This window comes from Microbacterium mangrovi, assembly GCF_000802305.1.
Taxonomy (GTDB): Bacteria; Actinomycetota; Actinomycetes; order Actinomycetales; family Microbacteriaceae; genus Microbacterium; species Microbacterium mangrovi.
This window is the reverse complement of sequence record NZ_JTDK01000011.1, coordinates 55,914-111,404: the sequence shown is the minus strand read 5'-3', so window position 1 is coordinate 111,404 and position 55,491 is coordinate 55,914. Positions and strand designations below refer to the sequence as shown.

Annotated in this window: 56 protein-coding genes (2 of these 56 running past the window's edge); 26 read left to right on the top strand and 30 right to left on the bottom strand. The window is 70.3% G+C overall.

The window, feature by feature from the left end:
* On the top strand, positions 1 to 1,353 hold the 3' portion of the coding sequence (locus LK09_RS12925) for a formate--tetrahydrofolate ligase (RefSeq protein WP_039400041.1). Its footprint begins 336 nt before the window's first position; only the last 1,353 of its 1,689 coding nucleotides appear in the window; its start codon lies off the left edge, out of view; its stop codon occupies positions 1,351 to 1,353.
* Between the two features lie 194 nt (positions 1,354 to 1,547).
* On the opposite strand, the gene LK09_RS12920 is transcribed toward LK09_RS12925, so the two are convergent.
* Both LK09_RS12920 and LK09_RS12915 read right to left on the bottom strand, forming a co-directional pair.
* Positions 1,548 to 4,748, bottom strand: coding sequence for an efflux RND transporter permease subunit (locus LK09_RS12920; protein WP_039400271.1), 3,201 nt, complete (start codon positions 4,746 to 4,748; stop codon positions 1,548 to 1,550).
* Positions 4,749 to 4,995: 247 nt separating this feature from the next.
* Positions 4,996 to 5,751: a MerR family transcriptional regulator gene (locus LK09_RS12915; RefSeq protein ID WP_039400038.1), complete on the bottom strand. Its 756-nt coding sequence runs from the start codon at positions 5,749 to 5,751 to the stop codon at positions 4,996 to 4,998.
* A 219-nt stretch (positions 5,752 to 5,970) separates the two neighbouring features.
* Here LK09_RS12915 and LK09_RS12910 point away from each other — a divergent pair, with 219 nt between their 5' ends.
* Together LK09_RS12910 and LK09_RS12905 are read left to right on the top strand one after the other, a co-directional pair.
* Positions 5,971 to 6,834, top strand: coding sequence for a DUF4097 family beta strand repeat-containing protein (locus LK09_RS12910; RefSeq protein WP_039400035.1), 864 nt, complete (start codon positions 5,971 to 5,973; stop codon positions 6,832 to 6,834).
* Positions 6,834 to 7,442, top strand: a complete 609-nt coding sequence (locus tag LK09_RS12905; protein WP_039400268.1) for a helix-turn-helix transcriptional regulator — start codon at positions 6,834 to 6,836, stop codon at positions 7,440 to 7,442. The genes LK09_RS12910 and LK09_RS12905 overlap by 1 nt, the downstream gene beginning before the upstream one ends.
* A 104-nt stretch (positions 7,443 to 7,546) precedes the next feature.
* On the opposite strand, the gene LK09_RS12900 is transcribed toward LK09_RS12905, so the two are convergent.
* Positions 7,547 to 8,104, bottom strand: a complete 558-nt coding sequence (locus LK09_RS12900) for a universal stress protein (protein ID WP_082008247.1) — start codon at positions 8,102 to 8,104, stop codon at positions 7,547 to 7,549.
* A 152-nt stretch (positions 8,105 to 8,256) separates the two neighbouring features.
* On the opposite strand from LK09_RS12900, the gene LK09_RS12895 reads away from it, so the two are divergent.
* Positions 8,257 to 8,469, top strand: coding sequence for a DUF3073 domain-containing protein (locus LK09_RS12895; RefSeq protein ID WP_039400032.1), 213 nt, complete (start codon positions 8,257 to 8,259; stop codon positions 8,467 to 8,469).
* A 78-nt stretch (positions 8,470 to 8,547) separates the two neighbouring features.
* Here LK09_RS12895 and purF read toward each other — a convergent pair whose 3' ends face one another.
* On the bottom strand, positions 8,548 to 10,011 hold the full coding sequence (gene purF, locus LK09_RS12890) for an amidophosphoribosyltransferase (protein WP_039400030.1): 1,464 nt from the start codon (positions 10,009 to 10,011) through the stop codon (positions 8,548 to 8,550).
* 3 nt (positions 10,012 to 10,014) lie between these two features.
* On the bottom strand, positions 10,015 to 11,136 hold the full coding sequence (purM, locus tag LK09_RS12885; RefSeq protein ID WP_407939171.1) for a phosphoribosylformylglycinamidine cyclo-ligase: 1,122 nt from the start codon (positions 11,134 to 11,136) through the stop codon (positions 10,015 to 10,017).
* A gap of 193 nt (positions 11,137 to 11,329) precedes the next feature.
* Between purM and LK09_RS12880 the strand changes: the two genes are divergently transcribed.
* Positions 11,330 to 11,917, top strand: a complete 588-nt coding sequence (locus LK09_RS12880) for a hypothetical protein (protein ID WP_039400026.1) — start codon at positions 11,330 to 11,332, stop codon at positions 11,915 to 11,917.
* Positions 11,918 to 11,923: 6 nt separating this feature from the next.
* Here LK09_RS12880 and LK09_RS12875 read toward each other — a convergent pair whose 3' ends face one another.
* The 5 genes from LK09_RS12875 to LK09_RS12855 form a co-directional block, all read right to left on the bottom strand.
* Positions 11,924 to 12,250, bottom strand: coding sequence for a hypothetical protein (locus LK09_RS12875; protein WP_039400024.1), 327 nt, complete (start codon positions 12,248 to 12,250; stop codon positions 11,924 to 11,926).
* A gap of 129 nt (positions 12,251 to 12,379) precedes the next feature.
* Positions 12,380 to 12,736 (bottom strand): sterol carrier family protein, encoded by a 357-nt coding sequence (locus tag LK09_RS12870; protein WP_039400021.1) that lies wholly within the window; start codon positions 12,734 to 12,736, stop codon positions 12,380 to 12,382.
* A gap of 129 nt (positions 12,737 to 12,865) precedes the next feature.
* Entirely contained in the window at positions 12,866 to 13,726 is an 861-nt protein-coding gene (locus tag LK09_RS12865) for an alpha/beta fold hydrolase (RefSeq protein WP_039400018.1), read from the bottom strand.
* 22 nt (positions 13,727 to 13,748) lie between these two features.
* Positions 13,749 to 14,726 (bottom strand): SRPBCC family protein, encoded by a 978-nt coding sequence (locus LK09_RS12860; RefSeq protein WP_039400015.1) that lies wholly within the window; start codon positions 14,724 to 14,726, stop codon positions 13,749 to 13,751.
* A 2-nt stretch (positions 14,727 to 14,728) separates the two neighbouring features.
* Positions 14,729 to 15,133 carry an ArsR/SmtB family transcription factor gene (locus LK09_RS12855; protein ID WP_039400012.1) on the bottom strand — a complete coding sequence of 135 codons (405 nt, stop codon included), beginning with the start codon at positions 15,131 to 15,133 and terminating at the stop codon, positions 14,729 to 14,731.
* Between the two features lie 108 nt (positions 15,134 to 15,241).
* Between LK09_RS12855 and LK09_RS12850 the strand changes: the two genes are divergently transcribed.
* Positions 15,242 to 15,736, top strand: a complete 495-nt coding sequence (locus LK09_RS12850; protein WP_052226739.1) for a hypothetical protein — start codon at positions 15,242 to 15,244, stop codon at positions 15,734 to 15,736.
* 77 nt (positions 15,737 to 15,813) lie between these two features.
* Here the strand turns inward: LK09_RS12850 and LK09_RS12845 are convergent, their stop codons facing one another.
* Entirely contained in the window at positions 15,814 to 16,350 is a 537-nt protein-coding gene (locus LK09_RS12845; RefSeq protein WP_039400010.1) for an alpha/beta hydrolase, read from the bottom strand.
* A 78-nt stretch (positions 16,351 to 16,428) separates the two neighbouring features.
* Between LK09_RS12845 and LK09_RS12840 the strand changes: the two genes are divergently transcribed.
* From LK09_RS12840 to LK09_RS21505, 5 genes are all read left to right on the top strand, one after another.
* Positions 16,429 to 17,028: a TetR/AcrR family transcriptional regulator gene (locus tag LK09_RS12840; RefSeq protein ID WP_039400007.1), complete on the top strand. Its 600-nt coding sequence runs from the start codon at positions 16,429 to 16,431 to the stop codon at positions 17,026 to 17,028.
* Positions 17,025 to 18,869 (top strand): alpha/beta fold hydrolase, encoded by a 1,845-nt coding sequence (locus tag LK09_RS20785; protein ID WP_052226738.1) that lies wholly within the window; start codon positions 17,025 to 17,027, stop codon positions 18,867 to 18,869. Before LK09_RS12840 ends, LK09_RS20785 begins: the two co-directional genes overlap by 4 nt.
* Before the next feature lie 248 nt (positions 18,870 to 19,117).
* Complete coding sequence (locus LK09_RS21515; RefSeq protein WP_156138788.1) at positions 19,118 to 19,273, top strand: hypothetical protein; 156 nt, start codon at positions 19,118 to 19,120, stop codon at positions 19,271 to 19,273.
* A gap of 49 nt (positions 19,274 to 19,322) precedes the next feature.
* Positions 19,323 to 21,515, top strand: a complete 2,193-nt coding sequence (locus tag LK09_RS21510) for a hypothetical protein (RefSeq protein ID WP_156138786.1) — start codon at positions 19,323 to 19,325, stop codon at positions 21,513 to 21,515.
* Positions 21,516 to 21,523: 8 nt separating this feature from the next.
* Positions 21,524 to 22,222 carry an ABC transporter ATP-binding protein gene (locus tag LK09_RS21505; protein WP_052226737.1) on the top strand — a complete coding sequence of 233 codons (699 nt, stop codon included), beginning with the start codon at positions 21,524 to 21,526 and terminating at the stop codon, positions 22,220 to 22,222.
* Positions 22,223 to 22,290: 68 nt separating this feature from the next.
* Here LK09_RS21505 and LK09_RS12820 read toward each other — a convergent pair whose 3' ends face one another.
* The gene (locus LK09_RS12820) at positions 22,291 to 23,517 is read right to left on the bottom strand and encodes an MFS transporter (protein WP_052226736.1); all 1,227 of its coding nucleotides are present in this window, start codon (positions 23,515 to 23,517) and stop codon (positions 22,291 to 22,293) included.
* A 49-nt stretch (positions 23,518 to 23,566) separates the two neighbouring features.
* On the opposite strand from LK09_RS12820, the gene LK09_RS12815 reads away from it, so the two are divergent.
* A complete protein-coding gene (locus LK09_RS12815) occupies positions 23,567 to 24,202 on the top strand; it encodes an ABC transporter ATP-binding protein (RefSeq protein ID WP_039400000.1) in 636 nt (211 codons plus the stop codon).
* Positions 24,199 to 25,695 carry a hypothetical protein gene (locus tag LK09_RS12810; protein WP_039399997.1) on the top strand — a complete coding sequence of 499 codons (1,497 nt, stop codon included), beginning with the start codon at positions 24,199 to 24,201 and terminating at the stop codon, positions 25,693 to 25,695. The genes LK09_RS12815 and LK09_RS12810 overlap by 4 nt, the downstream gene beginning before the upstream one ends.
* A gap of 24 nt (positions 25,696 to 25,719) precedes the next feature.
* Here LK09_RS12810 and LK09_RS12805 read toward each other — a convergent pair whose 3' ends face one another.
* On the bottom strand, positions 25,720 to 26,016 hold the full coding sequence (locus LK09_RS12805; protein ID WP_231563033.1) for a type II toxin-antitoxin system RelE/ParE family toxin: 297 nt from the start codon (positions 26,014 to 26,016) through the stop codon (positions 25,720 to 25,722).
* A complete protein-coding gene (locus tag LK09_RS12800) occupies positions 26,013 to 26,255 on the bottom strand; it encodes a type II toxin-antitoxin system ParD family antitoxin (RefSeq protein WP_231563032.1) in 243 nt (80 codons plus the stop codon). The genes LK09_RS12805 and LK09_RS12800 overlap by 4 nt, the downstream gene beginning before the upstream one ends.
* A 70-nt stretch (positions 26,256 to 26,325) precedes the next feature.
* Between LK09_RS12800 and purD the strand changes: the two genes are divergently transcribed.
* The 3 genes from purD to LK09_RS12785 all read left to right on the top strand — a co-directional run bounded on the left by purD (position 26,326) and on the right by LK09_RS12785 (position 28,989).
* Complete coding sequence (gene purD, locus LK09_RS12795; RefSeq protein ID WP_039399993.1) at positions 26,326 to 27,600, top strand: phosphoribosylamine--glycine ligase; 1,275 nt, start codon at positions 26,326 to 26,328, stop codon at positions 27,598 to 27,600.
* Positions 27,600 to 28,403, top strand: coding sequence for a siderophore-interacting protein (locus LK09_RS12790; RefSeq protein ID WP_039399990.1), 804 nt, complete (start codon positions 27,600 to 27,602; stop codon positions 28,401 to 28,403). The genes purD and LK09_RS12790 overlap by 1 nt, the downstream gene beginning before the upstream one ends.
* Positions 28,404 to 28,578: 175 nt before the next feature.
* A complete protein-coding gene (locus tag LK09_RS12785) occupies positions 28,579 to 28,989 on the top strand; it encodes an MmcQ/YjbR family DNA-binding protein (RefSeq protein WP_039399987.1) in 411 nt (136 codons plus the stop codon).
* Positions 28,990 to 29,067: 78 nt separating this feature from the next.
* On the opposite strand, the gene LK09_RS12780 is transcribed toward LK09_RS12785, so the two are convergent.
* Both LK09_RS12780 and LK09_RS12775 read right to left on the bottom strand, forming a co-directional pair.
* The gene (locus LK09_RS12780; RefSeq protein ID WP_156138783.1) at positions 29,068 to 30,615 is read right to left on the bottom strand and encodes a DHA2 family efflux MFS transporter permease subunit; all 1,548 of its coding nucleotides are present in this window, start codon (positions 30,613 to 30,615) and stop codon (positions 29,068 to 29,070) included.
* On the bottom strand, positions 30,612 to 31,229 hold the full coding sequence (locus tag LK09_RS12775; RefSeq protein WP_052226735.1) for a PadR family transcriptional regulator: 618 nt from the start codon (positions 31,227 to 31,229) through the stop codon (positions 30,612 to 30,614). Before LK09_RS12775 ends, LK09_RS12780 begins: the two co-directional genes overlap by 4 nt.
* A gap of 90 nt (positions 31,230 to 31,319) precedes the next feature.
* Here LK09_RS12775 and LK09_RS12770 point away from each other — a divergent pair, with 90 nt between their 5' ends.
* Both LK09_RS12770 and LK09_RS12765 read left to right on the top strand, forming a co-directional pair.
* Entirely contained in the window at positions 31,320 to 31,676 is a 357-nt protein-coding gene (locus tag LK09_RS12770) for a hypothetical protein (RefSeq protein WP_052226734.1), read from the top strand.
* 39 nt (positions 31,677 to 31,715) lie between these two features.
* Positions 31,716 to 32,621: a phosphoribosylaminoimidazolesuccinocarboxamide synthase gene (locus tag LK09_RS12765; protein WP_039399984.1), complete on the top strand. Its 906-nt coding sequence runs from the start codon at positions 31,716 to 31,718 to the stop codon at positions 32,619 to 32,621.
* 9 nt (positions 32,622 to 32,630) lie between these two features.
* On the opposite strand, the gene LK09_RS12760 is transcribed toward LK09_RS12765, so the two are convergent.
* Complete coding sequence (locus LK09_RS12760) at positions 32,631 to 33,638, bottom strand: LacI family DNA-binding transcriptional regulator (RefSeq protein WP_039399981.1); 1,008 nt, start codon at positions 33,636 to 33,638, stop codon at positions 32,631 to 32,633.
* Between the two features lie 38 nt (positions 33,639 to 33,676).
* Entirely contained in the window at positions 33,677 to 35,113 is a 1,437-nt protein-coding gene (locus LK09_RS12755; protein ID WP_039399979.1) for a GH1 family beta-glucosidase, read from the bottom strand.
* Between the two features lie 143 nt (positions 35,114 to 35,256).
* Here LK09_RS12755 and purS point away from each other — a divergent pair, with 143 nt between their 5' ends.
* Together purS and purQ are read left to right on the top strand one after the other, a co-directional pair.
* Positions 35,257 to 35,505 carry a phosphoribosylformylglycinamidine synthase subunit PurS gene (purS, locus tag LK09_RS12750; RefSeq protein ID WP_039399976.1) on the top strand — a complete coding sequence of 83 codons (249 nt, stop codon included), beginning with the start codon at positions 35,257 to 35,259 and terminating at the stop codon, positions 35,503 to 35,505.
* Positions 35,502 to 36,209, top strand: coding sequence for a phosphoribosylformylglycinamidine synthase subunit PurQ (gene purQ, locus LK09_RS12745; RefSeq protein ID WP_039399973.1), 708 nt, complete (start codon positions 35,502 to 35,504; stop codon positions 36,207 to 36,209). The genes purS and purQ overlap by 4 nt, the downstream gene beginning before the upstream one ends.
* 9 nt (positions 36,210 to 36,218) lie before the next feature.
* Here the strand turns inward: purQ and LK09_RS12740 are convergent, their stop codons facing one another.
* Together LK09_RS12740 and LK09_RS12735 are read right to left on the bottom strand one after the other, a co-directional pair.
* On the bottom strand, positions 36,219 to 37,430 hold the full coding sequence (locus LK09_RS12740) for a glycoside hydrolase family 3 N-terminal domain-containing protein (RefSeq protein WP_039399971.1): 1,212 nt from the start codon (positions 37,428 to 37,430) through the stop codon (positions 36,219 to 36,221).
* Positions 37,430 to 37,918, bottom strand: a complete 489-nt coding sequence (locus LK09_RS12735) for an adenine phosphoribosyltransferase (protein WP_197061057.1) — start codon at positions 37,916 to 37,918, stop codon at positions 37,430 to 37,432. Before LK09_RS12735 ends, LK09_RS12740 begins: the two co-directional genes overlap by 1 nt.
* A 125-nt stretch (positions 37,919 to 38,043) precedes the next feature.
* Here LK09_RS12735 and LK09_RS20780 point away from each other — a divergent pair, with 125 nt between their 5' ends.
* The 6 genes from LK09_RS20780 to sufU all read left to right on the top strand — a co-directional run bounded on the left by LK09_RS20780 (position 38,044) and on the right by sufU (position 46,153).
* Entirely contained in the window at positions 38,044 to 39,765 is a 1,722-nt protein-coding gene (locus LK09_RS20780) for a glycoside hydrolase family 13 protein (protein ID WP_082008239.1), read from the top strand.
* 1 nt (position 39,766) lies between these two features.
* Entirely contained in the window at positions 39,767 to 40,768 is a 1,002-nt protein-coding gene (locus tag LK09_RS12730) for a LacI family DNA-binding transcriptional regulator (RefSeq protein ID WP_039399966.1), read from the top strand.
* A gap of 108 nt (positions 40,769 to 40,876) precedes the next feature.
* Positions 40,877 to 42,094: an amidohydrolase gene (locus LK09_RS12725; RefSeq protein WP_039399963.1), complete on the top strand. Its 1,218-nt coding sequence runs from the start codon at positions 40,877 to 40,879 to the stop codon at positions 42,092 to 42,094.
* Between the two features lie 116 nt (positions 42,095 to 42,210).
* Positions 42,211 to 44,325: an APC family permease gene (locus tag LK09_RS12720; protein ID WP_231563031.1), complete on the top strand. Its 2,115-nt coding sequence runs from the start codon at positions 42,211 to 42,213 to the stop codon at positions 44,323 to 44,325.
* 47 nt (positions 44,326 to 44,372) lie between these two features.
* On the top strand, positions 44,373 to 45,701 hold the full coding sequence (locus LK09_RS12715) for an aminotransferase class V-fold PLP-dependent enzyme (protein WP_082008237.1): 1,329 nt from the start codon (positions 44,373 to 44,375) through the stop codon (positions 45,699 to 45,701).
* Complete coding sequence (gene sufU, locus LK09_RS12710; RefSeq protein WP_039399961.1) at positions 45,698 to 46,153, top strand: Fe-S cluster assembly sulfur transfer protein SufU; 456 nt, start codon at positions 45,698 to 45,700, stop codon at positions 46,151 to 46,153. The genes LK09_RS12715 and sufU overlap by 4 nt, the downstream gene beginning before the upstream one ends.
* 118 nt (positions 46,154 to 46,271) lie before the next feature.
* Here the strand turns inward: sufU and pepN are convergent, their stop codons facing one another.
* The 10 genes from pepN to LK09_RS12660 form a co-directional block, all read right to left on the bottom strand.
* Positions 46,272 to 48,893, bottom strand: coding sequence for an aminopeptidase N (pepN, locus tag LK09_RS12705; protein ID WP_039399959.1), 2,622 nt, complete (start codon positions 48,891 to 48,893; stop codon positions 46,272 to 46,274).
* 95 nt (positions 48,894 to 48,988) lie between these two features.
* Entirely contained in the window at positions 48,989 to 49,219 is a 231-nt protein-coding gene (locus LK09_RS12700; protein ID WP_039399957.1) for a lipoyl domain-containing protein, read from the bottom strand.
* A complete protein-coding gene (locus tag LK09_RS12695; protein WP_052226733.1) occupies positions 49,216 to 50,271 on the bottom strand; it encodes an alpha-ketoacid dehydrogenase subunit beta in 1,056 nt (351 codons plus the stop codon). The genes LK09_RS12700 and LK09_RS12695 overlap by 4 nt, the downstream gene beginning before the upstream one ends.
* The gene (locus LK09_RS12690) at positions 50,268 to 51,308 is read right to left on the bottom strand and encodes a thiamine pyrophosphate-dependent dehydrogenase E1 component subunit alpha (RefSeq protein WP_052226732.1); all 1,041 of its coding nucleotides are present in this window, start codon (positions 51,306 to 51,308) and stop codon (positions 50,268 to 50,270) included. Before LK09_RS12690 ends, LK09_RS12695 begins: the two co-directional genes overlap by 4 nt.
* A 93-nt stretch (positions 51,309 to 51,401) precedes the next feature.
* A complete protein-coding gene (locus LK09_RS12685) occupies positions 51,402 to 52,187 on the bottom strand; it encodes an IclR family transcriptional regulator (protein ID WP_039399954.1) in 786 nt (261 codons plus the stop codon).
* Positions 52,188 to 52,295: 108 nt separating this feature from the next.
* Positions 52,296 to 53,441: an RNA polymerase sigma factor gene (locus LK09_RS12680; protein WP_039399951.1), complete on the bottom strand. Its 1,146-nt coding sequence runs from the start codon at positions 53,439 to 53,441 to the stop codon at positions 52,296 to 52,298.
* 1 nt (position 53,442) lies between these two features.
* The gene (locus LK09_RS12675) at positions 53,443 to 53,853 is read right to left on the bottom strand and encodes a YciI family protein (protein WP_039399948.1); all 411 of its coding nucleotides are present in this window, start codon (positions 53,851 to 53,853) and stop codon (positions 53,443 to 53,445) included.
* A gap of 72 nt (positions 53,854 to 53,925) precedes the next feature.
* Positions 53,926 to 54,540, bottom strand: a complete 615-nt coding sequence (locus LK09_RS12670; protein WP_052226731.1) for a YdeI/OmpD-associated family protein — start codon at positions 54,538 to 54,540, stop codon at positions 53,926 to 53,928.
* A gap of 7 nt (positions 54,541 to 54,547) precedes the next feature.
* Entirely contained in the window at positions 54,548 to 54,943 is a 396-nt protein-coding gene (locus tag LK09_RS12665) for a VOC family protein (RefSeq protein WP_039399945.1), read from the bottom strand.
* Between the two features lie 139 nt (positions 54,944 to 55,082).
* Positions 55,083 to 55,491 carry the 3' portion of a GNAT family N-acetyltransferase gene (locus LK09_RS12660; RefSeq protein ID WP_231563030.1) on the bottom strand. 443 nt of this gene lie beyond the right edge of the window, so the window shows 409 of its 852 coding nt (coding positions 444-852); its start codon lies beyond the right edge, outside the window — the gene reads right to left on this strand; it ends in the stop codon at positions 55,083 to 55,085.

Sequence of the window (55,491 nt, the reverse complement as noted above, 5' to 3'; positions counted from 1 at the left end):
GGCTACGCCCAGGTGGTGCCGATGGAAGACATCAACCTCCACTTCACCGGCGACTTCGCCGCGATCGAGGCCGCCACGAACCTGCTGGCCGCGATGATCGACAACCACATCAATCACGGCAACGCGCTCGGCATCGACGCCCGGCGCATCACGTGGCGGCGCGTGCTCGACGTGAACGACCGGTCGCTGCGCGACGTCGTCATCGGGCTCGGCGGCGCCGGCAACGGCTATCCGCGGGAGTCCGGGTTCGACATCGTCGTGGCATCCGAGGTCATGGCCATCTTCTGCCTCGCGGTCAGCATCGCCGACCTGCGGGAGCGGCTCGGCGACATCGTCGTCGGCTACACGCGCAGCAGGATGCCGGTGCGCGCCCGCGACCTCGACGCGCACGGCGCGATGACGGCGGTGCTGCGCAACGCCCTCGCACCGAACCTCGTGCAGACGCTCGAGAACACCCCCGCCTTCGTGCACGGCGGCCCGTTCGCGAACATCGCCCACGGCTGCAGTTCCGTGATCGCCACCGGCGCCGCGCTGCGCCTGGCGGACTACGTGGTCACTGAGGCGGGGTTCGGCGCCGACCTCGGTGCGGAGAAGTTCGTCGACATCCTGTGCCGCACCACGGGACTGCGCCCGTCGGCCGCGGTGATCGTCGCCACCGTGCGGGCGCTGAAGTACCACGGCGGCGTCGACGTCCCGGACCTGCCGACCGAGAACGTCGCCGCGCTCGAGCACGGCCTGCCGAATCTGCGTCGCCACCTGCGCACGGTCCGCGACACGTGGAACATCCCCGCCGTCGTCGCGATCAACCATCGCGCAGAGGACACGGATGCCGAGATCGCCGCCGTGATCGCCGCCGTCGAGGCCGCCGGTGCGACCGCGATCGTCGCCAAGCACTACGCCGAAGGCGGCACCGGCGCCGAAGACCTCGCGCGCGAGGTGGTGCGCCTATGCACCGCGCGGTCGGAGCGAGCGGACGGGGAGCTGCGCTTCACGTACGCCGACTCCGACACGCTCTGGGACAAGATGAAGGCGATCGCGACCCGGATCTACCACGCGACCGACATCATCGCGTCGACGAAGGTGCGCGATCAGATCCACCGCCTGCAGGACGAGGGCTACGGCGCCTACCCGGTCTGCGTCGCGAAGACGCAGTACTCGTTCTCGACCGACCCGAAACTGCGCGGCGCGCCCGCGCACCACGTCGTCGACATCCGCGAGGTGCGGCTCGCGGCCGGAGCGCGCTTCATCGTGATGATCTGCGGGGACATCATGACGATGCCGGGGCTTCCCGCCAAGCCGGCCGCGAACACGATCACCGTCGACGACGAGGGCACGATCCGCGGGCTCTTCTGACCTCGCCCGGGCGGCGGGTCGCCTCGTCCCGCGCGCCGTCCCCGCCCGCTTCAACCGACAAGATTCGCACCCCGGGGCGACAAATCTTGTCGGTGGAGCGAACCGCGGGCCGGATCGTCGGGTGCGGCGGGCCGGCAGCGGCGGGTCGCCGGCTGAGGCCGGCGTCACTGTCAAGAAGCTCCTGACAGACCCGCTCAGCCGGCGTTCGCCGCGGCGGCCTCCTCGGCCTTCGCGCGCTTGGCCGCCCGGCGCTCCTGCCGGCGTTCCTTGGCCCCCTCGACGAGGTTGTACAGCGTCGGGAGCACCAGGAGCGTGAGCACCGTCGACGACACCAGGCCGCCGATCACGACGATTGCGAGCGGCTGCGAGATGAAGCCGCCGTGCCCGGTCACGCCGAGCGCCATCGGCGTCAGCGCGAAGATCGTCGCGAGGGCCGTCATGAGGATCGGCCGCAGACGCCGCGATCCGCCCGCCATCACCGCGTCATGGGCGCGCAGCCCCTTCTCGCGGTACTGGTTGATGAGGTCGACGAGCACGATCGCATTGGTCACGACGATGCCGATGAGCATGAGCACGCCGATGAGGGATGCCACGCCCAGCGGAACGCCGGTGATGATCTGCAGCAGGATCGCGCCGGTCGCCGCGAAGGGCACCGAGACCAGCAGCAGCAGCGGCTGCCGCAGCGACCGGAAGGTCGCCACCATCACGATGTAGACGATGAGGATCGCCGCGAGCAGTGCGAGCCCGAGCTGCTGGAACGCGGTGCCCTGCTGGCTCGACACGCCCCCGATGGTCGCCGTCGCGGACTGCGGGATGTCGGCATCCTTCACGGCCTTCGACACCGACGCGGTCGCCACCGACAGGTTGTCGGTCGTCGGCGTCGCGGTGACGGTCGCCGTGCGCTGGCCGCGCTCGGTGGTCACCGACGTCGGGCCCTCGGTCTGCTGGACGGTGGCGATCGAGTCCAGGCGCACCTCGCCGGTCGCCGTCGGGATCTTCAGCGCCTGCAGCTGCGCGATCGAGCTCGGGGCGTTCTTGGTCTGCAGGTAGACGGTGAGGGTCGACGAGTCGATCTCGACCGTGCCGATCCGCTGCGGCTGCATGGCCGCCGAGACCATCCCGCTCACGGCGGACTCGGTGAGCCCCTTGTCGGCGGCCTTCTGCCGGTCGACGACGACCCCGATGTAGGGCAGGTCGGCGGAGAGGTTGCTGGTGACCTGACCGACGCCGTCGGCCGTCTTCACGGCGTCTTCGACGGCCTTCGTGGCGGCCTGGAGAGTCGCGGCATCCGGAGCCGCGATGTCGACCGCGATGTCGTTCGAGCCGAGGCTCTCGGACGCGGCGATCGTGATCGTGCCCGTGTTCGACAGGCCGTCCACCGCGTGCTGCACGTCGGCCTTCACCTGCGCCTGATCGGCGTTCGGGTCGGTCGTGATGGAGTAGGTGATGCCCGCACCGCCGCCCGAGAACGCGTCGCGCAGCGCCGAACCGGACGAACCGATCGACGTCTGGACGGTCTGGATGCCGTCGACGCCGTCGAGGGCGTGCTCGACCTTGCGGGATGCGGCGGCCTCGGCCGCGAGCGACGGGGCCGGGCCGAGGTCCTGCGTCATGGTGATCGTGTTCTGGCCCGAGTTGCCGAGGAAGTTCGTCTTCATCAGTGGTGCCGCCGCGAACGTGCCGACGAGCACCAGCACCGCGAGGGTGAGGGTGATCCAGGAGTGCTTCAGCGTCCACCGGAGGATCGGCAGGTAGCTGCGCTGCAGGCGCGAGGGCGGGGCATCCGCCGATTCCGGATCGACCTGGTTGCCCGCGGCATCCAGCAGGGGCTTGCCGGGCTTGAGGAACCAGTACGCCAGCACCGGCACGATCGTCAGGGCGACGAACAGGGATGCCACCATCGCGATCGTGACGGTCAGCGCGAACGGCCGGAACAGCTCGCCGGTGACATCCCCCACGAAGGCGATCGGCAGGAACACGGCGACCGTGGTGATCGTCGAGGCCGACACCGCCGTCGCCACCTCCTTGACCGCCCGGGTGATGGACGCCAGCTTGTCGGCGTCTCCGACGTAATGTCGCTTGATGTTCTCGATGACCACGATCGAGTCGTCGACGACGCGGCCGATCGCGATCGTCAGGGCGCCGAGCGTGAGGATGTTCAGCGAGTAGCCGAACGCCTGGATGCCGATGAACGTGATCAGCACGCTCGTCGGGATGGAGATCGCCGCCACCAGCGTCGAACGCACCGACAGCAGGAAGATGAAGATCACGATCACCGCGAAGACCAGGCCGAGCAGGCCCTCCTGCGCGAGCGAGTCGATCGACTGCTGGATGTACGGCGCCTGGTCGAAGACGACGGTGATCTTCGCTCCGTCGAGCTTCTTCTCGAGCGCGGGGATCTCGGCGCGGACCGCCTTGGAGACGTCGACCGTGTTGGCGGCGGGGAGCTTGGTGACCGCGACGGTGAGGGCACTCTCGCCGTTGACGCGGGAGATGGTGGTGACCGGGTCGCGGTTCTGCGCCACGGCGGCCACGTCGCCGATCGTCTTCACCTGGGGCGTCGTGGTGGGCAGCGCGGCACCGCCCGCGTGCGTGGCCGCAGCGGCCGCAGAGGATGCCCCCGCGGCGGATGCCCCGGCGGCGGATGCCCCGGCGGCGGGGATCAGCGGCAGCGCCTTGATCTGCTCGACCGAGGTCAGGCGCGCTCCCGACTGCACGGTGAGGGTCTGCTTGTCCTGGGTGATGCTGCCACCGGGGTAGAGCACGCCGTTCTGCTGCAGCGCGGTGGTGATCGACTGGGTGGTGAGTCCGGCGGCGGCGAGCTTGTCGGCATCCGGCACGATCGTCACGCGCGAGCCGCGCCCGCCGACCACCTGCGCGGCGTTGACGCCGGCGATCTTCTCGAGGTCGGGAACGACCTCGTTGTCGAGGGTGTTCTGCGTCTGCTCGGCGTTCGAATACCCCGTCACCGCGAGCTGGATGACCGGGAAGTCGTCGATGTTCGCGGCGATGACGCTCGGGTCGACGCCACTGGGCAGCGTGTCCTTGATGCGGTCGATCGCCAGGCTGACCTTCTGCTCGGCCGTGGTCAGATCCGTGCCGTACACGAACGACGCCTGCACGATCGAGGAGTTGGTGGTGCTGGTCGCACTCGAGGTGTCGAGCCCGTCGACGCCCTGGATCGCGTTCTCGATCGGGGTCGACACGTCGTTGGCGACGACCTCCGGGGAGGCACCCGGGTAGGTCGACACGATCACCAGCTGCGGGAACTGGATCGAGGGGATCAGCTCCTGCTTCAGGTTCGTCAGGGCCAGGCCGCCGAAGACGGCGGCGACGATCGTGATGAGGGCGATGAGAGCGCGGTTGCGCAGGCTCAGCACGGCAAGCTTCGACACGGGATGCCTTCGAGTCGCGGAGATCGATACGGACGTGTATCGGGCTCAGTATCGCACGGCATCCTTAAGCCCCCGCGAAGGATTCGGGCCGCTGAGTGCCGCCCGGCGCGCTTTGAGTGGTCGTGGGGCCGACTTTGAGTACTCCGCGCGAATTTCTGTGCACGGCGCCCGCCCCCGCGGACGGAGAGGGCGGAGCACGGGGACGGGCGGCGGGGGCGAGGAGGGGGCGGGACGCGGGACGGCGGGGTCAGAGCTCGCGGTCGGCGTAGACGCGCAGGGCGTCGCGCACGAACTCCGCGCCGGCGGAGCCGCCGTAGTTCTTGCCGAAACGCGGGTCGGCGACGTACATCTCGCCGAGGCCGGTGACGTATCCCTTGAGGTCGCCGCCGTCGCCGGCGGGCGTCCCCGGGATCGAGCTGAGCCACGCGACGTGGCGCGCGGCCAGCTCCTGCGCCTCGGCGGAGTCGGCCGGGATGCCGCGAGTGGCGGCATCCGTCCAGTCCGCGTTCAACTGCGAGACCTTCGTCTGCCAGGCCGCCTTCTCGTCGGCGCTCATCGAGCGCCACCAGGCGTCGCTGCGGGCGTAGGCGTCCTTGCCCCAGCGCTCCTCGACCTCGTCCTTGTACTGCGTGTGGTCGAAGCCGTCGAACATGTTCTGTGCCATGAGGGGTTCCTCTGCTTTCAGGGTCGTGATGGTGCGAGAGACCGAGTCGATCTGCCGGGTGAGCCGCTGCTGCTCCTGCCGCAGCCAGGCGAGATGCGCTGTCAGCGCCTCGACTTCGCCGGTTTCGCGGCCGAGCACCTCGCCGATCTGCTCGAGTCCGAGGCCGAGCTCGCGCAGCAGCAGGATGCGCTGCAGGCGCACGAGGGATGCCTCGTCGTAGTGCCGGTAGCCGTTCGCGGCGATCCGCGACGGGGGCAGCAGCCCGATGTCGTCGTAGTGGCGCAGCGTGCGGCTCGTCGTGCCCGCGAGGCGCGCCACCTCTTGGATGGACCAGTCCATCTGCCCTCCTTTCGTCGTTGATCCCAGGCTAGAAGTTGACGCGGCGTCAAGGTCAAGCCCGTCTTCCTCGGTTCGGGTGCCAACTTCCCGGGCATGAACCCGCGGAAGTTGACACCCGAACATGGGAATCCCCCGAGTTCTCGACAACTCGCGATATATCGTGTTATCGTCGCTTGAACGCGATATATCGTGAATCTGCTCTCAACCCAGGAGGAACCCATGACCACCGAGAAGTGGCTCATCCAGCCCGGCTCGTCGCGGGTCATCGATCTCGATGGCATCCGCACCCTGAAAGCCGGGCTCGTCGGCGGTCAGGTCGACATCGTCGCGCACGACGAACCCGGCGTCCGCATCGAAGTGCACGGCGTCACCGGCAAAGACCTGCGCATCGAAGCCACCGACGACTTCGTCGAGATCGACCACCCGCAGCTGCGTTGGGACAACTTCCTCGAAGTGTTCCGCAACTTCGGCAACACCGGCCCGCGCGCCGAGATCAGCATCGCCGTGCCGCGCCAGATCGCCCTGACCCTCGGTGTCGTCTCCGCGAGCGCGCTGGTCAGCGGCATCCGCTCCGGCGCACGCCTCAACACGGTCTCGGGCGACATCATCGTCGACGAGGCCGAGGGCGACCTCGTCGTCAACGCGGTCTCCGGCGACGTGCAGGCGCGGGCCCTCAGCGGCACGCTCAACGCCAACAGCGTCTCGGGCGACGTCGCCGTGCAGGGCTCGGTGCGAAAGACCACGATCGACACCGTGTCCGGCGACATGATGGTCGACAACGCCGGCGACGCACACCAGATCAACCTGAACACGGTGTCCGGCGCGAGCACCATCCGACTCGACCACGACCTCGCCGCGAACTACGCGATGCGCAGCATCTCCGGCCGCGTGCTGGTCGACGGCGTGATCCGATCAGGACAGGGCGGCGGGCCCACGACCAACTTCTCCGGTTCCGCCGGCGAGCTGAGCGGGTCGTTCGTGGACGTGCGGGTCAACTCCGTCTCGGGCAACATCACGGTGCTGCGCCGCACCGAGGCCGCAGAGGATGCCCCGGCATCCTCCTCCGCCGACGGGAGCCTGTGATGGCCCCGGTCTTCTCCCACGGCGACCTGCGGCTCTATCTGCTGAGCCTGCTCGACGAGTCGCCACGCCACGGCTACGACCTCATGCAGGCCCTGGCCGACCGCACCGGCGGCACTTACACCCCCAGCGCCGGCACCGTCTATCCGCGCCTTGCGAAGCTCGAAGAGGAGGGCCTCGTGACCAAGACCGTCGACGGGCGAAAGACCGTCTACGAGATCACCCCGGCCGGCCACGCCGAGGTCGCCGCCCGCGCCGACGAGCTGCAGGGCATCGAGGACGGACTCACCGACTCGGTGCGTGCCCTCGCCGACGAGGTGCGCGGCAGCGTGCGCGAAGCGATGCGCAGCCTGCGCGCCGATCTCGCCGCCGCCGAGCGCGAGGAGCGCAAGACGGCCCCGACCGCTCCCCCGGTCGACGACGCGCGGGTCGCGGCGCGCGAGCAGCTGGCCCGGGCGGATGCCGCCCTGGGCGAGTTCCGCGCCCGCGTGCGCGCCGACCTGCGCACGCACGTCGCCCGCGGCGGGTCGCTCGCGACATCCGTCGTCGACGACCTGACGGCCGCGCTGGATGCCGCCGCCCGCGAGGTCACCCGCGCGATCCGCGGCTGACGCACGTGGTCATCGAGCGAGCGAGGCGTTTCGTCTCGCTTCGCGGTTCCTGAGCGAGCGAAGCGAGCCGAAGGGCGCTCAACGACCGGTGCCGACGGCGGGGCTCAGGATGCCCGTTCTTCTCCCCAGACGACGTCTTCGTCGTCGGCGACCGGTTCGCCGAGCGGCACGACCAGCACCGGACGCAGCTGCCGGTGGGCGAGCCGCGCGGCGACCGATCCGGTGAAGAACTCGCGCACCGATTCTCCGAATCCGCGACGGCGCGTGCCGACGACGATGATCCTCGCGTCGGTTTGGTCGGCGACCTTCTTCAGCGCGATGGCCGGATCCCCGACCAGCTGCTGCACGCTCCAGCGCACGTTCTGCCCCTCGAGCAGCTGCGTGGCATGCTGCGTCACCGACGCGAGGTCGTCGCTGCCGGTGTCGATGTCCATGTCGAGCGGAGCGGAATGCACGATCCCATCAGGGTCCTCGTAGGTGACGAAACGCATCACGTCGACGTTCACGATCACGAGCGGCGCCCCGAGCAGAGCGGCGTGCTTCGCGGCGACCTTCAGCACACGCGCCGGCTGATCCGGGGTGACACCGACCACCACCGCACCGGTCGTGGTGGACGCGGATGCCTTCTCGGCAGGGTCTTTCTGGCTCTGTTCGTCGGACATCGTCATCCCTCTCGCCGGGGCGGTCTCACCCGGGGAGAAGGGCCGGGCCGGACCCGCCGTGATATTCTGGATTCTACTCTTCCCGGCCTCAGGCCGGCATTTGCAATGCAACGGGTCCGGCACGACCCGCCTACAAAAAGAGGGGGTTGCGCATGGGGCGTGGCCGTCAGAAGGCGAAGCACACCAAGATCGCCCGAGAACTCAAGTCGTACAGTCCGAGCGTCAACTATGCGGCACTGGAACGCGAACTCGGTCACCCCGACGAGAGCGGCGAAGACCAGTACGTCGACAAGTGGGCTGACCAGTACGACGACGAAGACGACGAAGACGAAGACCAGGACCAAGGGTCCCTGCAAGCAGTCTGAGTCGTCCCTGACGCGCAAGCACCGGGTGCGCTACGGCGCATCCGGTGCTTTTGCGCACCTGCGTGAGGGCTGCCCTCGTCAGGACTGCTGCGAGCCCTCGACCCAGGCCAGGTACTCGTCGCTGACGGTCCCGGTGACGTATCGGCCGTCGAAGCAGCTCATGTCGAGGTCGACGATGTCGGATCCTTCGAGGATCGCCGCTCGGAGGTCTTCGACCTCCTGGTACACGAGGTAGTCGCAGCCGAGCTCCTCGGCGACCTCGGGAATGGTTCGCCCGTGCGCGACCAGCTCGTGACGCGACGGCATGTTGATGCCGTACACGTGCGGGTAGCGCACCGGCGGCGCGGCGGACGCGAACGTGACCGACTTGGCGCCGGCATCCCGCGCCATCTGGATGATCTGCTTCGACGTCGTGCCGCGCACGATGGAGTCGTCGATCAGCAGCACGTTCTTGCCGGCGAACTCGCTCGGCATCGCGTTGAGCTTCTGACGCACGCTCTTCTTGCGCTCCGCCTGGCCGGGCATGATGAACGTGCGGCCGACGTAGCGGTTCTTGTAGAAGCCCTCGCGGTACTCGATTCCGAGCTTGCGGGCCACCTGCATCGCGGCCGGGCGCGCCGAGTCGGGGATCGGCATGACCACGTCGATCGCCTCGCGCGGCGTGTACTTCGCGATGGTGTCGGCCAGGCGCTCGCCCATGCGCAGACGCGTCTCGTACACGGCGATGCCGTTCATGACCGAGTCGGGGCGCGCGAGGTACACGTACTCGAACGAGCACGGGAACAGCTGCGGGTCCTTCGCGCACTGCTTCGCGTGCAGCACGCCGTCGAGGTCGATGAACACGGCCTCGCCCGGAGCGACGTCGCGCACCACTTCGAACCCGGCGTTCTCGAGCACGAGGGACTCGGATGCCACGACCCACTCGTCGCTCTCGCCGGCGTCGCCGCGGCGCACGCCCAGGATGAGGGGCCGGATGCCGAACGGGTCGCGGAACGCGAGCAGGCCGTGTCCGGCGACCAGTGCGATCGCCGCGTACGAGCCCTCGACGCGTTCGTGCACGCGCTCGACCGCTTCGAACACCTGGTCGGCATGCAGCGGAATGCCCGTGATGGATGCCTGCAGCTCGTTGGCGAGCACGTTGACCAGCAGTTCGGTGTCGGAATTCGTGTTCAGGTGCCGGCGGTCGCGGTGGAAGAGCTCGTCGGTGAGTTCGCGCGTGTTGGTCAGGTTGCCGTTGTGCACCAGCACGAGACCGTACGGCGCGTTGACGTAGAACGGCTGCGCCTCCTCCTCGCGGGAGGCGTTGCCGCGGGTCGCGTAGCGCACATGGCCGAGCCCGATGTTGCCGAGCAGGGCCCGCATGTCACGCGTGCGGAACGCCTCGCGCACCTGGCCGTTGGCCTTGTGCATGTGGAAGACGCCCGACGATTCCGCCGTGGCGATTCCGGTGGAGTCCTGGCCGCGGTGCTGAAGAAGCAGCAGTGCGTCGTAGATCTCCTGGTTGACCGGGCCGTTTCCGACCATGCCGACGATGCCGCACATCGTTCAGTTCGCTCCTGATTCTGCGTAGGCGCCGACGAGGCGCACGGCGCCGCCGTCCACGCCCTTCGCACCCTGTTCGAAGTCTCCTGCCGGCAGCGCGTCGTCGCGGACGACGCCGACCTGCCAGGCCTCGATGCCTGCCGCGCGGATCGACGCGATCACGGCATCCGCCCGGCCCGCGTCGACCGCGGCCAGGAATCCGATGCCGAGGTTCCACGTGCCCTCGGTCTGCGTGAGGTCGAGTCCGCCGAGGCCGGCGAGCACCCGGAACACGGGCAGCGGCGACCACGTCGAGCGGTCGACATCCACCCACGTGCCCCGCGGCAGCACGCGCGCCAGGTTCGCGGCGATGCCACCGCCGGTGACGTGGCTGAGCGAGTGGACGGCGCCCGGGTGCTCGGCGATCAGCTGCAGCAGCGGGGTCGTGTACAGCCGCGTCGGCTCGAGGAGCGTCTCGCCCCACGTGGTGCCGAAGTCGGCGGCGTGCGCGCCGTAGACGATGTGGTTGTTCGCGACGATGTGCCGCACCAGCGAGTACCCGTTGGAGTGCAGCCCGCTGGATGCCAGGGCGATGATCGCGTCGCCGGCGACCACCCGGTCGGCGCCGAGCACGGCATCCGCCTCGACCGCTCCGGTCGCGGCACCCGCGACGTCGTAGTCGTCGGGCCCGAGGAGTCCGGGGTGCTCGGCCGTCTCGCCGCCCACGAGGGCGGTGCCGGTCAGCGCGCAGCCCTCGGCGATGCCGCGCACGATGTCGGCGATGCGCTCGGGCACGACCTTGCCGCACGCGATGTAGTCGGTCATGAAGAGGGGCTTGGCGCCCACCACCACGATGTCGTCGACGACCATGCCGACGAGGTCGTGACCGATGGTGTCGTGCTTGTCGATCGCCTGCGCGATGGCGACCTTGGTGCCGACGCCGTCGGTCGAGGTCGCCAGCAGCGGATGCCGGTACACGGCGAGCGCCGAGGCGTCGAAGAGCCCGGCGAATCCGCCGACACCTCCGAGCACTTCGGGCCCGTGGGTGCGACGGACGGATGCCTTCATCAGTTCGACGGCGCGGTCACCCGCGGCAGTGTCGACTCCGGCAGCGGAATAGGGATCGGCGTGCGAGGGTCCGGCCACCAGAACAGCCTACCCGGCGGGATGCTGGACGGGATCCGTGAGCCGCCGCCACGGGCACGGACGGCGGCGTCGTGCGCGGATGGCGGTGGATCCGGGGCCATGTCGCCGGCCGAACGGGGAATCCGCCGCCATCCGTCCCGGCCGGGCGGATCCGCAGATGCCGCCGATGCACACCGGCTCTAAGATTGGCGCCATGACCGGTGCGGCGGAGTGGACGATCCGAGAGGATGCCTCGACGGCCGTGCTCGTCGCGCTCTACCTGCGCCAGGTGCTCGGCATCCGGTCCCCGGAGGAGCTCCCGCACCTGCGGAGCGTGCCGCCCCGCCACGAGCAGGCCGACGCGTCGCCGGCCGTCGAGAAGCAGTGGCGCGAGTACTGGGAGCTGACCGTCGAGCCGACCGCGCACCCGTCGCCGGTGCCGCTGGACCTCGTCGACGGGTTCGACACGCTCGTCGCGCTGCCCATCGAGGGGTTCGACGAGCTGCGCGCGGCGATCGCCCCGCACGCGCGGGATGCCGTCGATTACGCCGTCTCGATGCACTCCCGCTACACGAAGACGCCGGCCGCGTCGTACCGCGCCTACGCCGGCGCGATCGCCGAGTACGAGCGCGAAGTCGGACGCCGGGCGCACGCCTTCGAGCTGAACGTGCAGGTGCTGCCGCTCGCGCAGCGCGGGGTGTGGTGGATCGGCGCCCTGACGATCGCCGTCACCGACGGCCTGCGGCAGGACATCGTGATGTTCGACGCGGCCATCCAGCCGATCATCGCCGAACTCGCCTAGCGGCGGTCAGCGGTCGGAGTCATCCTCTTCGCCGAGGTACTCCTCGCGCACGACCGTGACGTTGCGGGCACGGCGGCTGCTGCGCCGATCCAGGATGATCGCCACGAGACCGCCGAGGAGCAGGCCGACCGCGCCGCAGATGATCGCCAGGAAGCCGAAGATGTTCGCGGTGGAGTACGTGACCCCGGTCACCGCGCTCGCGTTCACGGAGCTGAACCCGAAGGTCAGCAGCATCGCGACGAGGACGCCGACCGCCGCACCGAGCACCAGGAAGACAGCGACCTTGGGCGCGCGGCGCACGCGCGCGGTCTCGGTGTGCTCGATCTCGGCCATGCCCCCATTCTCTCACGCGGCGGCGTGGCGGTCGCCGGGATGCCCCGGGTCTCCGAGTTTGCCCGAGGGTGGCAGCTGCCCCGGCTTCAAACCCCCGAAGTTGACACCCGAACGAAGCGCGGTCGCGGGTCAGGGGCGCAGCGGCAGCAGGTCGGAGAGGTCCGCGCGCGTGCCGGATGCCATGACCCGGCCGGAGGCGACGGCATCCGCCCACGACTCGGCGCCGGTCGCGAGCGCGATCCAGGTGGCGGCATCCGTCTCGACGACGTTCGGCGGGGTGCCGCGGGTGTGCCGAGGGCCTTCGACCACCTGGGCGGCGCCGAACGGGGGCACGCGCACCTCGACGGTGTGTCCGGGCGCCTTCTCGACGAGCAACTGCAGCAGGTAGCGCACCGCCGTGGCGCAATCGTTGCGGGCCACCGAGCCGGATGCCACCGCGGCCAGCGCCGCGCGGCCGGCATCCGTCGTGATCGTGGGAAGGACCATGCCCCCACGCTACGCGCGCGTCGGCGCCCTGAGCCTGTCGAAGGGCAGTCCACCCGGGGGTGTCTTGCCCTTCGACAAGCTCAGGACGCGTGGCCGGTGTGCTCAGGGCGCGTGGCGACCGATGGGTATTCAGACCGCGAGGACCTCGCGCAGCCGCGCGCCGAACTCGACGGGGATGCCGGGGTACATCGGCGGCTGGTCCTGGAAGCTGCCGTGGCTGCCCGGGAAGTCCGTCACCGGGATCCCCACCGCGGCGGCGATCGCCCGGGCGCCCCGCGCCGCCATCGTCTGACCGGACTCGACACCGGCCGCCAGCACGAGCCGGTCGCCCAGGGCGCGAAGCGCCTCGACGTCGGGACGATACTCGATGACCGACGGCATGTTGCGGATGAGCGGGTTGGTGCGGTCGCCGTCGTCCTCGGCCGGCATCCCGAACATCGCCGGATCCGGTGCCGGCTGATCGAGATAGCTGTCGGGGATCTGCCCGTCGAACATCACGAAGGCGATGAACTTCGCCATCGCGTGCCCGTTGCCCTGCGCGGCGTAGGTGCTCTTGATGTCGGCGACGACCGCGAGCACCTCGTCGGCGTCCGGAAGCAGCGGCGCCGACGGCGGCTCGTGCGCGACGACGGCCCGGAAGTCCTCGGGATGCGCGGCCGCCGCCGCGAGCAGGTTCACAGCGCCGCCGCTGGAGCCGAAGGCGTCCACCGGCCCCACACCGAGTGCCGAGATGACCCGGTGCACGTCGTCGGCGTGCTGAGCCGCGGTGAGGTCGCCCGTGCCGACGGGGTTGCGCCCGGTGCCGCGGGGGTCGAAGGTCACCACGACCCGGTCGGGGAACTGCTCGGCGAGCTGCTGGAAGCCCGAGGCATCCATCGGCGCCCCGAACAGGAGCAGCGGAACGCCGGTGGACAGATCCCCGCGCACGTCGTACGTGATCGCGTCTTCGCCGGTGCCGACCACGTGGGTCGAGATGGTCAGTTCAGTCATGTCATTCTCCTTGTCGGTCTTGTCAGACGGTGAGCAGTTCGCGCTCGAGACGGGCGTAGCTGGCTTCCATGCCGTCGACCATGCCGGTGGCGAGGATCAGGTCGCGCGTGGCGAGATCGGGGTATTCGACGAGCGTCGTGACGAGGGTGGCGCCGTCCTCCTCGTAGAGGCTCAGGTCGTTGATCGTCTCGGGACCGTCGGTGCCCTGCATCCGCTCGGTCGTGACCGAGCGACGCGGGGCATCCAGCACGACCGCCTCGCCCTCGAAGCCGAAGGGCTCTCCCCCGGTGTCGCCGATCGGCGCCCAGCGGTAGTGGTACGAGTCGCCGGCCGCGGATGCCAGTTCGACGTCGGTCATCTCCCACCCGTCGGGACCGAGCAGCCACTGCCGCATGAGATCGGGCTCGTTGTAGGCGCGCCAGACGAGCTCGCGCGGTCCGTCGACCAGGCGCGTGATGCGCACGTGGGTGTCGTCGAGCAGCTCGACGCGCGTGCCCTTGCCCTGGGCGTACTCGCGGAGGTCCTGGAGCACGGCATCCAGCTGGCCCATCGCAGAGCGCAGGCCCTCGACCATGCCCATCTCCAGCACCATCTCGAGCGACTCGTGGGTGGCGAAGTACGAGGTCGCGGTCATCTTCGTACCGGATGCGGATGCCTCGAAAGCGAACTCCATCCGGGACTGACCGCCGTCGACCGGTACTCCGTCGGCGCCGACGAACGCGTCGATGACGGTGAAGCCGTGCGGCTCATCGATGGCGGTGAACTCCCACGCCGCCGACGACGTCTCGCCGTGCGGGCCGGTCATCGAGTAGAGCGCGCGCCCGCCGACGGTGAAGTCGAACTCGGTGAACGTGGCCGGCCATCCGGGAGGGCCCCAGAAGCGCTCCAGCTGACGCGGGTCGGTGTACGCGCGCCACACGCGCTCGACGGGGGCGGCGAGATCTGCCGTGACGACGACAGTGAGGTCCTCGGGGTCGGAGTGGACGTCGGTGACAGGCATTGTCAGTCTCCTTGTTCGGTTCGGTCGGTTCCGGATGCCGGTGGGGCGGGGTGCCTGGCGGCATCCGTCCCGGGGTCTTCGGCGAGAAGATCGTCGAGGCGTGCGATGCGGGCACGCCAGAGTTCTTCGTAGCGGGCCAGCAGGGCCTTGGCGCGGGCGATCATGACGGGATTCGCGCGGACCAGCCGCTCGCGTCCTTCGGCGCGCTTGATGATGAGCTCGGCCGCCTCGAGGACGGCCACGTGCTTCTGCACCGCCGCGAACGACATGTCGTAATCGCGGGCGAGTTCGGACACGGACTGCTCGCGATCGATGGTGCGGCGCAGGATGTCGCGGCGCGTCGCCGCCGCGAGGGCCTGGAACACGCGATCGATCTGCTCATCGCTCAGCTCATTTCGTACAACCATTTGGTTGTAGGTTATGACCGGCAGCGGGCGGTGTCAAGAGGCAGATCTGACGACAGCCGTCGGATCTGCCCGGTTGGCAGTCGTCGACACCGCGCCTATCCTGGCCGAGTGACCGAGAACGGGGATCCGCACCTCCTCGCCGATGACCTGCTTCCGACGCCGTTCACCGCCGATGAGATCCGCGGCGCGCTGCGCGGCGGGGCCGCCATCCGGATGCGGGTGGAAGCGCCCGACGGCACGGTGACCGAGCGGATCAGCCGCTACTCCGCCGGCGACGACGAGGGCACCCTCCTCGAGACCCATCCCGTGGGCACGCCCGAGGCAGCCGTCGGCAGGCGCGTGACCTGGCACGAATTGCAGGCGCACGCCGCGTTCCCCGTCGACCGCGCGACGGTCACCACCGAGACGCTCACGCATCCGCTCGGGCAGCTCGAGTGCCGGCGGTACGACGTGAACGACGATGACGGCGTCGCCGTGTTCTGGTTCGCACTGGCGTACCCCGGGATGCCGGTGCGGTACGAGACGACGGACGCGGTCGGCACCACGCGCGTCACCGTGCAGGAGGTCCGGCATCCACGGCCCGCATTCCTGCCGCCTCGATGAGCGCCGCCACTTCGATCTTCGCGTCGGCGTAGTCTCCGGCGTACAGCACCGTCGTGCGCGTGAACATGTCCGCGGGGCTATGGGATCAGCCGGTCGACCAGCTCGAAGGTGTCGTACGGCTGGTCGTAGTCGCCGAAATGTCCCTCGTCACGGATGATCTGCGTGCCCCCGAGCCGATCGAACATGAAACGGCCCTGATTCGCGTCGCAGCCGTAAGGGTCGGTCACCGAGTTGATGAAGTACAGGTCCCCGGCGTTCGCGCGGATCCGATCCCAGTCGTAGGCCTCCTGCAGCACCGGCTCCTCCGACTCGTTGACCCGGGTGGCGTAGCCGGCGACCAGGATCGACTGGGCCACCGGCGTCTCGAGGTGCTCGAGCAGGGCGAGGAGCAGGGCGGCTCCGCCCGAGTGCCCGATCAGCACGGTCTCCGTGTCGAAGGCGTGCGACGCGAGCACACCGGGCAGAAACTCCGCGACAGGGTCGACGTTGAGGCGGGGGTGGAAGGGGCGTTCGACCCGGTAGCCCCGATCCGTCAGCCGCGCGTCCAGCCACGGATACCACGCGACGTCGGGGCTCCCGCCGGTGCCGTGGAAGATGATCGCGTTCCGGCTCATCGCTCGATGATAGCCACGCGTTGAAGCCATGGACACGCATGGATTTGCAAAATATATAGACCGGTCTATTATTGAGCCATGGCATCCAAAGGGGACCTCACCAAGGCACGGCTCGCGGCATCCATGCTCGAGCTCATCCAGACCAGCGGCTACAGCGGCACCGGCCTGAACGCCGTGACCGAGCACGCCGCCGCGCCGAAGGGCTCGATCTACTTCCACTTCCCCGACGGCAAGGAGGGACTGGGCGTCGCGGCGGTCGACCTCGCCGCGACGCAGTTCGAGACGCTGATCCTCGAAGCCGCCGCATCCGCCGGGAGCGCCGCCGAGGCCGCCCGCGCCGCGATCGAGGCACTGACGACGATCGTCGGCGACAGCGACTTCCGGCTGGGATGCCCGGTCTCGGTCGTCACCCTCGAGATGGGCGCGGAGAGCGAGCGTCTGCGGCAGGCATGCGCCTCCGCCTTCGAGTCGTGGATCGCCCCGACGGCCGCCCTGCTCGAGGCGAACGGGGTGGATGCCGCGGGGGCCCGGTCGCTGGCGACCGTCGTCGTGTCGACGATCGAGGGGGCGGTCATCGTGTCCCGCGCGATGCGGAGCACCGCGCCCCTGGTGTCGGCCGCCGACGTCGTGGCGGACCTGATCGATCAGCGCTGCCAGACCGTGGGAGGGACGCGATGACCCCGCACGAATCCCCCCGTCACGCTCTCGTCTTCGGGGCATCCGGCCTGATCGGCCGGTATCTCGTCCTGGCCCTCGCCGAGGCCGGCGCGGACGTCACGGCGGCGGTGCGGACCGCCGCGTCCGGAGCGCGTCTCGACCGGTGGCTCGCCGAGCACGGCCTGACCCGGAGCATCAGCACGACAATCGTCGACTTCGATGCCCCGGAGATCGTCGCGGGTGGAGCATCCGCCTTCACGGACGTCACCGAGATCCACAGCTGCGCCGGGTCGTTCCGATTCGGGATGACGGCCGAGGAGGCACGAAATGCGAACGTCGGCATCGTCGAGAAGCTGATCGACTTCGCCGCTGACCTCCCCGCCCTGCAGCGCGTCGTGCACATCTCGGGCTACCGCGTCGGCGGACAGGACCCCGCGGCCGTTCCGTGGTCGGACGACCACCGCGCCGCGGTCTACCGGGAACTCGGCGCCTACGAAGCGTCGAAGGTGGAATCCGACGCCGTCTTCCAGGCCCGCGCCTTGGAGCGGGGCATCCCCTGGACGATCGTCAATCCGGCCGCCGTGATCGGCGACAGCGTCACCGGGGAGTCCGACCAATACATCGGCCTGGCGGGAACCATCGAGCAGATCTGGGACGGCACCGCCGCGGCATTGCCCGCGGGCGAGACGACGTTCGTGCCGGTCGTCACCGTCGACCATCTGGCGGCCTTCATGGCGACGGCAGCGGTCGATCCGGATGCCGCGGACACCGCCTACTGGCTGCTCGACGACGCCACCCCGCCGCTGGCAGAGCTGCTCACGCACGTCGGCCGGCATCTCGGGGCGAGGGTCCCCCGGCTGAGGATCCCGGTCGGCGTCATCAAGCGACTCCCCCAGCGGATCACCGGGGCCGAGCCCGAGACGCTCACCTTCATGTCCACCGACCGATACCCGACGCAGTCCACCATCGCCTTCGCCGCCCGGCACCGGATGCCGATGCCCGACCCCCTGGTGTCCGTCGAACGGTGGGCCGACTACATGGCCGCGCATCGGTTCGGTGCCGCCCGGGCCGACGACCGTCGATTCGTCGACGCCGGAGGCATCCGGACGTTCGAGCTCGGCGCATCCGGATCCGGCCGGCTGATCTTCCCCGGGCTGCCGGTCAACGCGGACACGTGGGCCGACGTGGCATCCGGCATCGGCGCGCGCGCCGTCGACCTGCCCGGACTCGGCCTCAGCGGCGGCACTGGCATCGCGGACTGGGAGCAGTGGCTGCCCGCGGTGCTCGGCGACGGGCCAGCGGACCTCATCGGGCATTCCATCGGGGCGGCTGCGGCCGTCGTCGCGGCCGATCGGATGCCGGCACGCGTCGCGTCGCTCACGCTGATCTCGCCCTTCTTCCTGCAGGGACCGACGGGAGCGTCGGGGTGGATGCGGCCGCTCGTCCGGACCGCCCTGCGACACAGCGATGCGGCGCGGCTGTCACGCAGGCTGACCGGATCCGAAGCGAGCGCGGCCGCCCTCGAGTCGAGCGTCGGCGACCTCAAGCGGGCGACCGCCGCACGGGTCGCCGAGCAGCTCGCCCGGGCGGGATCTGAGCTGTGGCGTGTCGAACTCCGGAAAGCCCTCGGGCGATTCCGCGGCCCGGTCCGCATCATCACGGGAAGCGACGACCCGCTCGCCCCCGACGCCGCCGCGTGGCTCGAGACGCTTCCGAACGTCGAGCTGATCTCGATTCAGGATGCCGGACACCATCCGCAGCTGACCCACGGCGATGCCCTCGTCGCTCTGCTCGCGGGCTCGGCATCCTCTTCGGCCAACACCAGCACGATGCGGAGCCCTGCCACGACGCCGCGATCCTGATCTCGCCGACGCCGAAGCGTCCGGCGGCTTCCGTCCGAGCGTGCACCCCTCCGCGACATCGCCTCTGCACGGAAATCAGCCGGGCACTACTCACTACCTCTCCTTTCACACTCAATTCCGACGATCTGACTACTCAATCCCGTTGCACGGGGCCGCGCAGTGCGCGGCCCCGTGCGACGTTGGGGACTGCCCGCGATCATCGCTGCCGTGACTCACGTCGAGCCGCTGACCAGCAAGGCGGGCCACGCATGGGCGTCACCGTCGACCACATGAATGAAAGGCAAGAAGTGAAGATGAAGGCATTCAAGAAGACCCTCTCCGTCGTGCTGCTGTCCGGCGCGCTCGTGGCAGGCACCGCAGGCGTGGCGCAGGCGGCGACGGTCTACTGGAACGCCAAAGGCTGACCGGCTGAGGCGGCCCCAGCCGCCCCTGCATAGAGCAACGGTGACGCCCATGTCCTTCTGGTCGAAACTTGCAAGTTCGATCCTTGTCGTGCTGATCGGAGCAACGGCGAGCCTCATCCTCGTCCTCAACCAGGGCAACCGCCTGGTGCAAGAAGTCGACCGGTATCCGGCCGGATCAACGCCGATCTACCTGTCAGGCGTGTCCGAGGATCGATCGGCAGACGTACTCTCTGCATTCGGTCGTTTTACGGACGCTCACGGGCGCGCGATCGTTCGCGTGGATCCTCAATCGACCAGCGTGGACGGCGGGCTTGCCGGTCTCAGGGTGGGGATGACCGCAAGTCCGCATACGCCTCCAGCCGCCCTTGAACTGAAGTTTCTCGACACAACGCTGTTTGATTCCGTCACGGTCACGAATCTCCTCACGAGCGGTCCTACGAAGTCGATCGGTTTGGATGCCAACGCCGCAGACGTGATCGCCAGCATTCCAGAACTCACATTCGCTCCTCGAATTTCTGTGGTTCAGCTCGCGCATCTCGTCGACGTGTCGGGAACGATCAACGGGACCTATCGGGTCATCGGCGCCGACCACGCGGAGGTGGCGGACTTGCTGAGGTCCCTTGCGAACGCGACCGGCCGCTCACCCGAAAGTATGGTCTCCCCCCTGCATGGGCAGGTCGCCGACGGCGGTCTGCTGCCCAGCATCCTGCTGGGCTGCATGATTGCGGCGTCGATCCTCCTGCTGCTCATCCTCATCTTCGAATCGGTGCGCGCGCTGCCCGTTCTCGGTGTGCATCTCTTGCTCGGGAGATCACGGTGGGGATTTGGGATCACCATGTTTCGTTCAGTGCTGGTCAGCACTGCCGTGGCGGTTGTGCTGTCGATGCTGCTCACCGTCGCACTGGCGCATGGGTACCAGCTGAACGCGACGCTTCTCGCAGCCGCGTGGAGCGGCGCGGTGGTCGGAGCCGCTCCCGCACTCGTGGCCATCGCGATCGGCGCGGCAGTGCTCAGCTCCGTCAAGCCCGTCACGGCGATTCTCGGACGCTACTCCAAGCGAATTCTGCTCTGGGCCGTCGCGGCCTCATCGCTACTGGCGACGGCCGCCGTGTCTGTCCTGTTCGCCTACATCGACGGCCCCGTGAGGGAAGCGGGCAAGCTCACCGAGGTCGGCCGAGTCTGGGCGGGGGTGGCGAACCAGCAGATCCTGTACCAGCTGAAGTCCGGCAACGATGACGCCAGTATCACCGGCCAGTCCAGTCAGCTGGCCAAGGACTTCTACCATTGGTATCGCTCGATCGCGGACAAGCCGGGCGTCACCCTGGTCCACACTGCCTACTTCGACCGCGAAGTCATTGAAGGATGGGCCGGTGTCTACAAGTCCCCGCCGACCCAGCCGTTCTGGTACATGGCAGCCTCTCCGAGCTCCCTCGCCGACCAAGGGTTCCCGGTCAGTGCCGACGTCGTAGCTCGCGCGAAACGGGGAGAGCGGGTGTTCCTCCTCCCCGATACCTGGACTGATGCGGCCAAGCAGGCAATGCGCGGATGGGTGACCGAAGACACGCACGAGTGGAGTGATCCGTCGATCCGCACCGAGTACTACAACGGCGAGAAGATCGGATTCAAGAACTACTCACCGAAGACTCCGCTGTTTTCATGGGCCACCGACCCGAAGCTGCCTGCGACTGTGACCGACCCGGTCATCCTGGTCATCACACCCGAGAACATGGTTCCCTACGAAAGCGAAAGCTTGAATGCGGTCGGCCTCGAGAACAGTTACGTCAAGCTGAGTGCGGCGGCCGCGCAGAAGTACACCAGCATCGCCTACCTCGCGAGGTACCACCTCGACGACAACCGGGTGCAGTTCCTCGCGGTCAGCGAGTTCATCGCGGGCCTCACCAAGACGATCCAAACGACCCTGCAGCTGTTCGGCGGCGTGATCCTCTTCGCCCTCATCCTCGTGGTGGTCACGCTCGTCGCTCTGCTGAGGCTCTTCTCCACCACGTACCGCGAAGCACTCGCCGTCAAACGGATGCTCGGCTACTCGCTGACGCGGCTCTTCATCGTGCCCATCGTGCTCGTCGGCACCACCGGGGCGATCGCCGTTCTCGCCTCGATCCTGCTGCAATCCAAGAGCGCGATCTTCGGCAACGTCATGCTGCTGGCGATCCAGATGGCACTGATCACCTTCCTCATCCGGCGGTACTCGCGTCTGCAGCTGAGTGCCGCGCTCAAAGAATAGGAGCCGCCGTGAACGCTCTGCTCACGATCGAGAACCTCACGAAGAAGTATGGGTCCCGCACCGTTCTCGACCGGCTCGACCTGCAGGTGGCGCACGGGGAGTCCGTCGCGATCGTCGGGCCGTCAGGTTCAGGAAAGTCGACCCTGCTCAACATCGTCGGGCTCCTCGACAGCCCCACGTCGGGAACGATCCGTCTCCGCGGCGAACGACTGCCCCGCATGAACAGCGCCGCAGCCACTGCCCTGCGCCGGAAGCACGTCAACTACCTGTTCCAGTCGTTCGCGCTGATCAACTCGGCGACCGCGATGGAGAACATCCTCATCGGGCTGCACAGTGTGAAGTTGCGCCGCGCGAGCAAAGAGAAGGAGATCATGGAGCTGCTGACCAGACTCGGGCTCCAGCACGTGGCGCAGGACAAGGTCATGACCCTCTCGGGCGGCGAGCGGCAACGCGTCGCACTCGCACGGTGCCTGCTCAAACCCGGAGAACTGATCCTCGCCGACGAACCCACCGGCGCTCTCGACGATGCTCTGGCAGAGGTCGCCATCACCGAGATGCTCACTCTGCAGGAGGAGTACGAGAAGACACTCCTCGTCGTGACGCACGACCGTCGAGTGGCAGACCGATGCGACCGCGTCTTCGACCTGGCCTCGGCGGAGCTGGCTCGGAAGGGCGGCACCGAGCCGGTCTCGACCGCGCTGCGTTGACCGAACACCTCAACCGCGGCGCAGGCGGGGAGCAAATCCGCGGCTTCCGTCATCCGGCGCCCACGGCATCACGACACGGATCGCGCGGCGTCCGCGACGCGGTGGAACGCGCCCGGGCCCGCTTGAGCGGCACCGAGCATCCCGACCGCTCCGCACACCAGCACCGCGATCGGGATGCCTGCGGCCGCGCCCAGCGCACCGATGATCTGCCCCGCGGCGATCGTTCCGCCGGCATTGCCGACCGCGAACGCCGAGATCACCCAGGCGTTCGCCTCGTTGCCGTGGTGCACGTCGACCAGGGCCGGCGTCAGCGCGAAGATCTGCGTGAGGAGGACGGGAAGGAAGATCCCCGCGACGGCGGCGAACACGAGCCACAGCCACTCCGGCGCACCCGCGATCGCCGTCGGCAGGTACAGCGCTGCGAGCAGCAGACCCAGCCTCCGGACGAGCCGCTCGGGCGCGACACGGAACGGGAAGCGCGCGGTCACCAGCGCGCCCGTCAGCGCGCCCAGGCCGTTGAGGGCGATCGCCCACGACGAGAACGCCGGGATGCCGCGGTCTTCGGCGGACGCGGTCGCCGTGATCGTGAGTGCACCGACAGATGCCGCCATCGCGACGACCAGCACGAGGAGGCGGAGGAACGACCCGCGCACGAGCGGCGACCCGTGCGTCTCACCGCTCGGTGCGACCGGCTCGGTGCGGCGGATCCGCGGGTGCGCCGCGAACGCGATCGCACCGAGGAGTCCGGCGGCGGCCATCGCGAGCACGTTCCCGGTCGCGCCGAACAGCAGGATGCCGGCGGCGGTGAGCAGCGGGCCGAGGACGAAGGCGAGTTCCTGCACGGCCGCATCGACGGCGTATGCCGAGTTCCGCTCGACGGGGTCGGCGAACAGCACCGTCCAGAGGCTGCGAAGCACCGACTCGAGCGGCGGCGTCGCGAGACCCGCGACGAGCACCGCCACCAGGGCGGCCCAGGGCAGTGCCTGCACCGTGAGCGCGGTGACCGCGAATCCGGCCGTGGCGGCGATCGCGGCGCCGAGGAGCACGGGCCGACGGCGTCCGGTGCTGTCGACCACGCGGGCCAGCACCGGCTGGCCGACCATGCCGCCCACGATGTAGGCGGCGACGACGGTCGAGCCGAACGCGAATCCGCCGCCCCCGTCGACCACGAGTCGCACGAGCGCGAGCGCCGCCATAGCGGCGGGGAGCCGGCCGACGAACGACGTGGCGAGCAGATACGAGACGCCGGATCGGCGAAGGACGGTGCGCATGAGATTCCATTCGGCCGTCGCCATGAGGACGGTCTGACTATCCTCGCAGTCAAGCAACAGATCGGAGTGCGCTGTGAGTGCGATCGAGGTCGTCGATGTGAGCGTCGTCTCGGAGGGCACCACCCTGCTGCCGCCGACGTCGGCGATCGCCGCATCGGGTGAGGCGGTCATCGTGCGCGGCCGCAACGGCACCGGGAAGTCGACGCTGCTGCGGGTCCTCGCCGGCGCACAGCGGCCGACCACGGGCAGCGTGCGGGTGGCGGGCAGCCCCGTGTCGGCACGCGACCGTGCGTTCCGCCGCCGGGTGGCCGCGATGATCGGCCTGCCGCCGGCAGCCCGCGACCTCACCGTCCGCGACCATGTCGCCCTCGTCGCCGCGACGTGGGACGAGGACGGCGGCGCCCCCTACGACACTGCGGACGGCATCCTGAATCGGCTGGGGATGACCGGGCTCGGCGCCCGGTTCCCGCAGGAGCTGTCGTCCGGGCAGACGCAGTTGTTCGGTCTGTGCCTCGTACTCGCCCGGCCCTGCGAGGTGCTGATCCTCGATGAGCCCGAGCAGCGCCTCGACCCGGAACGCCTCGCGATGGTGATCGATGTCCTCGCCGACCGCCGTGCGCGCGGCACGACGCTCGTGATCGCGACCCACAGTCCCGTGCTGGCCGCCCGGATGCCGGGTGTCACCATCGATCTGGACCGCGCGGCATGACCCGCGTGCTCTCGGCCCGGCAGATCTGGGATTCACGGCGACCGCGCTCGGCCGCCGACCGCGCGTACATCGCCTACGCGACCGTGATGTGCGCGCTCATCTTCGTGGTTCCGGTCGGGCGGGCGCTGTGGCTCGGAATCACCGCGCCCACAGCGGTGGCCGCCCTCCTCTCTCCGGCGGCGCCGTCGATCGCCGGCATCCTCGTCGATGCTCTGTGGATCGCCGCTCTCCTGGCGGGTCGCGCACGGGGACCTGCCGTTCTCGCCCCGTTCCTGACGTGGTCGCTCGCCAGGAGCGAGCGACCGCGGCTCCGGAGCTTCCGACGCCCGCTGCTGCTCTCGTGCGCGCTCATCGTCACGGTCACGACCACCGCGGCGGTGCTGTGCGGCGGGAGCCTGCTGGCGACCGGCGGCACGGGCATCGGCGGCCTGATCGCGTTCGCTGCCGCGGGGATGTTCGCGGGACTCATCGCCTTCGCACTGTGGCTCGTCGGCCAGGCCCATCCGCGCCCGGCGGCGTGGCTCGGTGCGCTGTTCGCCGTGCTCGGCGGTGCGGGCCTCGCGGTCCCGGCCCTGCAGAGCGTGCTGCCCTGGGGGTGGATCGCGGGTTCGTTCCCGAGCTCCGGATCGGCCGGCATCCCGGCGACCGCGGCCCTCGCCGCTGCGGCGATCGCCCTGGTCTCCGCGGTGCCCCCGATGCTGGAACGGCTGGATCCGGCCGCCCTCGACGCGCAGGCGGCGCGGTGGGATTCCGCCGTCACCCACACCGTCGGTCTCGACTTCAACGCCGCATCCTCGACCTACCAGGCGCGCCCGACTCGTGGGCGACACACGCGAGCCGTCGGACGACGCGGGAGCTTCCTGCTGCTGTTCGCCCGCCGCGACCTCATCGGTGCGCTCCGTACACCGGGACGGTTCGCGGCCGGCGTTCTCGGACTGGCCGGGGCGGGCATCCTGATCGCGCTCGCACTCGTCCCCTCGGCTCCGCAGGCCCTGCTCGGATCCGCCTGCGGCCTGGTGCTGTTCGTGAGCCTCGGCGCCCTCACCGACGGCATCCGCCACGCGGCCGACGTCGCATCCGGCCTGCCGATGTACGGGATCGGAGACGCACACCTCCTGCTCGCGCACACCGTGATGCCGCTGGCGATCGGCACGGTCGTCGCCGTCTCCGTCGCAGCGGCGACCGCGCTGGCCACCGGCACCGCCCCGGGAGGAGCGACGCTCTCGTGCTTTGCCGTGGTCGTCCTCGCGGTCGCCACGCGCATCAGCAACGCGGTCAAGGGTCCGATGCCCCTGGCACTGCTCATGCCCGCGCCGTCGCCCCTGGGCGATCCGATGCCGCTCATCCGCCTCGCGTGGGCGGCGGACGCCGTGCTGGTCACCCTGATCGGGGGCGCGTGCGCCGCCGTTCTGTGGACGTCCCCCGTGCCCTTCGCCGTCGTCGCGTCGTGGGTGACCGCGGTGGGTCTCGGACGGTGGCGCCGGCGCCGGTGACCGCGGGGTCGACGCCTGCAACCACTACAAGTGACGGGTCGGATCCATCCGTTGGTGCAGGATGCGGATGACGTCGACGCCGTGCTCGCGCTCGACGAAGAAGATCACGTGGCTGCCGATCGCGTAGCGGCGGTAGCCGGGGCGGATGTCGTCGACGGCCCGGCCGCGAGTCGGCCGATCCGCGGCCCGCTGGACCGCGTCCCCGATCTCGAGCACGTACGTCTCGGCCTGCTGCTCATCCCAGCGCTCGGCCGTGAAGTCCCAGATGGACGAGAGATCTCGGCGTGCGGCAGGTGTGAGGCGGTACGAGCCCACCCTCACGACCGCTTCGAGGCGATGAACTCGTCGAAGTCGAACCGCTCCGGTTCACCGCTCTCTTCGCCGGCGATGAGCGCGGCCCGCAGCGCCGCCATCTGCGTCTCCTGGTCTTCGAGCAGGCGCAGACCGGCGCGGACCACCTCGCTCGCCGACCGATAGCGCCCGGTCGACACTTCGCGGGCGAGGAAGTCCGTGAAGTGCTCATCGAGGCTGATCGACGTGTTGGTGGCCACGGCCCCCATGATACCAAGAATTGGTAACGCGGGTCGGATCCAGGCATCCCGCCGAATCGGCCGTCGGTAGGCTGGGAGGGTGAGAATTCTCGTGCTCGGGTCGGGCGCCCGCGAACATGCCATCATCCTGTCGCTGCGGTCCGAAGCGGCCGAGCACGTCATCTTCGCCGCCCCCGGCAATGCCGGGATCGCGCAGGACGCGACCGTCGTCCCGCTCGACCAGAACAGCCCGTCGGCGGTGACCGACTTCGCGAACGAGCACGACATCGATCTGGTCGTCATCGGCCCCGAGGCCCCGCTGGTCGCCGGCGTCGCCGACGAGGTCCGCGAGCACGGCATCCCGGTGTTCGGTCCGGGCAAGGCGGCCGCGCAACTGGAGGGCTCGAAGACCTTCGCCAAGCGCGTGATGGATGCCGCCGGCGTCCCCACCGGCCGGGCCGTGCACGCGCACACGGCGGCCGAGGTCGAGGCCGCGCTCGACGACCTCGGCGCCCCGCACGTCGTCAAGGCCGACGGGCTCGCCGCCGGCAAGGGCGTCATCGTCACCGACGACCGCGCGGCCGCCCTCGCCCACGCCGAGCAGTACCTGCCCACGGGGCCGGTGCTCATCGAGGAGTTCCTCGCCGGCCCCGAGGTCTCCCTGTTCTTCCTCAGCGACGGCGACCGCGTGCTGCCGCTCAGCCCGGCGCAGGACTACAAGCGTCTCCAAGACGGCGACCAGGGCCCGAACACCGGCGGCATGGGCGCCTACTCGCCGCTGCCGTGGCTCGACGGCCGCTTCGGCAGCGAGGAGGAGTTCGTCGACGAGGTGACGCGCACGGTCGCGGAGCCCGTCATCCGCCAGCTGGATGCCGAGGGCACCCCGTTCATCGGCCTGCTCTACGCGGGGCTCGTCCTCACCGACGCCGGCATCAAGGTCATCGAGTTCAACGCCCGCTTCGGCGACCCGGAGACCCAGGTGGTGCTCCCCCGGCTCGTCGACCCGCTGTCCGAGCTGCTGCTGGCCGCGGCATCCGGAACCCTCGAAGACCAGCCGAAGCCGGCGTTCGCCGACGTGTGCGCGGTGACCGTCGTAGTCGCCAGCGAGGGCTACCCGGTGCGCCCCGTGCTCGGGCGCGAGATCGCCGGGCTGGATGCCGCGGCATCCGTCGAGGGCGTGCACCTCGCGCACGCGGCGACCGGACGCGACGAGGCGGGCCTCGTGGCCACCGGCGGCCGCGTGCTCAACGTCGTCGCCGTGGGCACGACCTTCTCCGAAGCACGGGAGCGCGCGTACACGGCGGTCGAGAACATCGACCTGACCGGCGCCCAGGTGCGCACCGACATCGCCGCCCGCGTCGCGGAAGGGCTCTGATGTTCGAGCGCGAGCGCACCCGGCACCGCTTCACGGCGCGGCCGGCGACGGTCACCACCGTGACGGACGTGGGCGACTACGTGCGCGTCACGCTGTCCGGCGACACATTCGCCGACTTCGCCAGCACGGGTCCGACCGACCACATGCGCGTGTACTTCCCGAACCCGGTGACGGGCGAGCTCGTCGCGCCGGTCGCTGACGGCGACGACGGCATCACCCGGCCCGCCGCGCAGACGTTCGGGCGTGACTTCACCCCGCTGAACGTGCGCGACACGGGGACGACCCGGTCGGTCGACATCGACATCCTGCGCCACGCGGACGCCGGCCCGGCCGCCCAGTGGGGCGCCCGCGTCGCGGTGGGTGACGAGCTGGTGGTCGTCGGCCCGCGCGGATCGGCGTCGGCGCCGCAGGATGCCGAGCGCGCCCTGCTCGTGGTCGACGGGACGGCGCTGCCCGCGGCATCCCGCTTCGTCGAGCTGCTGCCGGAGTCCACCGACATCGACGTGCTCGTCTACGGCGACGTCACCGAGGACGCCGCGCGCGCCTACCTCGGCGACGCCCGCCGGTACACGGTCACCGAGGCGCAGCTGGAGCTCACCGACGAGGCGCGCGATCTCGCGCCGGATGCCGGCACCTTCGTGTTCGCGGCCGGCGAGGCATCCGCCCTGCTGCCGCTGCGGCGCTACCTGCGCCGCGAACTGGGGCTCGGCCCCGCGCAGGCCGCGGTCAGCGGCTACTGGCGCACCGGGGTCGTCGCGTGGGACCACCACGCCCCGATCGACCCCTTCGACCCCGAGGACTGAGTTTCCGCACCTCGTTCCACCGACAAGATTCGCGTCGGATCACCGCCGTTCTTGTCGGTTGAACAGCCTCGTCGGCCGCTCCGCCGACAAGAATCGTCTCCCACGGGGGCAATTGTCGTCGGTGGAAGGCACCGGGTGGGGTGCGGCGGCCGCTTCCGAGGGGCAGGATGACGGCATGGCCACGATCGAGGACGTGCGTGCCATCGCCCTGGCCCTGCCGCGCACCGAAGAACGCACCAACGGGCACAACGCCGCGCCGGGCTGGCGCGTCGGAGGGGTGCAGTTCGCGTGGATGCGCGGGCCGCGTCAGTCCGACCTCGACCAGCTCGCCGCGCTCGGGCGCACGTGGCCCGACGGCGACGTGCTGGCCTTCCGCACCGAGTCGGTCGACGAGAAGGCGGCGCTGCTCGCCGCAGAGCCCGAGCTGCTGTTCGACATCCCGCACTTCCAGGGTTACCCCGCGGTGCTGACGCCCCTCGCGGCGCTCGAGCGCGACCGCCTCGCCGAGTTCCTCACCGACGCGTGGCTGAGCCGCGCCCCGAAGACCGTGGCCCGCGCCTATCTCGACGACCACGGCCTCCGGTAGGCATCCCGCTCAACCGACAACAATTGCGCTCGCGCCCCGCCATTGTTGTCGGTTCAAGGCCGCGAGGGATGCCCGGGCTCAGCGCTGCCGGTCGAGGAACTTCGGGCGCTGCATGAACAGCACCAGCGCGACGCCGATCAGCATCACGCAGGCCGGCAGCAGCATCGTCTGCGCCATCGCGGTGGAGAAGTCCCCGACGATGAACGACGGCAGCTGACCGGTGCCGAAGCCCGACGACGCACCGGATGCCGCGGCCGGGAGGTTCGCCTCCAGGCGCCCCTGCATGAACGCCGCGACGGCCGCCGAACCGAGCACCGAGCCGATGGTGCGCGTCGTGTTGTAGATGCCGGCGCCGGCGCCCGCCTGACGCGGCTCGAGGTTGCGGGTCGCCGTCGTGGCCAGCGGCCCCCACATGCCGGCGTTGGCCAGACCGATGGTCGCCGACGGCAGCAGGAACATCCAGATCGGGGTGTCCGGGGTCATCAGCGTGTAGTACCAGAAGAGGGATCCGGCCATGATCAGCAGCCCCGGAACGAGCAGCACGCGCGGGTCCACCCGGTCCAGCAGGCGCCCGGCGAACGGCGAGAGCACGCCGGCGATGACCGCCATCGGGATCTGCAGCAGCGCCGCCTGGGTGGGCGTGAGCCCGCGGCCGAGCTGGATGAAGAACATCATCGGCAGCGACATGCTGGTCACCACGAAGCCGACCGTGGCGATGCCGCCGTTGGCGATCGAGAAGTTGCGGTCCTTGAACAGGCCGAGCGGCACGAGGGGCTCGGACTTCGTCTTCCACTGCTGGATGACGAAGATCGCCATGATCGCGATGCCGCCGCCGATCATCATCCAGATCTGGGCATCCCAGTTCTGGTTCTGGCCCTCCTGCAGGCCGAAGACGATGAGGAACAGGCCGACTGCCGAGAGGATGACGCCGACGATGTCGAAGCGGTGCTCGTGGGTCTTCAGCTTCGGCACGAGGATCCACGCCAGCACGAAGCCGATGACGCCGACGGGCAGGTTCACGAAGAAGATCCACTCCCAGCCGAAGCCGTCCACCAGCAGGCCGCCGGCGAGCGGGCCGACCAGCATCGCGACGCCCGACGTCGCACCCCACAGGCCCATGGCGGCGCCGCGGGACTCCGCCGGGAACGTGCGGGTGATGACCGCCATCGTCTGCGGGGTCATCAGGGATGCCCCGAGCCCCTGCACGGCGCGGAAGAGCACCAGCACCCCGAGCGTGGGCGACAGGCCGCAGCCGAGGCTCGCGAGCGTGAAGACGGCGAGGCCGATGAGGTAGATGTTCTTCGGCCCGAACCGGTCGCCCAGGCGGCCGGTGATGAGCAGCGGCACGGCGTAGGCGAGCAGGTAGGCACTGGTCACCCACACGACGTTGTCGAGGTTGGTGGAGTGCGGGTCGAGGGCGGCCTTGATGGCCGGATTCGCGACCGACACGATGGTCGTGTCGACGAGGATCATGAAGAAGCCGATGACCAGGGCCCACAAGGCCGGCCACGGACTCTTGGGCTTGTGCCCGGTGGCGTAGGTGCCGGTGATGGGCCCGGGCGTGGTCGCCCGCTGCGCGTCGGATGCCTGTGCCTTGGCATCGGCGCGGGTGTGTGGTTCAGTCATTCGCTGAGCCGCCTTTCGGTGGTCGCTGTCTGGAGTTCGGCATCCTCCGGACCCCAGGGGATCCCGGATGCCGTGAGGCGTTCGATGAAGTCGTCGAGCCAGGCGAGCTCTGCCGCCAGCAGAACTTCCTGGCGTTCGGTCTGGATGCGGTACTGCTCGGGCACGCCCTTGCCGACGGCGCTCGCCAGCCCGTCCTGGTAGAGGCGGTGCTCACCGGTGAGGGCCGCCCGGCGCTCGGTGAGGAGCTCGGCCACCGCGTCGCGCGGCAGATTGTGCGCCTCGGCGAGCGCCACGGGGAACTCGGCCGGGTGGTCGATGCGCGGCAGCTCGGCGTGCACCCAGTCGACGACGGCGCGGGTGCCGGCATCCGTCACCGCATAGGTGGTGCGCTCGGGCCGGTTGCCCTCGCGGTCGATGCCGACCTCGACGAGGAGACCGAACTTCTGCAGCCGCGTGACGGTGTGGTAGAAGGTGCCGTTGGTGATCGGCACGAGCCGGTCGCGGTGGCGCTGACGCATGAGCCGGAGCATCTCGTAGGGATGCATGTCGCCCTCGCGCAGCAGCGCCAGCATCATCACGCCGAGCGGCGTGAGTTTGCAGGTGGGGTCTTTCATGCGGGATGGTCCATTCCGATTAGTCCAGATGGACTATACCGGATCGACTACCCCCTGTCGACCCCGCCGGGTGCCGGGTACCGTGTCGACATGGCATCCGCTCCGTCGCGCCGCGAGAAGTTCCCCGAGTCGTATGCGATCTTCGACCGGATCGTCGACGAGTACCGCGACCGGCCGGGCATCTCGCTCGGGCGCATGTTCGCGTCGGAGGGCCTGAGCGTGCGCGGCAAGGTGTTCGCCTTCGTCGGATTCACCGGCAAGCTTTTCGCCAAACTGCCGGAGCAGCGCGTCGGCGAGCTGATCGAGGCCGGCGACGCCGACCCGGCGATCATGCGCGACAAGCCGATGCGCGAATGGGTGACGCTCGCCCCGGCGCGGCCCGACACGTGGGACCGCGTCGTCGCCGAGGCGTACGCGTTCGTCGATTCGATCACCCCGGCGGGCTGACCGGGGCGCGGCGCTCCGCGCGTCTGGGATGATGGGCGGGTGGCATCCCCCCTCCAGCTGCCGGGATGGCGGCACGTCTCCTCCGGCAAGGTCCGCGACCTCTACGTCCCCGACCCTTCGACGAGCTCAGGGACCACGGCGGCCCCCGACCGGATGCTCCTGGTCGCCAGCGACCGGGTCAGCGCCTTCGACTTCGCGCTGAGCCCCGGCATCCCCGGCAAGGGCGTGCTGCTGACGACGCTCAGCCTGTGGTGGTTCGACCGGCTCGCCGGCGGCGACGGCGGGCGCAGCATCCCGAATCACCTCCTCGAAGGGCACGTGCCCGACCAGGTCGCCGGTCGGTCGATGCTCGTCAAAGCCCTCGACATGCAGCCGATCGAGTGCGTGGTGCGCGGATACCTCACCGGGTCGGGCTGGGCGGAGTACCAGCACAGCGGCACCGTGTGCGGCATCCGGATCCCGGCCGGACTCTCGGACGGCGACCGGCTTCCGGCCCCCATCTTCACCCCGGCCTACAAGGCACCGCAGGGCGAGCACGACGAGAACATCTCGTTCGACCGGATGATCGAGATCGTGGGTGCCGACCGCGCGGAGGAGCTGCGCGACCTGTCGCTGGAGGTCTACGAGCGCGCGGCGGCCGCCGCCGAGCAGCGCGGTGTCATCCTCGCCGACACCAAGTTCGAGTTCGGGGTGGATGCCGACGGCGTCCTCACCCTCGCCGACGAGGTGCTCACCAGCGATTCCTCGCGCTACTGGGATGCCGAGGCCTGGGCCACCGGCACGACCCCGGCCGAGCGCATGGCCAGCTTCGACAAGCAGATCGTGCGGGACTGGCTGGCCGCCCACTGGGACAAGCAGGGCACTCCGCCCGAGCTCCCCGCCGAGATCGTCGAGCGCACCGCGGCGCGCTATCGCGAGCTGCTGACCCGCCTCACCAGCGCCTGAGCGCCGCGATCAGGTCGACTCGCGCACCACGAGTTCGGCGGGCATGATCGTCTCGTGCGGCGGCTTGCCGCCGGACAGGATGTCGAGCAGGATCTCGGCCATGAGCTCGCCCTGCTCGTACGACGGCTGATGGATCGTGGTCAGCTTCGGGTTGACCGCGGTCGCGACGCTGGAGTCGTCGAAGCCGACGACCTTGAGGTCCTGCGGGATCCGGATGCCGGCGCCCTGCGCCGTGGTCAGCGCACCCTGCGCCATCAGGTCGCTCGCCACGAACAGGCCGTCCGGCACTTCGCCGGCCGCCAGGATGGACCGCATCGCCTCGGCGCCGCCCTCGACGCTGAAGTCGCCCGCGACGACGGGACCCTCCGGGATGCCGGCCTCAGCCAGCGCCTGCCGGAATCCCTCGAGCCGGTCGATGCCGGCGGGCATCGACCGCGGGCCCGTGATCGTGCCGAGGGTGCGGCATCCGCGTTCGATGAGGTGACGGGTGGCCTCCCGGGCCCCCGCCACGTTGTCGACGTCGACGTAGTAGGTCCCGGGCCGGTGCTGGGCGGGGCGTCCGCCGTAGACGACCGGGACCGCCGCGACGATGTGGTCGATGAACGTGTCGCTGGTGTGGTGCGAGACGATGATCGCCCCGTCGACGTAGCCGCCGCGAACGTAGCCGGTGAGCCGGTTGCCGGGGTCGGAGTCGGCGATGAGCAGGTTCAGCATGTAGCCCGCGCGACGCAGCCGGGCGTTGATCCCGGGCACGATCGCAGCGAAGAACGGATCGCCGAAGAACCGGCTGGTGTCTTCCGGGATGACCAGCGCGATCGCCATCGTCTGCCGGCTCGCCAGCGACCGGGCGGCCCGGTTGGGCACGTAGTGCAACTCGGCGATCACCTTCTGCACGGCCGCGACGGTGTCGGGACGCACCAGCTCCGAACCGTTGACCACCCGCGAGACCGTCGAGCGCGACACCCCCGCCGCCGCCGCCACCTCTTCGATCGTGACGGTCCCCATCGCTTCTGCCATCCTGAATCCCTCCGACCGGATGGTACCGCTCTCAGCCCTCAGATCGTGCGCGCCGCGATGATGTCGGCGTAACGCAGCGCGCTGTCTTTCGGCGAGCGCACCTGCGTGTCGTAGTCGACGTGCACGATGCCGAACCGCTTCTCGTAGCCCCATGCCCATTCGTAGTTGTCCAGCAGCGACCAGTAGAAGTAGCCGCCCACCGGGACTCCGGCGTCGATGGCGTCTGCGATCGCCCCGAGGTGACCCTCGAGGAAGTCGGCGCGGGCGGCGTCGTGCACGCGGGTCTGTCCGTCCTCCACGACCGGCTGGTCGTCGTAGGCCGCGCCGTTCTCGGTGACGAAGAGGGCCGTTCCGGCGGCATCCGCGTAGTCGTCGTGCACGCGGCGCAGCAGCGCGGTGAGACCCTCGGGCTGCACCTCCCAGTGCTGGCCGGTGCGCGGCAGGCCGCGGTCGTGCCAGTGGATGTCGTGGTGCGACGGGAAGGGGGATGCCCCCTCACGGTCGGTCGGGGCGTCGCCGCCGTCGACGGGCACGGCCGGCTCATGACCGGACACGTACTCGCCGTGGTAGTAGTTGACCCCCAGCGTGTCGATGTGCGTGGAGATGTCATGGAGGTCGCCCGGCTGCACGGCCTGCTCGAACGCGGCCACCGCGTCGGCGTCGACGGCGCGGATGTCTTCGACGATGTCGGCCGGGTAAACGCCGCGGAACACCGGATCGAGGAACCAGCGGTTGAACTGGCCGTCGATGCGACGGGCGGCATCCACGTCGGCGGCATCCCGCGGGTCGACCGCCTCGGCGACGGTGAGGTTCAGCGTGATGCCGAGGTTCAGGCCGGCATCCCGCGCACGCAGCGCCTGAACCGTCTGCCCGTGGGCGAGAAGCAGGTGGTGGGATGCCAGCAGCCCCTCGCGCACGCTCATGTGCCCGGGCGCGTGGAGCCCTGCGGTGTAGCTGAGGAACGACGAGCACCACGGCTCGTTCAGCGTCGTCCACACCGGCACGGCGTCGCCGAGCGCCTCGTGCACGTCGAGGGCGTAGTCGGTGAAGCGGGCGACGTTGTCGCGGTTGGTCCAGCCGCCCTGCTGCTGCAGCGCCTCGGGCATGTCCCAGTGATACAGGGTGAGCCACGGCCGGATGCCGGCGGCGTTGAGCTCGTCGACGAGCCGCTTGTAGAAGTCGATCCCGGCGCGGTTGAGCGGACCGCCGTCGGGGCGCACGCGCGACCACGAGGTCGAGAAGCGGTAGGTCTGAAGGCCCAGGCGCTTCATCAGTGCGACGTCGTCGCGGTACCGGTGGTAGTGATCGCAGGCGACCTCGCCGTTGTCGGCATTGATGACCGCACCCGGCACGCGCGCGAAGGCATCCCAGATACTGTCGGTGCGGCCGTCTTCGTGGGCCGCGCCTTCGATCTGGTAGGCCGCCGTGGCGGCGCCGAACAGGAAGTCGGCGGGAAACTCGCGTCGAGTCGTCATCCTTGCATTCTATGGGAGCGCTCTCATTCGCGTCAATGCGCGGTTCTCTCCGTCGCGCCCGTCCCCTCGCCGCCGGCCGTCATCGACTCCGTCCCGGGGTCCTAGACTGGAGGGACAGCCTGCCCACGACTTCTGGAGCCAGAATGCCCACCATCGTCGTCGACGTCATGCCCAAGGCCGAACTTCTCGATCCGCAGGGAAAGGCCGTCGCCGGCGCCCTCGGACGCCTGGGCGTCGATGCCTTCAGCGGCGTCCGGATCGGCAAGCGCTTCGAGCTCACCGTCGACGGTCCCGTCGACGACGCCGTGCTCGCGCAGGCCGAGCAGATCGCGGCCGACATCCTCTCCAACTCGGTCATCGAGGACGTCGTGGGCATCGAGGTCGTCGAATGACCACCCGCATCGGGGTCATCACGTTCCCCGGTTCCCTCGACGACCGCGACGCGCAGCGCGCGGTCCGGCTGGCCGGGGCCGAGCCCGTCGCGCTGTGGCACGGCTCCCACGACCTCCAGGGCGTCGACGCGCTCGTGCTGCCCGGCGGTTTCAGCTACGGCGACTACCTGCGCTCCGGCGCGATCGCGGCGCTCTCACCGATCATGAGCGAGGTCAAGGATGCCGCCGCATCCGGCATGCCCGTGCTCGGCATCTGCAACGGCTTCCAGATGCTCGTCGAGGCGCACCTGCTGCCCGGCGGCCTGATCCGCAACGATCTGCAGAACTTCATCCGCCGCGACCAGCGGCTCGTCGTCGAGAACGCCGACACCGCGTGGACGAACGGGTTCGAACAGGGCGCCGAGATCACGATCCCGCTGAAGAACGGCGAGGGCGGGTACATCGCCGACGCTGCGACGCTCGAGCGGCTCGAGGGCGAGGGCCTCGTCGCCTTCCGCTACGCGGGCGTCAACCCGAACGGGTCGCTGAACGACATCGCCGGCGTCACCAACGAGCGCGGCAACGTCGTGGGGCTCATGCCGCACCCGGAGCACGCCACCGAGCCCGGCTTCGGGCCCGACACGGCCGCCGCGATGCGCTCCGGCGTCGACGGACTCACCTTCTTCGAGTCCGCGATCGCCGCCGTCACCCGCGTCGCCGCGTAAAACCAGGCCTCACGGCACCGGGACGACCCCCTGGGCGGCCTTGGCCGCCACGACGCGGCGCGCGGCGGCATCCACCTCGGCGGCGAACGCCGGGTCGGACTTCGCCTTGGCGAGCACCGCGTCGTACATCGGCGCGAGGACGCTCGGGTCGGATGCCACGAGCACGATGTCCACTCCGGCCTGGATCGCCTTGACCGCGCGCTCGGCCGGCGTCCAGGCCTTCACCGCCACGGCGGCGGACACGTCGTCGGTCATCACGACGCCGTCGAACCCGACCTGGTCGCGCAACAGGTTCTGCACCACCTTCGGCGAGAACACGGCCGGCGTCGACGGATCGATCCGGTCGTAGTACGCGCTGGAGACCATCACGCACGCAGGACCCTGCGCAAGCACCGACCAGTAGACGCGGACGTCGGGCGAATCCGGGCCGATCACCGTGTCGACGACGTGGGCCGAGAAGTCCGTGTTCGCCGTCACGCGGCCGAGACCCGGGAAGTGCTTGAACACGGGCATGACCGACCCGGCACGCATGCCGTCGGCGAAGTTCCCCGCGCCCACGGCGACCGAGGCCTGGTCGAAGCCGTACTCGCGGTTCAGCTGCCCGATCGGGGGATTCTGTGATGCGGTCGCGGGACTCGTGACGATGTCGGCGACCGGCGCGAGGTTCATGTTCACCCCGGCGTCCTTCAGCTGCCGCGCCCACTCGGCCGCGTCCGAGCGCAGCTGCGCGGACGGCATCCGGCCCTGCATCAGCGCGGACGGGATCTGGTCGAATCCGGGTCCGGACAGCACCTGAACGGTGCCGCCCTCCTGATCGGTGGAGATCCACAGCGGGATGCCGCCCGTGGATGCCCGCGACACCAGGGCGCGGAACCTCGCGGTGAGGGCTGCGATCGCGGTCGCCCCCGCCGACGAGCGTCCGTGCAGGAACACGTTGCCCACGTGGCGATCCGTGATCGCGGCGACGGTCGCGGCATCCGCATTCGGCAGCACCGTGCCGACCATGAACAGCTGCCCCACGCGCTGGGCCAGGCTGAGGTCCGCGATGGGGTCGGCCGGGGTCGGCGTCGGCGTGGGAGTGGGCGTCGGGCTCGGCGTCGCGGATGCCGTCGCCGAGTGCGTTCCGGAGGCCTGTGACGCCGGCGTGCCGGTGCAGCCGGTGAGGGCCACCGCGAGCACGGCGAGGGCGGCGGCAGAGCGGAGCCGGGTGACGGCGCGCATCAGGACACCCGGAACACGGCGTGCACGTCGCCCACCAGGGCGCGTCCGCCGAGGGCCTCGAGCTCCATGAGCACCGCCGTGCCGACCACCCGCGCGCCGAGTCGGTCGACGAGTTCGTGGGCGGCGCGCAGGGTGCCGCCGGTGGCGAGCACGTCGTCGAGCAGGAGGACGCGGCATCCCACGGGCATGTCGTCGTGCGCCTCGATCGTCGCCGAGCCGTACTCGAGGTCGTACGAGACGGCGGCCGCCGGCCGCGGGAGCTTGCCCTGCTTGCGGATCGGCACGAGCCCCACTCCGGCCGCGATCGCGGCGGCGCCGGCCAGCAGGAACCCGCGGGCCTCGACGCCGGCGACGACGTCGAAGCGCCCTTCGAAGGGCGCGATCATCGCCTCGACGACCGTGCGCAGCGCCGCGGCATCCGCGAGCAGCGGCGTGATGTCGCGGAACAGGACTCCGGGCTCGGGATAGTCCGGGATCGACCGGATCATCCGCTCGGCACGGGCGAGGCGTTCGGCACGGGCGAGCTCGGCATCTGTCACGCGCCCAGCGTACCCGCGACGCCTGCCGGGGTCCGATGACAACAGGGTGTAAGCGCTTACACTAAACTGGCGGCATGACCGCGCCCGTCGAATCAGACACCGCCGCCCCGGCCACCGCTGCCGCGACCGCCGTTCCCCTGACCGCCGCTCCGGGCAGCGAATGGTGGCGCACCGCCGTCATCTACCAGATCTACCCGCGCTCGTTCGCGGATGCCTCCGGCGACGGCGTCGGCGACCTCCCCGGCATCACGAGCCGGCTCGACGACCTCAAGACGCTCGGGGTCGACGCCGTCTGGCTGAGCCCGTTCTACCGTTCGCCCCAGAAGGATGCCGGCTACGACGTCACCGACTACTGCGACGTCGATCCGCTGTTCGGCACTCTCGCCGACTTCGACACGATGCTCGCCGCGGCTCACGAGCGGGGCATCCGGGTCATCGTCGACCTCGTTCCCAACCACTCCTCCGACCAGCACGTGTGGTTCCAGGAGGCCCTGAAGGCGGCCCCGGGCAGCCGCGAGCGCGCCCGCTACATGTTCCGCGACGGCAAGGGCGAGAACGGCGAACTGCCGCCGAACAACTGGGAGTCCGTGTTCGGCGGCTCGATGTGGGAGCGCGTCATCGAGGCCGACGGCACCCCCGGCCAGTGGTACCTGCACATCTTCGACGTCAGCCAGCCGGACTTCGACTGGACGAACCCCGAGGTGCGCGAGGAGTTCCGCCGCGTGCTGCGGTTCTGGCTCGACCGCGGCGTCGACGGCTTCCGGGTGGATGTCGCCCACGGCCTCATCAAGGCGGACGGCCTGCCCGACTACACGCCCGACCCCGCCGGCGGGTCGATGGGCGGCGACGAGGCATCCGTCCCCTACTGGGGCCAGCCGGGCGTCCACGAGATCTACCGCGACTGGCGCCTGCTGCTGGACGAGTACGACGGCGAGCGCGCCCTGTGCGCCGAAGCCTGGCTGCCGACCATCGAGAAGACCGCGCTGTGGGTGCGGCCGGACGAGATGCACCAGGCGTTCAACTTCGGGTACCTGATGACGACGTGGGATGCCGACGGGCTCCGGGACGTCATCACCGAGTCCCTCGAGGACTACACGGCCGTCGGCGCTCCGTCGACCTGGGTGCTGTCGAACCACGACGTCATCCGGCATGCGACGCGTCTCGCGCTGGCCGCGGACATCCCCCAGGGCGCGGGCATCGGGCCGAAGACGCCCGGCCTGCCCGACCCGGCCGTCGGCCTCCGCCGTGCGCGGGCGGCGACGACGCTCATGCTGTCGCTGCCCGGCTCCGCGTACCTGTACCAGGGTGAGGAGCTCGGGCTCCCCGAGGTCATCGACATCCCCGACGACGCCCGGCAGGACCCCACCTGGTTCCGCACGAACCACGAGCGGTACGGACGCGACGGATGCCGCGTGCCGCTGCCGTGGGAGGCCGGAGACCCGGCGCAGGGCTTCAACGACACCGGAGCATCCTGGCTGCCGCAGCCGGCCGGCTGGGGCGCGTTCGCCCGCGCCGACGAGGCGCGGGATGCCGGCTCGACGCTGAACCTGTACCGCACCCTGCTCGCCGAGCGGCGCTCGCGCGACCTCGGAACCGGCACCCTCGAGTGGCTCGGCGGGTACGGCGACGAGGTCGTGGCGCTGCGGCGCACGACGGTCGCGGGCGAGCTGACGGTCCTCGCGAACCTCGGAGCCGAGCCGGTCGCGCTCCCCGCCGGACGCGTGGTCGCCGCCAGTGCGCCGCTCGTCGACGGGATGCTGCCGACCGACGCCGCGGTGTGGATCGAAACCGCCTGACGTGACCTCCATCGACGACGTCGCGCGCCTCGCGGGCGTGTCGACGGCGACGGTGTCGCGCGCGCTCAACGGCCGCGGCAAGGTGTCGGAGGGCGCCCGGCAGCGGGTGCGCGATGCGGCATCCGCCCTCGGCTACGTGGCGTCCGCGTCGGCGTCGAGTCTGGCATCCGGCCGCACCCGCAATGTCGGGGTGCTGGTGCCGTTCGTCGGCGGCTGGTTCTTCGGGGCGGTCCTCGAGGGCGTCACGGAGACGCTCGCGCAGAACGGGTACGACGTCACGCTGTATGCCGTCACGACGGATGCCGCCACACGGCGGGACCTGTTCCAGACGTTCCTGCGCCGGCATCGGGTGGACGCGGTGCTGGCGATCTCGCTCGCGCTGGAGCCGTTCGAGGTGCACGCGCTGCAGGATCTCGGTATTCCCGTGGTCGCGATCGGCGGGCCCCAGGCGCTGCCGGCCCTCGCGGTCGACGAGGATGCCGTCGCCCGGCTGGCGGCGTCCCATCTGATCGGCCTCGGGCACCGCGAGATCGCCCACATCGGCGTCGAGGCCGCGGTCGACATCGACTTCCGGGTCGGGGCGCGCCGGCACGCCGGATTCGAGGCCGCACTCACGGACGCCGGCATCCCGCTGCCCGGCGAGCGCGTCGCGATCGGCGACTTCACCGTCGCCGGTGGGTACCGTGCCGCGGCGCAGCTGCTCGCGGCCGGACCCGTCACGGCGGTCTTCGCGGCATCCGACGAGATGGCGATCGGAGCGCTGCAGGCGTGCCGGGATGCCGGGCTGTCGGTGCCGGGCGACGTGTCGATCGTCGGCGTCGACGGGCATGAGCTGGCCGCGTTCTTCGATCTGACGAGCATCGACCAGTACCCGACGCAGCAGGGCCGCACCGCGGCGTCGGCGGTGCTGCGCGCGCTCGACGAGGATGCCCCGGCACCTCCCGTCGCGGCGGCCCTGCCCTTCGCGCTGATCGAGCGCGGATCGACCGCTCCCCCGCGCTGATCGCCCCGGCGACGTGCTCCGCTGTCCTGAACGACACGACCCGGCGCAATCCGGGACAGCGGAGCACACGGGCCGGGCGGGAGCGACCGGCGGTCTAGGCTCACGAGCATGACTCTCGACCTCGAAGCGCTGTACATCGACCTGCACCGCCACCCGGAGCTCTCGTTCCAGGAGCACCGCACCGCCGAGGTCATCGGCCGTCACCTCCTCGATCTCGGGATCGAGCACACGCCCGGCGTCGGCCGCACCGGCACCGTCGCCGTCGTGCACGGTGCGGGCCCCGGGCCCACCGTGTATCTGCGCGCCGACATGGACGGCCTGCCGGTGCTCGAAGCGACCGGGCTCGACTACGCGTCGACCGCGCGCGGCACCGATCCGAACGGCGTCGACGTTCCCGTCATGCACGCGTGCGGGCACGACATGCACGTGACGGCGCTGCTCGGCGCGCTGGAGCGCCTGTCGGCGACCCGCGGCGAGTGGAACGGCACCGTCGTCGGCGTCTTCCAGCCCGCCGAGGAGTACGGCGCCGGATCGCGCGCCATGCTCGATGACGGCCTGTTCGACCGCTTCCCCCGCCCCGACGTCGTGCTCGGCCAGCACCTGACCCCGCTCCCGGCGGGATGGATCGGCGTGCGCCCGGGCACCCAGATGGCGGCATCCGACGGGATCACGGTCACCCTGTACGGGCGCGGCGGCCACGGGTCCCGCCCGCACGCCACCGTGGATCCGATCGTGATGGCCGCCGCGACGATCATGCGCCTGCAGACCGTGGTCTCGCGCGAAGTCGACCCGCGGGATGTCGCGGTGGTCACCGTCGGCGCGATCCACGCCGGACTGAAGAACAACATCATCCCCACCGAGGCGACCCTCGAGATGAGCCTGCGGTATCCGAACGACGAGCTGCGCGAGCACGTGCTGGATGCCGTGACGCGGATCGTGAACGCCGAGGCCCTCGCGTCCGGCGCCAGCGAACCGCCCACCATCGACACGCTGCACACCCTCCCCGCGACGATCAACGACGAGGATGCCACGGCACGAACCGTCGCCGCGTTCGAGCGCGCGTTCGGCGCCGACCAGGTGATCGATCCGGGCATGTTCACCGGCTCGGAAGACGTTTCGTGGTTCGCGCGCGACGCCGGCGTGCCGCTCGTGTTCTGGTTCTGGGGCGGACACGACCCGCACGCCTATGCGACGGCGGTCGCGGCGGGAACGGTCGACAGCGACATCCCGACCAACCACTCGCCGTACTTCGCGCCGGTGCTGCATCCGACGATCGAGCGCGGCGTCGAAGCGCTGGTCGTCGCAGCGCGGGAGTGGCTGGCATAGGACGCGGCGACCCCGGCGACCGCGGGCCCGGTGACCTGCGGAAAACGGGGCGGGAATAGTCTCCGGGTCGGTCACGTTGCAATAGGCCGGTAAACCGCGTAATGTCGCGCGGCGTGATGAACGAGAGCGAAGCCAGCGAGGCTTCCGAAGTGGCATCGGGCGCCGAGCCCGAGACGCCGATCGCCAAGCGCATCCTGCTGGGCGACCCGCTGGCCACGACGAACGCCGACGAGCACCTGCTGCCCAAGCGCATGGCGCTGCCGATCTTCGCGTCCGACGCGCTGTCGTCGGTGGCGTACGGCCCGCAGGAGATGCTCATGATCCTGCTCACCGGCGGGCTCGCGTTCCTCGCGTTCAGCCCGTGGATCGCCGCCGCCGTCGTGCTGCTGCTGTTCGTGATCGTGCTGTCGTACCGGCAGCTCATCAAGGCCTACCCGTCGGGCGGCGGCGACTACGAGGTCGCGCGCAAGAACCTCGGCGAGGTGCCCGGCGTCGTGGTGGCTGCCGCGCTCCTCGTGGACTACGTGCTGACCGTGTCGGTGTCGGTGGCCTCCGGCGTGGACAACCTGATCTCCGCCCTGCCGTTCCTCAACAACGTGCGCGTGGAGCTGGCCGTCGCGTTCGTCGTCCTGATCGTCATCGTGAACCTGCGCGGCGTGCGAGAGGCGTCCCGCGCGTTCGCGATCCCCACGTACGTGTTCATCGGGTCGGTGCTGGTGATGATCGTCACCGGTCTCGTGCGGATCGCGCTCGGCCACCCGCCGGTCGCCGAGAGCGCCCAGTACGCGGTGCACTCGCAGAGCATCACGCAGGCCGCCGTCATCCTGCTCATCCTGCGCGCGTTCTCCAGCGGCTGTTCGGCCCTGACCGGAATCGAGGCCGTCTCGAACGGCGTGCAGGCGTTCCGCAAGCCCAAGATCCGCAACGCGCAGACCACGCTCGCTCTGATGGGCACGATCGCGATCGTGCTGTTCGCCGGCCTCACGACGCTGGCGCTCGTCTCCGGCGTGCACTACGCGGAGAACCCCTGCACCGAGCTCATCGGCTGGAACTGCAACAACCCCCAGCCGAGCCTCATGGCCCAGGTCGCCGCCGCCACGTTCGGCATGAACAGCATCCCGTTCTTCATCATCCAGGCCGCCACCGCGGTGGTGCTGCTGCTCGCGGCGAACACCGCGTTCAACGGGTTCCCGCTGCTGGGCGCCGTGCTGGCCCGCGACGGCTACGCGCCGAAGTCGCTGAACACCCGCGGCGACCGTCTCGTGTACTCGAACGGCATGATCATCCTCGGCATCGTCGCGATCGGCGTGCTGGTGATCTACCAGGCCAACCTCACCAACCTGATCCAGCTCTACATCATCGGCGTGTTCGTGTCGTTCACGCTCGGCCAGTGCGGCATGATCCGGCACTGGATCCGGGGCCTGCGCGAGCTCAAGGCCATGCCGGCCGACGAGCGGCGCACCCGGGAGAACCGGCAGACCGCGTTCGGCAACCGCAAGGGCCTCGTGATCAACAGCGTCGGGGCCACGATGACGATCATCGTGCTCATCATCGTCACGATCACCAAGTTCACGCACGGCGCGTGGCTCGTGTTCATCATGATCCCGCTGCTGTCGTTCCTGATGATGGGCGTCTACCGGTACTACCGCGACGTGGAGCACGAGATCCGGATGGACGACACCATCCACTTCGGCTCGTCGGGCGACATCGCCATCGTGCTGGTCAACAAGCTGCAGAAGCCCGTCGTGAAGGCGATCGACTACGCACTGGCCGCCCAGCACCAGGAGGCCTTCGCGCTGCACGTGGCGGTCTCGCCGGAGGATGCCGAGCACGTCGAGAAGGAGTGGGCCGAGCACGACATCCCGATGCAGCTCGTCACCATCGCCTCGCCGTTCCGAAGCTACGCGGCGCCGGTGATCAAGTTCATCGAGCACTACCGCGAGAAGCACGGGCCCTCGGTGGTGACCGTGTACCTGCCGCAGTACATCGTCGGCCACTGGTGGGAGACCATCCTGCACAACCGGCGCTCGCGGCGCATCGCCCAGCAGCTGATGCTGGTGCACGGCGTCACGATCACGCTCGTGCCGTGGCTGCTGGATTCGTCGGAGCTCGTCTACGGACGCCGGTCGCGCCCGCTGCCGGGCCAGGAGCGCGCCGGCCGCCCCTACTCCCCCGAGCAGGATCAGGTGGCCGAGAAGTACGTCAACGAGACGGCGCAGGAGGCGAAGTAGTCCGTCATCCCGACCTCGCTCCCGGATTGGCCGCGTAGCCTTGGAGGATGACTTCCCACGCGCCTGTCGACGTGCGCCCGCTCGACGCGAGCCCGCTGGATGCGAGCCCGCTTGATGTGAACGCGGTGCGCGCGGACTTCCCGATCCTCGACACCCGGATCGGCGATGCCCCGCTCGTGTACCTCGACTCCGGGGCCACCAGCCAGAAGCCGCGCGCGGTGCTGGATGCCGAGCGCCGCTTCCTCGAGACCGCGAACTCGGCCGTGCACCGCGGGGCGCACACGCTCGCCGCCGAGGCGACCGAGCTGTTCGAAGACGCCCGCACCGCGGTCGCCTCGTTCGTGGGAGCCGACGAAGAGACCCTCGTCTGGACGTCCGGCGCGACGGCGGCCCTGAACCTGGTCGCGTACTCCATCGGCAATGCGACCGCGGGCCGCGGCGGGGCGGCGGCATCCGCGTTCGCGATCCGGCCCGGCGACGAGATCGTGTTCACCGAGTCCGACCACCACGCGAACCTCATCCCGTGGCAGGAGCTGGCCGCCCGCACCGGCGCCGTGACCCGGGCGATCCCGGTGCACGACGACGGCACGCTCGACCTGGCCGCCGCGGCGGAGATCATCGGCGAGCGCACCCGCATCGTCGCCTTCCCGCACGTGTCGAACGTGCTCGGCATCGTGAACCCGGTCGCCGAGCTCACCGCCCTGGCCCACGAGGTGGGCGCTCTCGCGGTGCTGGATGCCTGCCAGTCGGCGCCGCACCTGCCGCTGGACCTGCCGGCCACGGGCGTCGATTTCGCCGCGTTCTCCGGGCACAAGATGCTCGGCCCGTACGGCATCGGCGGTCTCTACGGCCGCGCCGAGCTGCTGGACGCGCTGCCGCCCTTCCTCACCGGCGGGTCGATGGTCACGACGGTGACGCTCGAGAAGGCGGACTTCCTGCCGGCGCCGCACAAGTTCGAGGCCGGCACGCAGCCCGTCTCGCAGGCGGTGGCCCTGGCCGCCGCGGTGCGCTACCTCGACGGCCTCGGGATGGATGTGCTGCACGCCCGCGAGCGGGAGCTCGAGAAGCGCATGCGCGATGGCCTGCGGCAGCTGCCCGGCATCCGGCTGCTCGGTGACGCGCCGGCGGGTGTGGAGCGCGTCGCGCTGGCATCGTTCGACGTCGACGGCGTGCACGCGCACGATGTCGGGCAGTTCCTGGATTCCCGCGGCGTCGCGGTGCGCGTCGGGCACCACTGCGCGCAGCCGCTGCATCGCCGGTTCGGGATCACCGCCTCGGTGCGGGCATCCGCCTCGGTGTTCACCACCGAAGACGAGATCGACACGTTCCTGGATGCCGTCTCCGGCGTGCGGAGCTTCTTCGGAGCGGACGCATGAGCGCGCTGGAGGGCCTCTACCAGGAGCTGATCCTCGATCACTCCAAGGGCCGGGAGGGCTTCGGCCTCGCCGCCGAAGAGGGCGCGAACGCGACCTCGCATCAGCGCAACCCGATCTGCGGCGACGAGATCACGCTGCGCGTGCGCGTGGACGGCGACGTCATCCGCGACGTGACGTGGGAGGGCGCCGGGTGCTCCATCTCGCAGGCATCCGCATCGATGCTCACCACCCTCGTCGAAGACGCCACCGACGAAGGCGGCATGACCCGTGAGGATGCCGCCGAGCTGATCGGCCGGTTCCGCGAAGCCCTGCGCTCGCGCGGTACGATCCCGCTCGACGAAGAGACCTTCGGGGATGCCTCGGCCCTGTCGGGCGTCTCGAAGTTCACGGCCCGCGTGAAGTGCGCCATGCTCGCCTGGGTCGCCCTCGAGGACGCCCTCGCCCGCGCCTGAACCCCCGGTCGTTGAGCGAGGCCGCGCGAAGCGCGCCCGAGTCGAAACGCAGTGAGCCCCACCCCGCTCTTTGCGTTTCGTCTCGTCGCTGCGCTCCTCGCGGGGCGACCGCACGGAATCAGGCGGATGCCGCCTGGGCGCGCAGCCGCCGCCGGAGGTCGTCGAGGCGCTCGATGACGATGCGGCGCAGCGCGTGCGGGGCGTCCGGCCGGGCATCCAGCCACCCCTGCGCGGCGACGACGAGCGGATGCCGCTCGGCATCCCCGTCGGCGAGCTCCGCGTGGCCGGGGAACAGACCCGACACGACCCGGGTCGCCTGCCCCTGGCTCTGGGCCGTCCACACGTGATCGATGCGCTGCCAGTAGTCGGCGTCGTGACCGCCGCCGACGTCGTGCGGGTCGATCCCGAGGCCGTCGATCGTCGCCTGCAGCTCGTCGTTCGAGAGCACGGCGCCGTCCGCCGATCGTCCGGCATAGGCGGCCGCGCGGGCGGCATCCTTCACAGCCGCGTCGGGCCGTGCGGCGAGCGCGCGGATCAGGCCGACGGCCGACACCGCGGTCGGTGCCGCGGACTGGGCGGCGCGCAGCGCACCGGCATCCGCCTCCCCATGCGCTGCGAGCGCGACCCAGGCGTCCCACGTCAGCTCCTCGCCGAGGGCGAACGCGGGATCGTCCATCCACGACCGCACGACGTCGAGCACCGGCTCGGCCGGCGAGCGCACCTCGCCGAGGGCCGCGAAGAGCGTGCGCAGCAGCACGGTGCGCCGGTCGGACGGCTCGGCATCCTCCGCGATCTCGTCGACGAGGAGCGCGATCCAGCGTGCGAGCAGTCGCGGGCGCTCGTCGGCCGTCGTGTACGCCGCGAGCCCCGCGCCGGCCTGCTGCAGCACCTGCGCGAGCACGCCGGAGTCCTCCAGCAGATGCTGGTTCGCGACCGCCCCGTCGACGAAGCGCGCGGCCGGGAGCTCGCCGTCGCGCACCAGGTTCCAGGCGCCGGCGAGCGCGGTCGCGCGGGCCAGCTCGTCGTCGAGACCGGCATCCAGCATGACCGCGAGCGAGTGCGGGTCGGGCATGATCTTCGCGTAGGTGAGGTCGCCGTCGTTCGGCAGCAGGATCCGGTTCGCCGGGGTGCCCACCAGCTCGGGGATCGCGACCTCGGAACCGTCGATGCGCACGTCGAGGGCGGTCTCGAACGCCGCCGGGTCCTCGTCGGGATCGTAGACGCCGATGCGCAGCACGTGCGGGCGCAGCACCGTCTGGCCGGTGCGCGGGTCGACGCCGTCCTGGTGCAACACGGCCGACGCGATCGCGTCGCCGTCGACGGTGGTCGCCACCCGCAGGCGGTTCACCCCCGCGGTGGTGAGCCAGGCATCCGCCCACCACTGCATGTCGTGCCCGGATGCCTCCTCCAGCGCCTGCAGGAAGTCGTCGAGCGTGGTGTTGCCCCAGGCGTGGCGGGCGAAATACGTGCGGGCGGCCGCGAGGAAGGCATCCTGCCCGACGAACGCGGACAGCTGCTTGAGCACCGACGCGCCCTTCGCGTAGGTGATCCCGTCGAAGTTCTGGTCGGCGGCCTCGAGGTCGATGATGTCGGCGACGATCGGATGCGTCGTCGGGAACTGGTCCTGCCGGTACGCCCAGGCCTTGCGACGCGAGGCGAAGGTCGTCCAGGCGGTGGTGAACCGGGTCGCCTCGGCGGTCGCCAGGGTGCCCACGTAGTCGGCGAACGACTCTTTGAGCCAGAGGTCGTCCCACCAGCGCATGGTCACGAGGTCGCCGAACCACATGTGGCACATCTCGTGCAGGATCGTGTTCGCCCGCTGCTCGTGCTGCGCCTCGGTCGCGGGCGACGTGAACACGTAGTGCTCGGTGAAGGTCACCAGGCCCGGGTTCTCCATCGCGCCGAGGTTGTACTCCGGCACGAAGACCTGGTCGTACTTGCCCCACGGGTAGGCGACGTCGAAGCTGCGGTGGAACCAGTCCAGGCCCTGCTTGGTGATCTCGAAGACCTCGTCGGCATCCATGCTCGGCGCGAGCGACGCGCGCACCGCGATGCCCAGCGGGATGACCGATTCCACGCCGGATGCCGTGCGCCCGGCATACTCGTCGTGCCAGAGCGCGTACGGCCCCGCGAGGAACGTCGTGATGTAGGTCGACATCGGTTCGGTCTCGGCGAAGACGCGGGTGCTGGTCTGCGGGCCGGCGGACCGCTCGGATTCCAGCGCGCCGTTCGCGGCCACGTGCCAGGACGCATCGGCGGTGATCGTGACGCGGAACCGCGCCTTCAGGTCGGGCTGGTCGAAGCACGGGTAGATGCGGCGGCAGTCGACCGGCTCGTTCTGCGAGTACAGGTAGGTGGCGCCGTCGGCGGGGTCGACGAAACGGTGCACGCCCTCCCCCGATCGCGAGTAGATCGACACTGACACGATCTCGACCACGTTGTTCGCGGCCAGCGGCGACAGGACGATCCGGGCGCCGTCGACGATCGCCGCGACATCCTGCGGCACCCCGTTCAGGGTCACGGCGTCGACGCGTGCACCGAGATAGTCGAGGAACGTGGATGCCCCCTTCTCGGCGTCGAACGTCAGCCGCGTGCGCACCGGGAACGTGTCGGTCTGCGGATCGGCCGCGGCGGAGAAGTCCAGGTCGATCGCGTAATCGTGCGTGCGCACGACGCGGGCACGGGCCGCCGCCTCGTCGCGGGTGAGGTTCTCGTTGTCCGGGCGCGGAAGATCGGTCATCCCTTCAGTCAACCATCGAGCGCCGGTGGTTCCCTCCGGGGCATGGTGGGGCCCGGCCCCCGGCGACACGCACAGGGACCGGGCCCGGTCGGGGACTACTCGATGCGGGCGATCACCGAGCCCTGGGCGGTCGCCTGATCCTCGGGGACGAGCACGGTGAGGATGCCGCCGCGTTCGGCGTGGATCTCCATGTCGATCTTGTCCATCGCGATCTCGGCGATGAGGTCGTCGGCCTCCACGCGCTCGCCCGACTCGACGAACCACGTGATGACGACTCCCTGTGCGTCGGTGTCGTCGGACATCGACGGGAACACGACGTCGCTCATGCGGCCACCGCCTCCCGCACGGCCGCCTCGATCCGCTCCGGTGTCGGCAGCACGGCGTATTCGAGGTCGTGCGCGTACGGGATCGGGACGTCCGGCACGGCCACCCGGGACGCGAACCGCAGGGAGCCGGGCACCCGCTCGGCGACCGTCGCGATGACCTCGCCGCTGACTCCGAACGATGCGTAGTCCTCGTCGACGACGATGAGACGGCCGGTCTTCGCGACGGACGCGACGATCGCGTCCCGGTCCAGCGGCACGAGCGAGCGCAGATCGATCACCTCGACGTCGATGCCCTCGCCGGCGAGCTTCTCGGCGACATCCAGGCTGTGGTGCACCGAGAGCGACAGCGTCACGACCGTCACGTCACGGCCCTCGCGCGCGACCCGGGCGCGACCGATCGGCACCTCGTACGCCTCTTCGGGCACCGCTCCGATCGACCGCGGATTCTTCTTCATCCAGCCGAGCCCCATGATGCCCTTGTGGAACAGGTAGACGACCGGGTCGTCAGAGCGGATCGCCGCGGTCATGAGGCCCTTCGCGTCGTACGGGTTCGACGGCACCACCACCTTCATCCCGGGCAGGTGCGCGAACGTCCCCCACAGGCACTGGGAGTGCTGCGCACCGTCGGAGTACCCACCGCCGGTGGCCGCCATGAGCACCATGGGCACGCGCACGTTGCCGCCGGATTCGAAGTGGATCTTGGCCATGTGGTTGTAGATCTGGTCCATGCAGACACCGAAGAAGTCGACGAACATCAGCTCGACGACCGGACGCATCCCCTCGACGGCCGCGCCGATGCCGAGACCGATGAAGGCGGTCTCGGAGATCGGCGTGTCGAGCACTCGCGTCGGACCGAATTCGTCGAGCAGACCCGTGGTGGCCGAGAAGATGCCGCCGTAGGCGCCGACATCCTCTCCCATCACGAACACGCCGTCATCGGATCGCATCTGCTGGCCGATCGCTTCGGAGATCGCCTTGGCGGTGGACAGCTTCCGACGTCCGGCTTCGGGCTCGACCGGCAGGACGGGGGCGGGGGCAAGGACGGTGCTCATGCGAATGCTCCTTCGGGGCGCAATGCGGGGATGTCGGCGAGGCTGTCGGTGAAGACGTGACGTCGGGCGGTCGCGGCATCCGGGATCGGCGAGGCCTTGGCGAACGCGACAGCCTGCTCGACGCGGTCGGATGCCTCGGCGCGTATGGCCTCCAGCGCACCCGCGTCGATGACGCCCGCCTCCTCCAGGGCGTGGGCGTAGGTGGGGATGGGATCGCGTCCCGGGACGCCGTCGAGGTCGCTGCGGTATCCCTGCGCGTCGCCCTCGAAGTGCCCCCACAGGCGCAGGGTGTGCACCTCGATGAGGCTCGGGCCGTCGCCGCGGCGGGCTCGGGCGACGGCGTCTCGAGCCGCGTTCCAGACCGCCTCGACGGCGTTGTCCTCGACGCGCACGCCGGGGATCCCGTAGGCGGCGGCGCGATCGGCGTTCGAGGGAACCGAGGTGGATGCCGACCGCGGCACGGAGATGCCCCAGTCGTTGTCCTCGACGACGAACACCACCGGCAGGTTCCACAGCGCGGCCAGGTTCAGGGCCTCGTGGAAAGCACCCTGGTTCGCGGCGCCCTCGCCCGTCACGGCGACGGCGACCCGGTCCGATCCGGCACGCTGCAAGGCGAAGGCCTGGCCGAGGGCCGGGGGAAGCCCCTCGGCGATGATGCCCGAGCACGAGAAGTGCGTCGCGGGGTCGAACAGGTGCATGTGTCCGCCACGGCCGCGTCCGAGCCCGGTCTCGCGCCCGAAGATCTCGGCGGTCATCGCAAGCAGGTCGACGCCGTGCGCGATCGCGACGTGGTGCGGACGATGCGTGGCGGTCAGCGCATCGCCAGTGGTGAGGTGGGCTCCGAGGCCCGCCGCCACGGGCTCCTGTCCTGCGGACAGATGCATCTCGCCCGGCACCAGCCCCTTGCCGATGTCGAACCCCGGCGCCTTGTCCGCGTGATACTCGCGCAGGATCGCCTCCTCGTAGGTGCGGATGAGCACCATCGTGCGCAGCAGGTCGCGCCTGCCCGCGTCGGTCAGTGCAGGTTGATCGGCCATCGATCGCCTCCAGTCCTCGTCCCGACGGCCACGGTGCCGACGGTGTGGAACTCACGGTAGGTGCGGGCCCACGGAGCCGGCAGGGCCGGGATTTCAGATAGTGAACTGACCGAAGCGGTCGGCGCCGAGCTGCAGTGACAGGTTCGCGGCGACGCGACGCAGGCGCGCGACGACCTGCTGAGCGCGCTCCGGCGACGTCGACGACGGCAGGGAGACGGCGAGGGATGCCGTGACATCCGGCGCGCTCACGGGCACCGCGACACACGTGAACCCGATCGCGTACTCCTCACGGTCGACGGTCCACCGGCGCGGAGCCTCGAGCTGCCCCAGCAGGGTGCGCCGATCGCTGATGGTGTGCTGCGTCAGCTCGCTGAGCGGATGCCTCGACAGGTAGTCCAGCCGGTCGTCGGCGGGAAGATCCGCGAGGATCTGCTTTCCGAGAGCGGTCGCGTGCGCACTGTCGTGCAGACCCACCCACAGCTCCACGCGCGGGCTGCGGGCGCCGTCGACGATGTCGATGAGGTGCACCTCCCCGTCCGTGTAGCGCGACAGGTAGGCCGTGGCCCCGAGCTCGCCCGTCGTCTCGTTCAGCGCCCGGCGCACGCGCGCGAGGAACACCCCGCGGGGGCCGCTCTCCGCATCGAACGCGGGAAAACGGGTACCCAGCACCAGCCCGTCGGGTTCATGGGCGAGATATCCCTCGTGCACGAGGGTCCGCACGAGGTTGTAGGCGGTTCCGGGGGTGAGGCCGGCGCGCGCGGCGATCACCTTCACCGGCACCGGCCGCGACTCGTTCGCGACGATGTCGACCAGCCGGAGGGCGCGCTGCACGGAACCGATCAGAGTCGGTTCGCGCTCGGGCTGCTCCGGTGTCGTCATCGTCCACGTCCGACGACAGGATAGCGCCCGGCCGGAGCGGTGGACCGGGCACTGACGCGGCATCGCGTCGCCCGCGCTGCGGCCTGCTCCCCGATTCGATGCGCGACGTCACGCCCTGCGCAGGCGGGCGGCCTGCCGGGCGAGGTGGTCGCGCTCGGCGACGTTGGTGGCCCGGCGAGCGGCTTCGGCGTAGAGGGATGCCGCGGCATCCGCATCGCCCGCCCGCTCGTGCAGGTACGCGGCGACCGCTTCGTACCGCGGTGTCTTCGGGTCGACCTCGGACAGAGCGGCAAGGCCCGCCAGCGGGCCGTCCGCCTCGCCGACCGCGACGGCACGGTTGAGTCGCACGACGGGCGAGTCGTTGAAGCGGCGCAGCTCGTCGTACCACTCCACGATCTGCGGCCAGTCGGTCTCGGACGCGGTGAGGGCGTCGGCGTGCAGCGCGGCGATCGCCGCCTGCGCCTGGTACTCGCCGAGACGGTCTTGGGCGAGGGCGCCCTGCAGGATGCCGACCCCCTCGGCGATGAGCGCGCGGTTCCACCGGTCGCGGTCCTGTTCGGCGAGCGGGATGAGTCGCCCGGACGGTGTCGTGCGCGACGGGCGGCGGGCGTGGTGAAGCAGCATCAGGGCGAGGAGCCCGTGCACCTCGGGCTCGTCCAGCAGCGCGGCCAGCTGCCGGGTGACCCGGATCGCCTCGACCGACACGTCGATCTCGCCCGAGTACCCCTCGGTGAACAGCAGATACAGCACGCGCAGCACCGTCGCGGCATCCCCCGGCTCATCGAGCGGGATGCCGGCGAGCCTCTGCTTGGCGCGGCTGATGCGCTGGGCCATCGTCGCCTCGGGCACCAGGTACGCCTCGGCGATCTGGCGGGTGGTGAGCCCGGCCACGGCGCGCAGGGTCAGCGCCGTCGCGCTGGTCGACGTGAGCGACGGATGCGCGCACAGGAAGTACAGGTGCAGGGTGTCGTCGCGGGACGACACGATCCCCGGCTGCGGCTCGGCGGCGACCCGGTCTTCGCGGGCGGTGCGGGATGCCCCGCTGCGCACCTGGTCGAGGAAGCCACGCCAGGCGACCGTGACCAGCCACGCCCGCGGATCCCGGGGCGGGTCGGCGTCCCACGCGCCGAGGGCGCGGATCAGTGCCTCCTGCACGGCGTCCTCGGCCGACGCGAAGTCGGCTCCGCGGCGGACGAGGATGCCGGTCACCTCCGGGATCAGCGACCGGAGGGAGGCGGCATCCTCGTCGCGCATGTCACTCGAAGACGGGCGTGCTCGGGGCGGATTCCATGACCGGCCGCATCTCGAGCCATTCGCCGAGCGGGCGGCCTCCGGCGGCCGGGGCGGCGGACAGTTCGGACGCCAGCGCCAGCGCGCGCTCCTCGGAGTCGACGTCGATCAGCATCCAGCCGGCGATCAGGTCTTTCGTCTCGGCGAACGGACCCTCGACGACGGGCGGCTTGCCCTCGCCGTCGTAGCGCACCCAGACGCCGTCCATGGAGAGCCCTTCGGACGAGACGAGCTCGCCGGACGCGGCGAGCCGCTTCTCCATGTCGGCCATGTACTGGATGTGGGCGTCCCACTCGGCCGGGGTCAGCTCCGTCATGGGGACGTCGTTGAGGGCGGGGCGTCCGCCGCGGTAGTGCTTGAGCAGCAGGTACTTCATCGGATTCTCCTTCGCTGGGGCGCCTTCCGTTCGGCGGCGCTCACACAGGGGACGGAACAGGATGCCGGTTCTCTACATCGCGGCGGAGGATTCTTCGGAAGATTCTTCTTTCGGGTCGAGGAGGCTGCGCCCGGACTCGAGCAGGACGATGTACTCGGCGATCTTGCGTGCCCGGGTGTCGGCGCGCCGCACGTTGGAGAGACGGAAGACGAAGGCGAACCGGGCCTGCTTGCCGAGAGTGGCGTAGTGCGCGGCCGCGGCCGGCGAGGCATCCAGCGCGGCCTGGAAATCGGGCGGGACCTCCGCGTCCTTCTGCCGGTAGGCGGCATCCCACCGGCCGTCGGCCTTGGCGCGCTCGATCTCGGCCCGCCCGCTCGCACGCATGCGTCCGGCGGCTTCGAGCCGCGCGACGTGCTCGCGGTTGATCTGCGACCAGGGGCTGCGCGCCCGCCGCGGGGTGAACGCCTGCAGCACGTAGTCGTCGTCGAGGCGGCCGATCTGCCCGTCGATCCAGCCGAAGCACAGGGCGACGTCGAGCGCCTCCGCGTACGGGATGCCGGGTGCCGTGCTGTTCTTCTTGCGCAGCTGCAGCCGGACGCCGCCCTCGGGCGGGTCGTTCTCGAGGAACTGCTCCCACTCGGCCGCGGTCAGCGGGTGGAAGACCGGTTTGTCGGCGAATGCGACCATCGCGGGGTCACTCCTCGTAGCCGATGAGCCACGTGAGGCCGTACCGGTCGGTCACCGTGCCGTCGTGCGCGCCCCACGGACGCTTCTGCAGCGGATCGACCACCCTGCCGCCCTCGGACAGGGCGGCGAACCAGGCCTCGAGTTCGTCGGGTTCGGCGACACCGAGCGCGGAGAACAGCAGACCGCGCACGCTGACCGGCTCGTCGGACGGGCCGGCATCCGCCCCGAAGAACGCCACGGGGCCCGTGAGGTACCCGTGCGCGACGGCATCGGCGGGGCCGTCGTCACGGCCGAAGTCGGCGTAGGAGTGGAGCGTGAGCTCGCCCCCGAAGACGCCCTGATAGAAGGTGAAGGCGGCACGCGCGGTGCCGTCGAAGAGCACGTACGGAACGGGAGCGGTCATGCCCGCGAGTCTAGGACCGCCCTCCGACATCGGCACGGGGTCCGGCGGACCGGCACGTTGGAGACCCGGGGCGAGCGTTTCGACTCGCTCCGCTCGCTCAACGAGCGAGGAGAGACCCCGGGCGATCGTTTCGACTCGCTCAACGAGCGGGAAGGGGGCGCGTGCGGTCGTAGCGCTCGGCCTGGGCCTCGAACCCGGCGGCGAGGTACGTCGCGACGCCGCCGACGTTGGCGCTCGGGGTCGCCACGACCGCGCTCGACGAGCCGAGTTCGCGCAGGGCTGCCGCTCCCGCCACGGTGATCTCGGTTCCGTATCGGTGGCCGCGGTGGTCCGGGTGCACGCCCATCGGCTCGATGAGGCCGGGGCGCCCCGGACCGGCCGACCACACCGTGATCGCCGCCACCGGCGTCCCCTGCGCGTCGAGTCCGAGCAGGCACCGGGCGTCGGCGTAGGCCGCGCCGGCGGCCATCATGCCCCAGCGCTGCGCGGTGAACGTCGAGTTCGGGAACGCCGCCCGATGCACCTCCGCCCGGGCCGCGGCGAGCTCG

Bases quoted from the DNA above. Each gene is read 5' to 3' on its own strand.
- LK09_RS12915 (WP_039400038.1), bottom strand. From the start codon at position 5,751: ATGGACTGGTCCATCCAAGAGGTGGCGCGCCTCGCGGGCACGACGAGC.
- LK09_RS12910 (WP_039400035.1), top strand. From the start codon at position 5,971: ATGACCACCGAGAAGTGGCTCATCCAGCCCGGCTCGTCGCGGGTCATC.
- LK09_RS12905 (WP_039400268.1), top strand. From the start codon at position 6,834: ATGGCCCCGGTCTTCTCCCACGGCGACCTGCGGCTCTATCTGCTGAGC.
- LK09_RS12900 (WP_082008247.1), bottom strand. From the start codon at position 8,104: ATGTCCGACGAACAGAGCCAGAAAGACCCTGCCGAGAAGGCATCCGCG.
- LK09_RS12895 (WP_039400032.1), top strand. From the start codon at position 8,257: ATGGGGCGTGGCCGTCAGAAGGCGAAGCACACCAAGATCGCCCGAGAA.
- purF (WP_039400030.1), bottom strand. From the start codon at position 10,011: ATGTGCGGCATCGTCGGCATGGTCGGAAACGGCCCGGTCAACCAGGAG.
- LK09_RS12880 (WP_039400026.1), top strand. From the start codon at position 11,330: ATGACCGGTGCGGCGGAGTGGACGATCCGAGAGGATGCCTCGACGGCC.
- LK09_RS12875 (WP_039400024.1), bottom strand. From the start codon at position 12,250: ATGGCCGAGATCGAGCACACCGAGACCGCGCGCGTGCGCCGCGCGCCC.
- LK09_RS12870 (WP_039400021.1), bottom strand. From the start codon at position 12,736: ATGGTCCTTCCCACGATCACGACGGATGCCGGCCGCGCGGCGCTGGCC.
- LK09_RS12865 (WP_039400018.1), bottom strand. From the start codon at position 13,726: ATGACTGAACTGACCATCTCGACCCACGTGGTCGGCACCGGCGAAGAC.
- LK09_RS12860 (WP_039400015.1), bottom strand. From the start codon at position 14,726: ATGCCTGTCACCGACGTCCACTCCGACCCCGAGGACCTCACTGTCGTC.
- LK09_RS12855 (WP_039400012.1), bottom strand. From the start codon at position 15,133: ATGGTTGTACGAAATGAGCTGAGCGATGAGCAGATCGATCGCGTGTTC.
- LK09_RS12845 (WP_039400010.1), bottom strand. From the start codon at position 16,350: ATGAGCCGGAACGCGATCATCTTCCACGGCACCGGCGGGAGCCCCGAC.
- LK09_RS12840 (WP_039400007.1), top strand. From the start codon at position 16,429: ATGGCATCCAAAGGGGACCTCACCAAGGCACGGCTCGCGGCATCCATG.
- LK09_RS20785 (WP_052226738.1), top strand. From the start codon at position 17,025: ATGACCCCGCACGAATCCCCCCGTCACGCTCTCGTCTTCGGGGCATCC.
- LK09_RS21515 (WP_156138788.1), top strand. From the start codon at position 19,118: ATGGGCGTCACCGTCGACCACATGAATGAAAGGCAAGAAGTGAAGATG.
- LK09_RS21510 (WP_156138786.1), top strand. From the start codon at position 19,323: ATGTCCTTCTGGTCGAAACTTGCAAGTTCGATCCTTGTCGTGCTGATC.
- LK09_RS12820 (WP_052226736.1), bottom strand. From the start codon at position 23,517: ATGGCGACGGCCGAATGGAATCTCATGCGCACCGTCCTTCGCCGATCC.
- LK09_RS12810 (WP_039399997.1), top strand. From the start codon at position 24,199: ATGACCCGCGTGCTCTCGGCCCGGCAGATCTGGGATTCACGGCGACCG.
- LK09_RS12800 (WP_231563032.1), bottom strand. From the start codon at position 26,255: ATGGGGGCCGTGGCCACCAACACGTCGATCAGCCTCGATGAGCACTTC.
- LK09_RS12790 (WP_039399990.1), top strand. From the start codon at position 27,600: ATGTTCGAGCGCGAGCGCACCCGGCACCGCTTCACGGCGCGGCCGGCG.
- LK09_RS12785 (WP_039399987.1), top strand. From the start codon at position 28,579: ATGGCCACGATCGAGGACGTGCGTGCCATCGCCCTGGCCCTGCCGCGC.
- LK09_RS12780 (WP_156138783.1), bottom strand. From the start codon at position 30,615: ATGACTGAACCACACACCCGCGCCGATGCCAAGGCACAGGCATCCGAC.
- LK09_RS12775 (WP_052226735.1), bottom strand. From the start codon at position 31,229: ATGAAAGACCCCACCTGCAAACTCACGCCGCTCGGCGTGATGATGCTG.
- LK09_RS12770 (WP_052226734.1), top strand. From the start codon at position 31,320: ATGGCATCCGCTCCGTCGCGCCGCGAGAAGTTCCCCGAGTCGTATGCG.
- LK09_RS12760 (WP_039399981.1), bottom strand. From the start codon at position 33,638: ATGGCAGAAGCGATGGGGACCGTCACGATCGAAGAGGTGGCGGCGGCG.
- LK09_RS12755 (WP_039399979.1), bottom strand. From the start codon at position 35,113: ATGACGACTCGACGCGAGTTTCCCGCCGACTTCCTGTTCGGCGCCGCC.
- purS (WP_039399976.1), top strand. From the start codon at position 35,257: ATGCCCACCATCGTCGTCGACGTCATGCCCAAGGCCGAACTTCTCGAT.
- purQ (WP_039399973.1), top strand. From the start codon at position 35,502: ATGACCACCCGCATCGGGGTCATCACGTTCCCCGGTTCCCTCGACGAC.
- LK09_RS12740 (WP_039399971.1), bottom strand. From the start codon at position 37,430: ATGCGCGCCGTCACCCGGCTCCGCTCTGCCGCCGCCCTCGCCGTGCTC.
- LK09_RS12735 (WP_197061057.1), bottom strand. From the start codon at position 37,918: ATGATCCGGTCGATCCCGGACTATCCCGAGCCCGGAGTCCTGTTCCGC.
- LK09_RS20780 (WP_082008239.1), top strand. From the start codon at position 38,044: ATGACCGCGCCCGTCGAATCAGACACCGCCGCCCCGGCCACCGCTGCC.
- LK09_RS12725 (WP_039399963.1), top strand. From the start codon at position 40,877: ATGACTCTCGACCTCGAAGCGCTGTACATCGACCTGCACCGCCACCCG.
- LK09_RS12720 (WP_231563031.1), top strand. From the start codon at position 42,211: ATGAACGAGAGCGAAGCCAGCGAGGCTTCCGAAGTGGCATCGGGCGCC.
- LK09_RS12715 (WP_082008237.1), top strand. From the start codon at position 44,373: ATGACTTCCCACGCGCCTGTCGACGTGCGCCCGCTCGACGCGAGCCCG.
- sufU (WP_039399961.1), top strand. From the start codon at position 45,698: ATGAGCGCGCTGGAGGGCCTCTACCAGGAGCTGATCCTCGATCACTCC.
- pepN (WP_039399959.1), bottom strand. From the start codon at position 48,893: ATGACCGATCTTCCGCGCCCGGACAACGAGAACCTCACCCGCGACGAG.
- LK09_RS12700 (WP_039399957.1), bottom strand. From the start codon at position 49,219: ATGAGCGACGTCGTGTTCCCGTCGATGTCCGACGACACCGACGCACAG.
- LK09_RS12695 (WP_052226733.1), bottom strand. From the start codon at position 50,271: ATGAGCACCGTCCTTGCCCCCGCCCCCGTCCTGCCGGTCGAGCCCGAA.
- LK09_RS12690 (WP_052226732.1), bottom strand. From the start codon at position 51,308: ATGGCCGATCAACCTGCACTGACCGACGCGGGCAGGCGCGACCTGCTG.
- LK09_RS12685 (WP_039399954.1), bottom strand. From the start codon at position 52,187: ATGACGACACCGGAGCAGCCCGAGCGCGAACCGACTCTGATCGGTTCC.
- LK09_RS12680 (WP_039399951.1), bottom strand. From the start codon at position 53,441: ATGCGCGACGAGGATGCCGCCTCCCTCCGGTCGCTGATCCCGGAGGTG.
- LK09_RS12675 (WP_039399948.1), bottom strand. From the start codon at position 53,853: ATGAAGTACCTGCTGCTCAAGCACTACCGCGGCGGACGCCCCGCCCTC.
- LK09_RS12670 (WP_052226731.1), bottom strand. From the start codon at position 54,540: ATGGTCGCATTCGCCGACAAACCGGTCTTCCACCCGCTGACCGCGGCC.
- LK09_RS12665 (WP_039399945.1), bottom strand. From the start codon at position 54,943: ATGACCGCTCCCGTTCCGTACGTGCTCTTCGACGGCACCGCGCGTGCC.